This is a genomic window from Winogradskyella sp., assembly GCF_016744625.1.
Taxonomy (GTDB): domain Bacteria; phylum Bacteroidota; class Bacteroidia; order Flavobacteriales; family Flavobacteriaceae; genus Winogradskyella.
In genome coordinates this window covers 1-40841 of sequence record NZ_JADGDZ010000025.1, presented here as the reverse complement: position 1 = coordinate 40841, position 40841 = coordinate 1, and the positions used below count along the sequence as shown (strand labels likewise).

Here is a 40841-nt window from a genome sequence, read left to right as displayed (position 1 = left end):
ATTTTTCTACTATTCAAAAAAAATAGGGAAAGTGTTTTTCAAGATATTCCAGAAAAATATGCTGCAAAAAAGATTAATTCAAGCGAAGCAGATCACCTTATTAAAGAGCTATCTGATTTGATACAAGAAAAAGCGCTGTTTAAAAATTCTGATGTAAAATTGAAAGACTTAGCCGATGAATTGAATATTTCTAAACATCATTTATCACAATTATTAAATGATAATTTAGGAAAATCGTTTGCTCAATATATAAATGAATTAAGAATTGAAGAAGCCAAAAAACTATTAGTAGAAAATAATCAATTTACTTTAGAGGCTATCGGTTTTGAAGCTGGGTTTTCTTCAAAATCTACGTTTTACGCTACCTTCAAGAAGGTTGTAGGGCAAACGCCTGCCGAGTTTAAAAGGCAATTTTCTTAATCATTTTATCCGATTTTATAATTCTGGACAATTCCATTATAACCTAACACTTTAAATTGCATTTGTTTTTTGAAGTTTGTATAGAACTTTAAAAACATACAAATGAAAAAGATATTCCTCTTATTTATAATAGTCTTAATTTCTAATTCGCTTTTAGGTCAATCTACAAAAGATCCAGAACCAAATAAAACAGTTATTCGTTTAACTATCCTTAACGCGAATGGTGACGTCTTAATGAAAGAATCAGATTATGGTTGGATGACAATTGCCACATTCCATACAGAAAGACAAAATATTAATGAAGTTATAGATAGTCTTACAACTGAGTATGGCATTACAATTACAAAACCAAGCCTTGCTGGAATCTTTACTTATAAATACAAGTTTAAAGAATCATCTGACACCAGACAGTTATATGTGGCTAAATACATTAAGGGTGATTTAGAATTAGGAAAGGGCAACCACAACTTGACTTGGTTACCAAAAGATGAAGCTATAGAAAAACTTAAAAGCACAGTGCCGTCATTAGGGGAAATGACACAGCAAATATTAGATTTTCCTAATGAGGTTTGGGGTGGGTCCTTTTTATTGGATAGGAATGAAAACTGGAAATTGAGTTCTAAAATAATAGAAAATTTTCATCTAATAAGAGATAATCAATTTACAAGTGTACAATCAGAATCTTCTTTGGTTGAAAAAACACTTCAAAACTACATGAAAGGCAGTTCATACAACAAGTTAGAAATGCTAGAAAGTGCTTTTACAGAAAATGCGACTTTATATCTTACAGGAAGAGATGGTAAGTTTAAGATTTATACGCCAAAAGAATATACTGGGTTTTTTAAGAATGCTGAAAAAGGAAAATTCAATGGTCGTGATGCTAAAGTCTTAGCAATAGAAGTAGTAAAAGATATAGCAACTGCTAAAGTTGAAATTGCAGGTCCAGATAGAGAATGGGTTTATATCGATTTGTTCTTATTAAAGAAGTTTGAAAACGGATGGAAAATAATTAGTAAAACAGCAACTAGAGTTGATGATGCAAAAGATAACTAATATGAAGCAGTTTTTTATCCTTTTAATAATCATTTGTGGATTTAATCTATACGCCCAAGAATCTACTATTAAATATATAGACACCAAGATTGAGGTTGATGGCGAGTTCTCTGAACCGATTTGGCAACAATTACCAGAGCATACAGGTTTTTATAACTATTTACCTACAGATATAGGTTTAGCGGAAAATCAGACTTCGGTAAAACTATTTCATAATGGTGAGTATTTATATGTGCGTGCTATTTATAATGATACAACAGAGAGAACGCAAGTAAGTACTTTAAAAAGAGATGTGTCTATTGCGTTTAGCGATGCCTTTATTATGGTTTTAGATACGCAAAACCAGGAACAGAATGGCTATTTGTTTGCGGTAAATTCTTTAGGAAATCAAACCGATGGTTTAGTAGGTAGAAGTAGTGGAGGTTATAATTTAAGTTTTAGTTGGAATACCGTTTGGCAAGCCAAAACGAAATTGAACGGTAATAAAAAACAATATGAAATTGCGATTCCGTTAAAAGCTTTAAACTTTAATAAAGACAATGCTGTTTTTGGTGTTCAGTTTTATGTTAGAGATATTAAAAATAATTCGTGGACAATACTTACCAACGTAAAACGAAACTATGCCAACTTAGATTTGCGATTTAATGAGAAATGTGCTGTTGAAAATCTTCCAGATAAATCAACTTCTCGCTTTACTGTTACTCCATCTATAACAACAAACTATCAAAATGATGTTGTTGAAGATGTTGATGAAACTACCATTAAGCCTAGTCTAGATGTACAATATAACTTAACATCATCCTTAAAATTAGATGCGACTATAAATCCAGATTTTTCGCAAATTGATGTCGATCAACAAGTAACTAATCTAACGCGATTCTCGGTGTTCTTCCCAGAACGCAGAAATTTCTTTTTAGAAAATGCTGATTTGTTTTCAAATCTAGGTGTACAAGGTGTCAATCCATTTTACTCAAGGCGTATCGGTGCAAATAGCGATATTCAATTTGGATTAAAACTTTCAGGAAACATTGCACCCAAAACAAGAATAGGCGTTTTAAATGTACAATCAGATAAGGAAGACGATATAGCCTCGCAAAACTATGGTGTTTTTGTTGGTGAACAACAATTATCAGAAAACATAACCGCAACAGCTTACTTAATCAATAGGCAAGAAACTAATGGATTTGAATTCGTTAATGATTATAATCGTGTAACAGGGTTAAACATTAACTACAAGTCTAACAACAATAAATGGTTAGGGCTCGCCAATTTTGGTAAGAGTTTTAATGATGGAGTTTCAGAAAAAAATAATTTTTATCATGCAGGTGTTTGGTATAATAAAAGAGGGTTTGAGTGGAGTGCAGCTATAAAGAATATTGGTAAAAACTACATTACAGATTTTGGGTTTACACCAAGAGTTAGTAATTATGACGCTTTAAATGATATAGTTGTTAAAGAAGGATATACACAAACTACAGCAAGAGTTGAACATCAGAAGTTTTATGAGAATCATAAAAGTTTAAATTCTTTTCGAATTTTAAATTATAGTAACAATACGTATTTTGACGAAAAAGGTAAACTTAATCAATCATCTCATTTTTTAAATTCAGCACTATTCTTTAAAGACCTTTCAGCTGTTTATTATGTGTACACACATGATTTTGTGGATTTAAAATATGGATTTGATCCTTTAGCAAATGGTAACGCATTGCAGCCAGATAAATACAGTTATGGATTATTAAAAGTAGGATATAATTCGGCTAATAATCAAAAATTCAGATATCGTGTTAATCTTCAGAAAGGGAATTATTATAGTGGAAAGCAAACCGCAGGTGGTATTTATTTAAATTATCAGTTGCTACCTTTTGCAAACCTTGAAGTATCTCACGACATTAATGCCATTGATTTAAATGCCTTAGGAAAAGAAACCTTTCACCTTACGAGATTTACAGGACAAGTCTTTTTTAATAATCGCTTAAATTGGACCACTTATGTACAGTACAATACACAACGTGACAATTTTAATGTTAATAGTCGCATACAATGGGAGTACAAACCATTATCTTATATTTACTTAGTGGTATCGGATAATTACAATCAAGATATTACTCGAAAAAGTTGGGGAGTTGCTTTTAAAATGAATTATAGATTAGAGTTTTAAACAAAAAAACGCGAAGCATTTGCTTCGCGTTTTTTTATATAATATTTGAAAGAGAATTAATCAGCTAAAATAATAAGCTTATTGTCTTTCATTTCAATAGTACCAGAATTAATAGCTAACCAAACTCCTTTATCAGATTTCGTAAATTTAGCTTCAACTTCTTCTTCGAGTGTAACAGAACCAGCAACTTTTACGTGTCCTTCTTTAAGAATAGATACAATAGGTGCGTGATCTTTCAACATTTCAAATTCACCATTTACACCAGGAACAGTAACAGAATCTACTTCTCCACTAAATAATGTTGCCTCAGGCGATACAATTTCTAAATACATATCTCTTTTAGTTATGAGTTATGAGTTAAAAGTTTGAGCTAAAATCCTGAACTCTAAACTCTGAACTCTGAACTTAATTAGGCTTCAGCAAGCATTTTCTCTCCTGCTTCAACAGCTTCTTCAATAGAACCTTTAAGGTTAAATGCAGCTTCTGGTAAGTGATCTAATTCACCATCCATAATCATATTAAAACCTTTAATAGTTTCTTTAATATCTACTAAAACACCTTTAAGACCTGTAAACTGCTCTGCTACGTGGAAAGGTTGAGATAAGAAACGTTGTACACGTCTTGCTCTACCTACAGCCATTTTATCTTCTTCAGATAATTCTTCCATACCAAGGATAGCAATAATATCTTGTAATTCTTTATAGCGTTGTAATAACTCTTTTACACGCTGTGCACAGTTATAGTGCTCATCACCTAAAATATCAGCAGTTAAAATACGTGATGTAGAATCTAATGGATCTACCGCAGGATAAATACCTAGCTCAGCAATTTTACGAGATAATACTGTTGTTGCATCTAAGTGAGCAAACGTTGTTGCTGGTGCAGGATCCGTTAAATCATCCGCAGGTACGTAAACCGCTTGTACAGATGTAATAGAACCTTTTTTAGTTGATGTAATACGCTCTTGCATCGCACCCATTTCAGTTGCTAATGTCGGTTGGTAACCTACCGCAGATGGCATACGACCAAGTAATGCAGATACCTCAGAACCAGCTTGTGTAAAACGGAAGATATTATCTACGAAAAATAATACATCTTTCCCTTGTCCATCACCAGCTCCATCACGGAAATATTCTGCTATAGTTAATCCTGAAAGTGCTACACGAGCACGAGCTCCAGGAGGCTCATTCATTTGTCCGAATACGAAAGTTGCTTTAGATTCTTTCATTCCTGATTTATCAACTTTAGATAAATCCCATCCTCCTTCTTCCATAGAATGCATAAAGTCATCACCATACTTGATAATTCCTGACTCTAACATCTCACGAAGTAAATCGTTTCCTTCACGTGTTCTTTCACCAACACCTGCAAATACAGAAAGACCACCATGACCTTTTGCAATATTGTTAATCAACTCTTGAATTAATACTGTTTTACCAACACCAGCACCACCAAATAAACCAATTTTACCACCTTTTGCATAAGGCTCAATTAGATCGATTACCTTGATACCAGTAAATAAAACTTCAGTAGACGTTGATAAATCTTCAAATTTAGGAGCTTGTCTGTGAATAGGTAAGCCAGCATCACCAGCTTTAGGTAAATCACCTAATCCATCAATAGCATCACCAATGACATTAAAAAGACGTCCGTAAACATCTTCTCCAATAGGCATTTGGATTGGAGCACCAGTTGCGTGAACTTCTGTTCCTCTACTTAAACCATCAGAAGAATCCATAGCGATAGTACGTACTGTATCTTCACCAATGTGGGATTGTACTTCTAATACTAATTTAGAACCATCTTGGTTGTTAATTTCTAACGAATCATAAATCTTTGGAAGCTCTGAACCAGCAGCGAATTCTACATCGATAACTGGGCCTACGATTTGTGCAACTTTACCTGTAACTTTTGACATTACTCTTATGTTTTTGTTATGCAATAATTTAAATATGAAAAACAGCTCGTTTTTCGCGCTGCGAAGATATAGTTTTATTTAAAATAAAGTAGTGTTTTTTAATGGCTTTTTTGCATAAAAAAAGTGCGCTCAATTTGAACGCACTTTTTATAATATATAATGTTATAATTTATTGTAGTGTCTGTGAGTAGACAGTAGGATAATTACCAGGATCTGCCTTAACACCAGCGGCTATAAAATTAGAACCATAAGTTGTGTCAATGGCTTCTAAAAATTTATTCGCCATCACAGCATAACCTCTAGCAGTTAAGTGGATACCATCCATACTTACTAAACCTCCAGAAATGAAGCTAGTTGTTAAGGTAAAGTCACCATCAGAAATTCCTGTGGTAGATGCTTCTTCTAGTATTCCTTTAAAATCAACAATTCCTAGATCTTTTGATGAAGCAACAGCAGCTATAGTAGTGTTATATGCATCTGTTGCATTTTTAATACTTAATAATTCTGAACTATCTAATGCATCTCCATCATCAATACCACTAACCGCTGCTAATACTAGACCTGCCTGTTGAGGTGTTGGAGTTCCACCAGTTTGTAAAAGACCTAAAACCTGAAGAACTTCTGGTGTTAGAACTACAGAACCATAACCTTGAGCTAATGCAGTTTGGTTGATAGTTAATAATAACAACTCATCTTCTGTCATTTGTCTAAAACCTAATGGGTTTGTAGCAGACATAGGTACATCTATTAAAAATCTATTTGGACCTTCATTAAATGTAATAGCATATTGCGCTGCGAGAGCTTGAGCTTGAGCAGCAGGAACACCTTGTAGAATTAATCCCTGTGTAGTTATACCAGCTACTGCTTGAAAAAAGCCTGTCAGACTTGCTGCAGTTCCTGCATCTATATTTAGTGCATTGTTAGGAACAGTTGTAAAGAATGGTAAATTTGTTACGTATGGAACATTAGCAAGAACACCTTTAGCATCATTAGCTGTTAATGCATCTACTTGTGCGCTAAAAACTCCTGCAAATACATTTGGATCTGTAATGTCAGTTCCTCCATATGTTGAAGGATCAAAGTTTCCAGTTTGATCAACTCCTGTACCTCCAGAAGTTGCATAAGATAACACATCGTTTCCTCCAATTTCTGAAAGGGTGAAAAATGTTGGATTTTGTGCTAAAGCATCCTCTAATACAGACGCAGTAGATGAAGATGCCATTCTTCCAAAATATGGATTTAATCCTCCGTATCCGTTTAAAGTAATATGAAAACTTTTAGCACCTGGAACACCCATATTATTAAACGGACCCGTTATAGAAGTTAGAGCCAAATCTGTTGTAGGTGTAGCATCTAATCTAGTTGGAGCAGGACTAGCACCAGATAAATCTAAATAGAATCTAGGTGGGAATAAGTCATCACCAGTAATAGGATGTAAAATAGGGTTACCACCTGCAACAAAACCACCGATATTATCATTCATTAATGGTTGTGTGAAATTGTCTATTCCAAATTGTTGTGATAGTATATTAGGAAATGAATTTTCTTGTCCAGCAATAAAGACAGCTCCGTCAGCAAAACCAGCCGAGAAAGATGCTCCAACTGCCACATAATTTGTAATGTCTATAGAGCCCATTGTTAAAGCTGGTAAAGGTTCAGGTTCTGGGTTATAATCATAATCGTCTTCACTACAGGCTGTAAAACCTAATAGAACAACCGAAAGAAATATATATTTAATAGTTTTCATTTTTGTATTAATTTTTATAAGTTATTAATAGTCCAAGATGCATAGTACATAGAACCAATACTTCCAACACCAATCGCTGTAAAATATTCATCTCCAAGTAAATTTGTTGCACCTACTTTGAAAGAAGACTTAAGTGAAGGTATTTTGAAATTCACTTGAGCATCTAAGACGTGGTAAGCAGGAATATCTCCGTTACCGAAAGTAGCTTGCCAGTAATAGTTGTCACTCCATCTCCAAGCGACATTAAATCCTACATTTTTAACGAGCTCTGTATTTCCAAAACTTAACTTTGTTTTATGTTCTGGAGTGTTGAAACTTGTTATAAAATCAGGGAATGCAGCTTGATCAAAATCTTGTTTAGTATAGGTGTAACTCCCACCTAAATCAAAACCACCTAAAACCTTTAAGTCTAAACCAATAGAGCCACCATAAGAATTGATATCGGCTTCAGAATTGTTATAGGTTTGATAATCTCGAAAATCGCGATTCGAAATTGCATTGACGGAAATATCGTTAGTTCCTACAGTTCCATAGAAAGGTGCGCTCACAACTTCTCCAGAAATAAAGTCTTGGTATTTGTTATAATAAACACTCATGTCTACGGTTACCTTATTTAATTTACCTCTATATCCTACTTCAAAAGAAGTGATTTTTTCAGGTTTAACAATGTCAGAGTTCCCAACTTCTAATAAACTTGCATCTCTAGTGCCTACTGTATTGCCACTTGCCAAATATGCATCTACTGATGATTTTAAATATGAATTTTCGTAGGCAGCACGACCTGTTTGAGTAACCGTTGCTGGTTGACCCAAATCAATACCTCCTGGGTTGATATCATAAGTTCTTTCATAACGATCTAAATTTGATGGAGCGGAACCAACTAAGACTCTTGGTCCAGCATTAAGACCAATAAATAAATCTTGTGTAGTTGGGTTTCTAAAGCCAGTTTGTACTGAAGCCCTAACATTATGATTTTTGTTTACCGTTAAACCAGCAGAAATTCTTGGGGAAAGAAACCCGTCAAAAAATTCAGATTTATCGTAACGTGCAGAACCCGTAAGTTTTAATTGCATGTCTTCATTCAATTCAAACTTTTTCTGAAGCTGGGTATAAACGCCATATTCAGAATAATCTATAGGACCGTCAAAATCGGTATAAATAGTACCAAAAGAATTTAAACTGTATTGTCTGTAAGAACCACCAATTTGAACATCTACTACATCCCATAAATGACTGAAGTTATAATTAGCATCACTATGGTAGTATTTTGAATTATCTTGAAATTTTGAACCTGTATTCAAATCTGGATCATTGATACTTTTATTAAATGCAGCAATAAATTCAGGTGAGCCAGGTAAATAACGTCCTGATTCAGCTTGAGCTCTTGCAGCAGCATGTGCTTGAGCATCTGTTGCACCTGAAAGTGTTGCACCAATATGGGTATTGATATACTCACCAAACCATTGTGCATCAGATTTCCAAGCTCTATTTATATTCACACCTGTGAATACCATATCATAAGAATCTCCCGCTTTATCCGAAACGACATAACCTCTAACGAAAAAATTATCGTTCTTTACTTCGATTTTATGTTGCTGTTGGGAAAAACCAGCGATATTATATCTATTACTACCTTGGTATATTGTATTTCCTGTACCAAACTTTCCAACGTATTGAATTTCAAAATCATTTTCCCATGGTCTAAAATATAAGCCCCAATCTGCTTTAATACTTTCTGCATTATAGTTTGTTAAGTCTTCTTCATTATAACCAGTTCTACTTACGACCACATCTGGTACAATGCCTGTTCCACCAGCTAGTACGTTAATATTTTGAGCAACCAAGTCACCATATACATTGATTCCATCGTAACCGTAACTTGCTCTAGTATCACCAGTTCCTGGTTTACCATTATAATTATCAGCAGTCCAATCGGTTCCTTTTAACCAACCAAAATTAACTTTAGCTGCAAATTTTTCATTGAATTTATAAGCCATTCTAATTCCAGAATCTCTATAGGTGTTGTCTCCACCAGCATCTTGTGATGTTATACCTTGTTTGTGATAACCACTAATACCTTGAAAGTCAAAAGGACTTTTACTTCGCATAAATAAGATACCATTAAAAGCATTTGCACCATAAAGAGCAGATGCAGCACCAGGTAATAGCTCTACGCTAAAAACATCGGTTTCATTCATACCAACTAAATTTCCGATTGGAAAATTCAATGCTGGAGCAGAATTATCCATTCCGTCTACTAACTGCATAAAACGTGTGTTAGAAAATGTTGCAAACCCTCTGGTGTTTACGGATTTAAAGGTTAAACTATTTGTGTTAACATCAACTCCTTTAAGGTTTTCTAATCCATCATAAAAGCCAGCAGATGCAGTATTTTTTATTTCTTTTAAACCGAAACGTTCAACAGTAACAGGCGATTCAAATATTCGTTCTGGTGTACGTGATGCAGAAATTACGACTTCATCTAGTTCGTTTCCTTCTACCAGAGTAACATCTACAGTTTGATTATTAGATGTGATCTCAATAGTTTGAATTTCGAACCCAGTGTAACTCACACGGATTGAGAATGGAGGATTTTGATCTACTGTTAAAGTGTAGTTACCATCAAAATCTGAAATAGTACCAGAACTGGTGCCTACTACGACAATGTTTGCACCAGGTAAGGGTAACCCAGTATTGTCTGTAATTTTACCTTTTATAGTGGTCTGTGCAAAAGTTGCCACACAAAAAAGCATTGTGAAAAGCTTTAAGATTGTCTTCATTTTAGAGAATTAGTTAATTTATTAGATGAGCAATTTAATTAAATATATGAAAATTCAGTAAGAAATTCTCATAAAATTATGCGTGCATAATAAATTATCAAAAAATAAAGCCTATAAATTGAGGATTACACAATTCATAGACTTTAAAATATTGTTCTAAAACTTTCTTTAATTATTCAACTGTAACTGACTTAGCTAAATTTCGAGGTTGATCGACATTCTTTTCTAACATTACAGCTATATGATATGATAATAATTGTAAAGGTATAGTAGTTAGTAAAGGTGTAAGGCATTCTATAGTCTCAGGCACTTCAATAACATGGTCTGCTAAATCTTTAACACTTTTATCTCCTTTGGTAACAATACCTATAATCTTACCTTTTCTAGATTTTATCTCTTGAATATTACTTACTACTTTTTCGTAATGTCCTTTTTTAGTAGCAATTACCACAATGGGCATATTTTCATCAATTAAAGCAATAGGACCATGTTTCATCTCCGCTGCTGGATAACCTTCTGCGTGGATATAAGAAATCTCTTTTAGTTTTAATGCTCCTTCTAGAGCTACAGGGAAGTTAAACCCACGACCTAAATACAAGAAATTAGTAGCGTCCTTATATATATCTGCTATAGTTTGGACATAAGTATCAGATTTTAAAGCTTCTTCAACTTTACTTGGTATTGTTTCTAATTCAATTAAGTGATGTCTAAATTCTGAACTTGAAATTGTACCCTTTGCTCTTGCTAATCGCAATGCCATTAAGGTTAATACAGTTATTTGTGTTGTAAATGCCTTTGTTGATGCGACACCAATTTCTGGGCCAGCATGCGTATATGCACCTGCATCAGTCTCTCTAGCAATAGAAGAGCCTACAACATTACAAACACCAAATACAAATGCGTCTTTAGATTTTGCTAATTTTATTGCAGCCAAAGTATCTGCTGTCTCACCAGATTGAGATATTGCTATAACAACATCCTTTTCTGTAATTACAGGGTTTCTATATCTAAATTCTGAAGCGTATTCTACTTCAACAGGGATTCTAGCTAAATCTTCAAAAATATATTCTGCAACTAAGCCAGCGTGCCAAGAAGTTCCACATGCCACAACGATGATACGGTCAGCAGCAAGGAATTTTTTCATATTGTCTTCAACACCTGCTAGTTTTATCATTGCTTCATTACTAAGCAATCTTCCTCTAAAAGTGTCTAAGATAGCATCAGGTTGTTCATATATTTCTTTAAGCATAAAGTGATCGTAACCACCTTTTTCTATTTGCTCTAAATTAAGTTGAAGTTCTTGTATGTAAGGGTCAACCAAAGCATCATTCTTAATTTTTCTTATTTTTATGTCTTTTCCTCTACGAATAATTGCCATTTCTTCATCTTCAAGATAAATAGCATTTTTAGTATATTCAATAAACGGAGAAGCGTCACTTGCAATAAAGAATTCATCGTCTCCAATTCCAATAGCCAATGGGCTACCTAATCTTGCAACGACAATTTCGTTTGGTTTGTTCTTATCGAAAACAGCAATTGCATATGCACCTACAACTTGATTTAAAGCAATTTGAACTGCTTTTCCTAGTTTTGTCTTTTCGTTTTTCTTTACGTCTTCTATTAGATTGACTAATACTTCTGTATCTGTATCTGATTTAAACGTGTAACCACGCTTAATTAATTCTTTTCTTAGTGAATCGTAATTTTCAATAATTCCATTATGGATGATTACTAAGTCTCCAGAATTTGAATAATGTGGATGAGAGTTTACGTCGTTTGGCACACCATGAGTAGCCCAACGTGTATGACCAATACCAAGAGTTCCATCTGTTGAAATTTCACTTTCTAATCGATCTTTAAGGTCAGAAACTTTTCCTTTAGTTTTTGAAAGTTTAATATTGTTTCCGTCGTATAATGCTATACCTGCACTATCGTATCCACGATACTCTAGTCTTTGAAGCCCTTTAATTACAATAGGATAAGCCTCGCGATGGCCAATATATCCAACAATTCCACACATAGGTTAATTTTTTAGTTAATTTGGTTCGGTGTAATATATTTCTAAATACACCTTTTTACTTTGATCTTGGGTATTATTACCATGCAATACTGTACCTCTTGGTGATAAAACTGAACTTAATGGTATCATAATATCTGGATCATCAGCACTTTGTACTTCTTTTTGTCCAAGACCTAAAGCTTGATTTTCCAGATTAACATTAAGAGAAACGGATAAACCTAATTTAACATTAGTAGAATCTCTTAATAATAAATTATTAATGTGTTCTGTAATCTTCAACTTGTACTTAATACCATCTCCAGTTGGTTCGTCACCAACACGTTGTAATGGCCCAAGATGGTTTATAATCGAAAACGAAGGTAAGCTGTTGTTTGATGCATCTCTATTATAATCGGTTAACGGTAAATTATTATCTATATCGTACAAGAAAATGCGATTTGGCTCGTTGTTTTGCACACTTTCTTGGTTAACATAGAAAACGAGATTAGCTTCATTTACTAAGCGTTTTGAACTTATAAATTCATCATTATCATCTAGATTTACGAAATCACTTCTAAATTTCTCAAAATTAGTTATGTCAGCTCCTTGATCGTAAAAACCATCAAAAAGCTTCACAACAGCAAAAGAACCTTCTCCACCTTTTAAATATAACTCACTATCACCGTTTACATCATCACCATCAATTATTGGAGTCGTAAAATTGTTATCAATAAAGTTAATTCTGTTTGGTCCAAACCTCAATACAAACGAAGACTGTTCTGTTGCACTAGCGTCATCAGTTGTCGAAGTAGTAAGTCTTGTATAATGGATGGTAATATTTGCATTTTGATTACCAGTATCTAATATCATGAAACTACCATTATTTTCGTTAGCTTCTGCTTTAAAGTAGAGCCCTCTAAAATATTCTGCAAAATTATTTTGACTACTCAAAACTGGGTCACCTTCTTTGTCAATAATTTTGTTTTGCCAATATGCTGGATCTAATTTAATTCTTATACCAGGCGATAGTCTTTGAGAAACTTGTGGTTGTCCATCTTCATCATCTTCTTCTAAAACAAACCCTTCGTCGCTAATGTTTATTATATTATCTGTACTAGCTGCGGGATAAGATGTCTGTGGACCTGTAAGAAAGATTAATTCCTCCCCTTCCAAAGCAGCATCTGAAATAGCTTCCGACATAGACGCAGATTTGTTAGAGAAATAGGCTTGAGCTTCATCGAACTCTCCGTTTGGATCAAAATCTCTTAAAAAATAGTTGTTTTCAAAAACCCTTAATTTTATAGATTCATAGGTTTCTGTTTTAGGTAAAACAGAATCAATATCATATAATATATTTCCACTGTCTTCAACTTCTTTAGCAGAACTAAAATAGGGAAGTGATAATACTACTGAGTCTATTACAACTTCATCTCCAAAATCTGGGTCAAAAGCACTTGCTGTTATTTGATTAACAAAGCTATAAGTGCTTCTTCCGTATCCATCATCATAGATGCCTAAAGAATTGATATTAACTCCGAGGTTATTTGTTTCAACCGGTCCTAAAGCTTTTGTATAGGTTATAACATCGTGCTGTTCTGATTCGATACTAAAATTTGTAGCATTTTGATTATTAATAATGTCAGATTCTAGGTCTGCAAAATCTTTATCACAAGCAATAAAACTTAGTACGATTAATCCAAATACAGTAATCTGTAGGGCAAATTTGTTTCTTTTCATAGGTGTTATTAACTGTTTAAGACAGTATTATTGTAAAACTCTGTGTACGGATCTGCAAATTCTTCAATAGAATAGAAGTCTAAAACAGGTTTTGTTAAATCATTTATGTATGTATCTAATTCTTTTGGTAAATCTTCTGAACCTCTAATTATTGCATCAGAATTATCAATAGCAATTTTCATTAAATTAATATAATCTGGTTGTTTTAAGAGTTTAGTTGCATCAGCATCTAATTCATCAAAACTCACTTTATCTAGCATACCCTTATCTAACGCACCTTCAAAACTTTGATTGTACACAGAGGTTACTATTTTGCTTTCTGTGAATAAAGGTTCGGTTTTATAAAATTCTTTTAAATACAATGGTAGTAAAGACGCAAGCCATCCGTTGACGTGTATAATGTCTGGAGCCCAGTTTAGTTTTTTAACAGTTTCAATAACTCCTTTGGCAAAGAAAATGGCGCGTTCGTCATTATCCGGGAAGAGGTTTCCGTCTTCGTCTGTTAACGTCGCTTTTCTTTTAAAATAATCTTCGTTATCTATAAAGTAAACTTGAATTCGTTCTTTAGGAATTGATGCCACTTTAATAATTAAAGGCATATCTAAATCGTTAATCACCAAGTTAATTCCAGAAAGTCTAATAACTTCATGTAATTGATGCCTTCTTTCATTAATGTTACCAAAGCGAGGCATAAAGATTCGTATTTGACCTCCTTGTTTGTTTACCATTCTTGGAGCTTCAAATGACATTGAAGAAATCTCAGTTTCTGGTAAATATGGAACCACTTCTGAGGACACATACAATATTCGTTTATCTTTCATAAATCTGCTGCTTTTGTAAATTAAAGGTAAAAAACATGCAAAATTACAAAATTTTGTGCAGATTGCCAGTAAAATATTATGTTTGCACGCGTTAATTTTTTGTTATAGCCTTGAGAAAATTTCTTAATAAAATCGAATTGTCACATCATATTGATGAGATAAAAGCCAATGGAAAGTCCGTTGGGTTTGTGCCAACAATGGGTGCACTTCATAATGGTCATTTATCATTGGTTAACAAAGGGTTAGATCAAAATGATATTGTTGTGGTTAGTATTTTTGTTAATCCGACTCAATTTGACAACCAAGAAGACCTAGTTAAATATCCAAGAACTTTAGATGCTGACGTTACACTTTTAAAAACAGTAAGTGATACGACGATTATCGTATATGCTCCAACTGTTGAAGATATTTACGGTAACAATATTCTATCACAATCTTTCACCTTTGAAGGTTTAGAGCATGAAATGGAAGGAGCATTTAGAGACGGTCATTTTGATGGTGTTGGCACAATAGTGAAACGCTTATTGGAAATTGTTAAACCAGATTATGCTTATTTTGGTGAAAAAGATTTTCAGCAATTACAGATTATTAAAAAACTTGTTGAATTGCATCATATTCCTGTGAAAATTATTGGTTGTGCTATTCATAGGGCAGAAGATGGGTTGGCCATGAGTTCTAGAAATGCAAGACTGACAGAAGTGCATAGGAATATTGCGCCTTTTATATATAGAACACTTAATTCTGCCAATGAAAAGTTTGGCACAAAAAGTGCTCAAAATGTTACGGAATGGGTTGAAAAGCAATTTAAAAGACAACCGCTTTTGGAGTTAGAGTATTTTATTATTGCAGATACAACAACCTTAAAACCAGTAAAACGAAAATCAACAAAAAAGACATATCGAGCTTTTGTAGCTGTATATGCAGGTGATATAAGACTTATAGATAATATCGCTCTAAATTAATTATCTTTGTAGAATGCAAATACAAGTTGTAAAATCTAAGATTCATCGTGTAAAAGTTACAGATGCAAAACTTAATTATATAGGAAGTATTACCATTGATGAGGATCTTATGGATGCCTCTAATATTATACAAGGTGAAAAAGTTCAGATTGTAAATAATGACAATGGTGAACGTTTAGAAACCTACTGTATTCCTGGTCCTCGAAATAGTGGTGAAATAACATTAAACGGAGCTGCTGCACGTAAAGTTGCGGTTGGTGACACCTTAATTCTTATTACATATGCGTTTATGGACATTGAAGAGGCTAAAGTTTTTAAACCTTCTTTAGTGTTCCCAGACGAAGCCACCAATCTTCTAAAATAGCTTTTGAAACCAGCACATAAAAAAATATTAACCATTGCATTACCTATTCTAATAAGCATTGGTTTAGTATGGTATTCTTTAAGTAAAGTACCCCTTGAACAAATAATTCTAGAAGCAAGACAAGCAGATTTTAGGTGGATATTGCTCAGTGTTTTTTGTTTAACATTAAGTCATTTGTCTAGAGCCTATCGTTGGCTATTTATGCTAGAGCCATTAGGTTATAAAGTGAAATTTAAAAATAGCGCGATGGCTGTTTTTGCCACCTATTTAATTAATTATGGTATTCCGAGATCTGGAGAAGTCGCTAGAGCTACAATTTTAACTAATTATGAAGATGTACCTTTTGAAAAAGGTTTTGGAACCATCGTAGCAGAACGAATCGCAGATATGTTAGTAATGCTTGGTATTATTGGCGTTACTCTTATTTTGCAATTTGAATTTATTGTTGAATTTTTTTCAGAACGATTAAGTTTTAATTCCGTTATTATTCTTGGAGTTTTGGTTTTAATTTTAGGACTATTGTTTATTGTCTTAAGAAAGAATAGTTCTAACATTATCAAAAAAATAAAAAACTTTATAAAAGGCTTAATTGAAGGTGCTTTGAGTATTTTTAAAATGAAAAAGAAGTGGCCTTTTATATTTCATACTCTGTTTATTTGGGGAATGTACCTCCTTATGTTCTATACAACCACATTTGCTTTTAAAAGTCTAGAAAATATACCTATCGCTGCAGTATTAATCGGGTTTATTTCTGCTAGCTTTAGTGTCGCTGCAACAAATGGTGGAACGGGAGCATATCCTGCCGCTGTATTTGCTGCGTTTTCTATATTTGGAATAGCCAAGGATCCAAGTTTTGCTTTCGGCTGGTTACTTTGGGGATCTCAAACACTAATGACCATTCTATTAGGAGGTCTTTCATTGATTTATCTTCCAATATACAATAGAAAGAAAACCGATATATAGAAATATTTTTTAACTTGCCCTAACTTTAAGTCTATCAATACTATGAAGAATTTTTTTACACTCGTTTTACTCTGCTTTATTGCTTTAAATCTTCAAGCTCAGGCGATTTACGAAACAATTGATTCTTATAAACTAGATGGTAAACGCGAATTGAAGATTCAACTACCTAGAAATTATGACTCTGAAGAAAAACGGTCTTACCCTTTGGTCTTAGTTCTTGATGGCGATTATTTATTCGAACCCGTTGCAGGTAATATAGATTACCAAGCTTATTGGGAAGATATTCCAGATTGTATTGTCGTCGGAGTAAAACAGGGTAAAACTAGAGAGGATGATTTCTTTTATGATAATGATACATTTTTTCCAGCACATGAAGGTGCAGATTTTTATGAGTTCGTAGCTGCTGAATTATTGCCATATATAGAAGATAATTATAAAGCTTCTAATTTTAGAATTGTCATTGGCCATGATTTAGGCGCAAATTTCATTAACTATTATTTATTTAAAGATGACCCCCTTTTTAGGTCTTATGTTGCTTTAAGTCCGGATTTAGCTCCAGAAATGGTAAATCGTTTACAAGAACGGTTGTTGATATTAGAAAAGGAAACATTTTACTATATGGCAACTGCAGATGCTGATGTAAAAGTATTGCGAAATGCTATTGTAGAGTGTGACGCAAAACTAAAATCGATTGAAAATCCTAAACTGCATTACAAGTTCGATAATTTTGAAGATGCCAACCATTATTCTTTAGTCGGAAGAGGAATTCCAAAAGCATTAAACGAAATATTTGCTTTATACAAGCCAATTAATGGTAAAGAGTATAATGAAAAAGTACTCACCTTTGAAGGTTCTCCTTATGATTATTTAATGAAAAAGTATAATGACATAGAATATTTCTACGGATTCGAAAAAAAATTAATAGAGAATGATATTAGAGCAATTGCTGCAGCTTGTAATAAAAAGGATGATTTAGAATCTTTAGATAAATTATCTAAATTAGTAAAGAAAGAATTCCCAGGGTCTATGCTAAGTGCTTATTATTTAGGGATGTATTACGAAAAAGAAGGCAATCTTAAAAAAGCCTTACAGCGATATAAATCTGGTTTGCTTTTAGAGCCATCACAATTTATCGATAAAGAAATTATGCTCGAAAAAATGTATGAGGCACAAGATGCGATGAAAAACTAATTGCGGTTCATCGAAAAAAATTGACAATTTAACGATATTTTAGTATGTTTGGAATCCCTTAACTAAACCTACTTACAAATGAGAAAGACTATTTTAATAGTTTTGGCTTGCATATTATGCACTCCAATATTGGCTCAAATCAGTTATGATGAAATCAACTCTTCAAAACTAAATGTTGTACGCCAACTTAAAATTAAACTTCCAAAGAATTACGATCCGTCTTCAGAATTAAAACATCCATTAATCATTGTTTTTGATGGTGATTATTTATTTGAACCTGTTACTGGTCAAGTTGATTTTCAAACTTATTTTGATGATATGCCAGGTTCTATTATTGTTGGTGTAGTACAAGGTAAAGAACGTTATTACGATGGCTATTGTGATGAAGTTACAGGATTGCCAAAGGAATCAGGATTGCGTTTTCACGATTTTGTATCAGACGAGTTAATTCCATACCTAGATAACAAGTATAATACTAGTAAATTTAGAGTAGCAGTTGGTCACGATTTAATGGGTAACTTTATTAATTCGTATCTATTTAAGGAAGATCCGCTTTTTCAGGCTTATGTATGTATTAGTCCTGATTTATCTGGTACTGTAAAGGATTATTTAGGGAAACGTTTAGAGTTTTTTAAAGATGATATTTTCTATTACATGGCAACTTCAGACAAAGACTTGCCAGAAATTAGAGATGCTGTTTTAAATGCGAATATTCAAATCGCTGATGTTAAGAATCAATACTTAACCTATTATTTTGATGATTTTAAAAATGATACACATTATACCCTAGTAACAAGTGCTATTTCAAAATCTTTTGACAAGATTTTCGAATTATATAAACCTCTTCGAGAAAAGGAATTGGAAGAGAAAGTATTGCCTTACGAAGGAACTTTAGATAAATATTTGGTAGATCGTTATGATAGAATTGAAGATTTATTTGGAATTAAAAAACCTATTACTGAAGAAGAGATAGAAAAAGTAGTTAAAGTTGCAGAACAACGTAACGACTTAGAATCATTAGAGAAAATTGGAAAACTAGCCAAAAAGCTTAACCCAAATTCACTATTAGGAACTTATTATTTAGCTCAATACGCTGAAAAAGTTGGAAAGACCAAAAAAGCAAAAAAACTATATGAATCTGCACTGACATTAAATGATGTTAGTCATATTAATAGGGATTTTATTTTTTCAAAAATAGATGAACTTACAGTAGTTGATACAGACAAAGAAGAAGAAGAAGAAGAAGAAGAAGAAGATAATGATGAAGAAAACTAAAAAAAGCACATTATCTACGGACTACTTTTTTGAATCTTTATATAGAAAAACAAAAAGAGTATTACTATCTCATTTGCCATCAAAATTAGTAACACTTAAGGCTTTGGCTATTGTAAGTTGGTTTAAAGACATCAACTAAAATTATCTTAATTTAGCGGTTCTAAAAATAAAACAGATTCCTGATATATATAGGAAGTGAACATGGCTAAAGTAAAAACAACCTTTTTTTGCCAAAATTGTGGCAGTCAGTATGCCAAATGGCAAGGACAGTGCACCTCATGTAAAGAATGGAATACGATTGCAGAAGAAGTGATTCAAAAACCTGAAAAGAGTAATTGGAAAGCGCCTTCTTCATCTTCTAAACGTGTTTCAAAACCTTTAAAAATAAATGAGATTGACACTTCTCAGGAGTCTAGATTAAATATGCAAGATGCAGAATTTAATCGTGTGCTAGGTGGAGGCATGGTCCATGGATCACTAACGTTATTGGGAGGAGAGCCAGGCATTGGTAAAAGTACATTGTTACTTCAGATAGCTTTAAAATTACAATACAAAACGTTATATGTTTCTGGTGAGGAAAGTCAGAAGCAAATAAAAATGCGTGCAGAACGTATTAATCCAAATAGCAATAATTGCTATATTCTTACGGAAACCAAAACACAAAATATCTTTAAACAAATCGCTACACTCCAGCCTGATATAGTAGTTATAGATTCTATTCAGACTTTACATAGTGATTATATAGAATCCTCTGCTGGTAGTATTTCTCAGATTAAAGAATGTACTACTGAGCTTATTAAATTTGCAAAAGAGACTTCTACTCCTGTTTTATTAATTGGTCATATTACTAAAGATGGACATATCGCTGGACCAAAGATTTTAGAGCATATGGTAGATACGGTTTTACAGTTTGAAGGAGATCGAAACCACGTTTTCAGAATTCTTAGAGCGAATAAGAACCGATTTGGTTCTACTAATGAGTTAGGTATATACGAAATGCAGGGTTCTGGTTTACGAGAAGTGTCTAACCCTTCAGAGATTTTAATTTCTGAAAAAGATAGCGAATTATCTGGAAATGCAATTGCTGCAACATTAGAAGGAATGAGACCTCTAATGATAGAGGTACAAGCTCTAGTCAGTACTGCTGTTTATGGCACACCACAACGTTCTGCTACAGGTTTTAATGCAAAACGACTAAATATGTTATTAGCTGTTTTAGAGAAGCGAGCAGGATTCCGTCTAGGAGCAAAAGATGTGTTTTTAAATATCACTGGTGGCATTACTGTTGACGATCCTGCAATAGATTTAGCTGTAGTAGCATCCATTTTATCATCTAATGAAGATGTCTCCTTACCAAGCGATTATTGTTTTGCAGCAGAAGTCGGTTTGTCAGGAGAAATAAGACCAGTGCAACGCGTAGAACAGCGAATTTTAGAAGCTGAAAAATTAGGGTTCTCAACCATTTTTGTTTCTAAATACAATAAAATTTCTTTAAAGAATACAGTGATTAAAGTTCAATTAATTTCTAAGATTGAAGATTTAATCGGGTTTTTGACTTAACCCCTTGATAATAAGTGTTTAGAATGCTTTTTTTGAATTAAAACCGTATAATATTGAGCATTTTGTCGGATTTTTAAAGCGTTACATCTGATAAAATTCACTTTTTTCTTGCGGATTTTCATGCAAATTTGTATTCTTGTAATATATTTTGATAAAATCAACCTAAAGTTTTTATCGTATATAAGACGTACACTCCCCTCAGAGTGAAATCCATTCGGCTAAGATTTTATTGTAGTACATAAATAATTATAGTCCCCAAACTATTATACTTATGTATAAAAATCTACTTACTACTGTATTCTGTTTTTTATTTACTGTTGCATATGCCCAAACGAATAAGCCAAGTATTCAATCTGGTGTTACTTTTCAATGGAGTGATACTCAAACACATCAAAACCAGCCAGCAACAATTGAGAGCGTAACTATAAATGGTAATGTTTACTTTAGTTTTGGTGTTCCTTCTGGGTATGAAATGACACAACTAGGACCAAGTGGTCATAACTCTAATAATATTAGACTCAATGGGGTTAAAATTGAAAATAAGAGTTCTAGTGCTACATGGAATGCTTCTGCATTGGCCGCGTTTCAATCTTTAAACCTTAATAATTATTTTGAGTGTAATGGAAATGGAGATAATATTTGTGACGATTACACAGCCGAAGAAACGACTGATGCTCAAAAAATGACGCTAACTTATTCAGGAGGTATCATTTCTAGCTCTAGTGGTGTTATAGCAGTTACTGAACGTAATGCTAACAACTGTTACCATATAGAATTTTTTGGTTATCCAGAAGATGGTTTAACAGAAGTGTCTTTGGGTGAAACTTTTGTAAATCAAACTAGTACACAATATGGTTTTGGAGGTACAGGTAGCAATAGTAATTTAGGAACACCTGGAGCTGTAAATCCGCCACCTACTGGATCTGATTATTGGTTGAGTGATCGTGTAATTGAGAATAGAGGAACTATTGGCATAGCTCTGTTTTATCTTAACGATATAGCACCAACTGGCTCATTAATAACTAAAGCCACATTAACAGCAGCATCTAATGATAATGGAGATGGAAAACTATTTATTTTAACACTTCCAGATCATGATAATGATGGTCGTAGTGATGTAGATGATTTAGATGATGATAATGATGGTATAAAAGACACAGATGAATCTGGAGGTATAGATCCTTCAGCAGACCATGATGTTGATGGTATACCTAATTATATGGATGCGAATTTTTGTACTTTGAATGCTTCTGGTATTTGCGCAAATTTAGATGCGGATAGTGATGGAGTTCCTAATCATTTCGATTTAGATGCGGACAATGATGGTATTACAGATGTTTTGGAATCTGGTGGAGTAGATATAATTAGAGATGGTCGTGCAGACGGAAAAGTAGGTTTTACTCTAACGACAGATGGAATTCCTTTATCTGCAGGAACAGGTACAAACCCTATAAATACAGATGGAACTGGGAATTATAATTTTTTGGATATAGATTCAGATGATGATGGAATTCCAGATAATATTGAAGCGCAATCCACCATAGGTTATATTGCACCTAGTGGCATTGGAACTGCTATTTTCGATTTTGACGAAGATGGTATTGATGATAATTATCGTTGGAATATTGATCTTCAAGATACAGATAAAGATGAAGTTTATGATTTTATTGATTTAGACTCAGACAATGACGAGATATTAGATATTGAAGAAAATGGTATGGCTAATGCAATCATTTTGGTCTCTGATGGAGATAATGACGGATTAGATTTGCTTTTTGAAGGTAGTAATTCTAGTGACTCTAATGATGTAAATGATGAAATTAATAACCCAAGTGCTTCAATTTTACCAGATACTGATGGTGACTTATTCTCTGGTGGTGATTTAGACTATCGCGATTTATTTAATATTAATCCACCACCTTCATCAACTATAGATTTTGATGGTGTAGATGACCGCTTAACAGGAAAAAGTATTATTAATGGACTAGGGAAAATAACCATGATGGCATGGGTGAAAATTGATGCTAGTAATAATGGTGTAGCTAATGCGACCATCGCAGGAGAAGGCATTTCCTGTAGGCTTTATGTGCAAAACGGTAATAAGCTGTTGTTCGGAATTCGTACAACTTCTGGTACTACTAATGTTGTTAACGGTATCAGCGTAAATTATAATGAATGGCATCACGTTGCAGGAACCTTTTCTAATGTAACAGGAGAACTTACTATCTATGTTGATGGTAAGTTAGAAAGTACGGTATATTTACCAACATTAATTGGTAAGACTTTCCTGGGAACGAGTTCTTGGAATGGTAATTTTGAAGTAGGCAGATTGTCGAGAGACGTAAGCAATAAGCAATATTTTGTTGGTGATATCGATGAGGTTAGAGTTTTCAGTTCGGCATTAAGTTCAGTGCAAATACAGCAAATGGTTTATCAAGAAATTGAAAATGATGGTGGAAATGTAAGAGGAAAGGTAATACCAAAACAAATAGAAGATTCAAAAACGTTTCTAAAAGTATCATGGGGGGATTTATTGGCATATTATCCCATGACAAACATAAAGAATAATAACACATTTGATTATTCAGGAAATAATAATGATCTGAGATTAGTAAATATAACAACCGTCCTAGAGCAAACATCGCCAATGCCTTATCAGACAAATATAGATGGTGATTGGAGTTCTCAAGGAACTTGGTTGCATGGAGATGTATGGGATATTGAAGATGTATCAAGCAATAAAGAATGGAGTATTATTGATATTAAGAATAATGTGACTTCTTCTAATTCACATACCAATTTAGGGTTATTGATAGAGTCTAATAAAAAATTGACCATTAATGGGGATAATAAAATAGATAATACTTGGTACTTAGAGCTTAACGGAACGTTAGATCTTAAAAACGATTCTCAATTAATTCAAGGGATTAATAGTGATTTAGTGACTTCAGCAACTGGAAAAATATTAAGATGCCAAGAAGGAAACTCAAGTGTGTATTGGTATAACTATTGGGCATCACCAGTAGGGAGCTTAGGAGCAACATCTCTAATGGATAACAATACAACAACTAATAACACCAATAATTCGGTATATAATTTAGGCATGCTTAAAAAACCTAGTGGTAGTAATTTTCAGTTTACTGGAGCTTATGATGAGGTAGGCAAAATAAGTACCTATTGGCTGTATACTTATATAAATGGTGTTACTTATTATGATTACGCACTTCTTAATCCAAACACATCATTACAACCAGGAGTAGGTTATACTCAAAAAGGAACTGGAAATACTGGTTCAGAACAACAATATCTTTTTGATGGTAAACCAAACAACGGGACTATATTGATTAATGTTACTGACACTGGAGGTAACGGCTCTGTGCCTGCAGTATCTAAGACCGATTATTTATTAGGAAACCCATATGCATCAGCTATAGATTTACATCAATTTATTAATGATAATGCGGGTGTAATAGATGGCACAATTCAATTATGGCAACAGTGGAGTGGAGCATCACATAATTTAGATGAGTACGATGGAGGTTATGCCCAAGTTAATAAGACAGGATCCACAAGAGCCTATCAATTTGTGGGCATAGAAGGAGATGTAAACAGCAATCAAGACGGCACCAAAACACCATCAAGGTACTTGCCAGTTGGTCAAGGTTTTATGACGGAAATTGTAAATAGTGGAAATATTGTTTTTAAGAACAGTCAACGTATATTTATTAAAGAAGCAGATGCAGATGGTTCTTACGCTAACGGTTCGGTTTTTTTTAGAAATGGTTCGAGTTCGCAAAACGAAAAACCAATGGGAGATTCAACTTCAGAAGAAGGCTTAATGCAAAAACTACGTATAGAATTTAATTCAGTTGATGGACCATTGACTCGAAGAGAATTATTACTTGGTTTTAGTGAAGACACATCAGATGATTACGATTATGGTTATGATGCTAAAAATGTAGAGGAGTATAATGATGACTTAAATTTAGTTTTAGAGAATGAATTAATGACCATTCAGGCTTATAGTGAAATTGCAGAAGATAAAGTGGTTCCTTTAGTATTAAAAGCTTCTGGAAACTATAACTATACTATAGCACTTACAGAAATAGAAAACATAACAGAAGACCAAGACATATACCTGTTAGATAACCTAACAAGTAATTATTATGACTTAAGAAGCGAACAACCTTATGAATTTTCATCAGAAGCTGGTGAGTTTATCAACAGATTTGAGATTGTTTTTCAAGAATTGTCCGAGTCATTATCCATAATAGATCAAACCATAAAGAACCTCAATCTTTACTATGCTTTTAAGAGAAATAAAATAGTAGTTTTAAATCCAAAAAATAAGAAGATTAAGAGTATAGAAGTGTATAATGTCTTAGGGCAATCAGTTTACAAAATTAATAGAATTTACGAAGGTACATATAATGAATTTGAAGTGCGCGATTTAAGCGAAGGTACTTATATTATAAGATTAGTGACTGAGGAAAATGGTGTCTTAACTAAAAAAATCTTGGTTAAATAAACATAAAATATAAACATTTGATAATTGAGAAAGGTTGTCTCATTGTATGATGTGATGGCCTTTTATTTTTACTTTAAATTATAACCATTTTAAATAAGTCATAATATCCCTTTTATTAAGGAATTCATGGATATTATTAGGAATAATAAAAAAAATTTAAGAATTTCAAAACTTATTATAAATTCTTACTTCATGGACAACCCTAACTTTGATTTTTTAAAATCAAGATTCCATGTTTCTAAGGAAACTTTTTTAATCTTAAAAAGCTTAGCCACAAAACGAAAGTTGACAGCTGGTGAAGAGATGGTTAAACAAGGCGGAAAAAGTAGCAAAATAGCCTTTTTAACTTCTGGATTAATGCGAGCTTTCAGCACCTTAGAATCAGGAAAACAAATCACAAAAAATATATTTACACCAATCAGTTTTGTTGGTGCATTTTCATCGTTAATTAAAGACGAACCATCCCTTCTATGTTACGAAGCTCTTGTAGATTCTGAAGTTTTTGAAGTTAATTTTAATGAATTCATCAAAATATCTAAAACTAATATCGATATAAGCAATCTATATAATAGAATTCTAGAATATGTTTTTATAATGTACGAAAGAAAACAATTGGAAACTATGGCTTTAAATGGAACTGAAAGATATTTGTCTTTAAAAAAACAGATTCCTAATATTGATAATTTAATACCACAATATCAAATAGCATCATATTTAAATATTTCTCCTGTCCAATTAAGTAGAATAAGAAAAGAACTGTAACGATATTAACATATGTTAATTCATACTAGTTTAATTCGAATTAAATTTGCCTAATATCAATTTATTTACAAATTAATATTAGTTAATAGCAATAACCCTAACAAAAAAAAGCAAACGATCGCCGTTTGCTTTTTTTTTTAGTATAAATCCCATCCTTTGGGCAGAAATTCTTAATTTTGCGCTCTTATAATACAAGACTACAATGAGCCAAAAGTTCCCTGAATATAAAGGACTTAACTTATCAAAAGTTGCTGACGAGATTGGTAGCTATTGGGAAGTAAATAATATCTTCGATAAAAGTGTAAGCACTAGAGAAGGAAAACCTCCTTACGTATTTTTTGAAGGACCTCCTTCAGCTAACGGTTTACCTGGTGTACATCATGTTTTAGCTCGTGCTATTAAAGATATTTTTCCACGTTATAAAACCATGAAAGGTTTTCAAGTAAAACGAAAAGCAGGTTGGGACACACACGGTTTACCAATAGAACTTGGTGTAGAAAAGGAACTAGGTATAACCAAAGAAGATATTGGTAAAACTATTTCTGTAGAAGATTATAATGCCGCTTGCCGAAAAGCAGTAATGCGTTACACAGATGTTTGGAATGACCTTACTCAAAAAATGGGATATTGGGTAGATATGGACGATCCATACATCACCTACGAGCCAAAATACATGGAAACTGTTTGGTGGCTCTTAAAAGAAATCTATACTAAGAAATTAATGTATAAAGGCTATACAATACAGCCTTATTCACCAAAAGCAGGTACTGGTTTGAGTTCGCATGAGGTTAATCAGCCAGGCGCATACAAAGATGTAACAGATACAACTATTGTTGCTCAGTTTAAAGCTATAGAAAGCACATTGCCAGATTTCTTACAAAACGAAGGCGATATTCATTTTACGGCATGGACTACAACACCTTGGACATTACCAAGTAATACAGCATTAACCGTTGGGCCAAAAATTGATTATGTTTTAGTTGAGACGTATAATCAATACACATTCAAACCTATGAATGTAATTTTGGCAAAAGCATTAGTCAATAAGCAATTTGATGGGAAGTTTAAACGCGTTGAAGAAAAAGTAGCACTTTTAGAATATCAAGATGGTGACAAAAAGATACCATACTTTGTTGTAAAAGAGTTTTTAGGAAAAGATCTTGTTGGTATTAAATACGAACAATTATTACCTTATGCTTTACCAAACGACAATCCTCAAGATGCTTTTAGAATTATAGCAGGAGATTTTGTAACTACAGAAGATGGTACAGGAATAGTGCATACAGCACCAACCTTTGGAGCTGATGATGCCTTGGTCGCAAAACAAGCAACACCAGAGGTACCACCTTTATTGGTGAAAGACGATAATGATAACTTAGTACCACTTGTAGATTTACAAGGTCGTTTTAGACCAGAAATGAAAGAGTTTGGTGGTAAGTATGTTAAGAATGAATATTATAATGATGGTGAAGCGCCAGAACGATCAATAGATGTAGAGTTAGCCATTAAGTTAAAAGAAGAGAATAAAGCCTTTAAGGTAGAAAAATATAAACACAACTATCCTCATTGTTGGCGTACGGATAAACCAATTTTATACTACCCATTAGATTCTTGGTTTATTAAAGTAACAGACATTAAAGGTCGTATGCACGAGTTGAATACAACCATTAATTGGAAACCAAAATCAACTGGAGAAGGACGTTTTGGAAACTGGTTAGCTAATGCAAACGATTGGAATTTGTCACGTTCTCGTTATTGGGGAATTCCATTACCAATTTGGAGAACCGAAGATGGTAAAGAAGAAATCTGTATTGGTTCAGTAGAAGAGCTTAAAGACGAAATGCAAAAAGCAGTTTCAGCAGGTATTTTAGCTAAAGATATTTTTGAAGATTTTGAAGTCGGAAACAATTCCGAAGAAAACTACGCAAAGTTAGATTTACATAAAAACATAGTTGATGAGATCGTATTAGTCTCAGCAAGCGGACAACCAATGAAGCGCGAAAGCGATTTAATAGATGTTTGGTTCGATTCTGGTTCTATGCCTTATGCACAATGGCATTACCCTTTTGAAAACAAAAACCTAATTGATAATAATGAAGCTTTTCCAGCAGATTTTATCGCAGAAGGAGTAGACCAAACACGTGGATGGTTCTATACGCTTCATGCTATTGGCACAATGGTTTTTGATTCTATAGCTTATAAAAATGTTGTCTCAAACGGACTCGTTTTAGATAAGAAAGGTCAAAAGATGTCTAAGCGTTTAGGAAATGCTGTAGATCCTTTTGAAACTCTATCTAAATATGGAGCTGATGCTACACGTTGGTACATGATTAGTAATGCAAACCCTTGGGATAACTTAAAGTTTGATAGCGACGGTATTGCAGAAGTGAGTCGTAAATTCTTCGGTACACTGTATAATACGTATTCATTCTTCACGCTTTATACAAACATTGATGGTTTTAATTATAGCGAAGCAGATATTGCATTAGAAGAACGACCAGAAATAGACCGTTGGATTTTATCAGAATTAAACACTTTAATTCAGAAGGTAGATAAGTTTTATGCTGAATATGAGCCGACAAAAGCTGCGAGAGCAATTTCAGACTTTACGCAAGATTATTTAAGTAATTGGTTTGTGCGTTTAAGCAGAAGACGTTTCTGGAAAGGGGATTACCAAATAGATAAAATTTCGGCTTACCAAACACTTTATACATGTATGGAAACGATTGCTAAGCTTGGAGCACCAATTGCGCCTTTCTTTATGGATCGTTTATATTTAGACTTAAATGCAGTCTCTAAAAAAGAGAATTTTGAGAGTGTACATTTAGCAGAATTTCCAAAAGTAGATGTTAATTCAATTGATAAAGTTTTAGAACGAAAAATGGAGAATGCACAGACAATATCTTCATTAGTATTATCGTTGAGAGCTAAGGAGAAGATTAAAGTACGTCAGCCACTTCAAAAAATAATGATTCCTGTTGATAGCCAACAACAGAAAGAGGAAATAGAAGCAGTTTCAGATTTAATTAAACATGAAGTTAATATAAAAGAGATTGAACTTTTAGAAGATGCTTCAGATATATTGGTAAAACAAATTAAGCCAAATTTTAAGATCTTAGGACCTAAGTTTGGAAAGGATATGAAGTTGATTTCCAGTGCTATAAATGCCTTTAATGCTGATGATATTAAAAAAATTGAGCAAAATGGCAGTGTTGATGTTGAAATTAACGGAAAAAATATTACTTTGGGATTAGATGATGTAGAGATTACATCTCAAGATATTGAAGGGTGGCTTGTAGCTAACGAAGGTGCATTAACAGTAGCTTTAGATGTAACAATAAGTGAAGAATTACGGAAAGAAGGCGTTGCACGAGAACTCGTAAACCGTATTCAAAATTTACGTAAGGATTCAGGATTTGAGGTTACTGACAGAATTGACGTACAAATTCAAAATGATGCTCAAGTTGCAGCAGCAATTGTTTCAAATGAGGAATATATTAAATCAGAAACATTAACTGAAGATTTAAAAATTATAGATAACCTAAACAATGGTATAGAAATTGCTTTTGACGAAATCAATACCAAATTGTTTATAAAAAAACATTAAAAATATGGCAGCAGATACAAATAATAGATTTTCTGATAAAGATTTAGAAGAATTTAAGGTTTTAATTAATGAGAAAATTGAAAAAGCACAGCACGATTTAGAGCTTATTAAAAGTGCATATATGAACGATCATAATAATGGTACTGAAGATACATCTCCAACTTTTAAGGCATTTGATGAAGGTAGTGCTGTTATGAGTAAAGAGTCTAATTCTGCATTAGCAATTCGTCAAGAAAAGTTTATTAGAGATTTGAAAAATGCAGTTATCAGAATTGAAAATAAAACTTATGGTGTTTGCCGTGTAACAGGAAAATTAATCAATAAAGAGCGTTTAAAATTAGTGCCTCATGCAACACTTAGTATTGAAGCTAAGAATATGCAGAAATAAGTCGTTTTTTGAACAAAAAAATCAAAATCATAAAGCCTTGGATTATTAATTTCAAGGCTTTTTATTTAGATTAATTTCAGTCTTTTAAGCCAAAATATGTCTTTAAAAAAAGCCTCATTTATTATCATTCTTATTTTACTGATAGATCAAATTAGTAAAATATATATTAAAACCCATTTTCAACTAAATGAAGATGTGACGGTTTTCTCTTGGTTTAAAATAGCCTTTGTAGAAAATGATGGTATGGCTTGGGGAACAAAATTGAGTGATCTTTTTACCTTTATCTCAGACAAATCAGCTAAACTAATTTTAACTTTATTTAGAATTGCTGCTGTTACTGGTATTGCATTTTGGCTAGTAGATGTGACTAAAAAGAAGCGATCTAAAATCCTAATTTTTGCTATCGCTATTATTTTTGCTGGTGCTTTAGGAAATATTATTGACTCTGTGTTTTATGGTGTCCTTTTTAGTGATAGTGATATGCAAGTCGCAACATTTTTGCCAGAAGCTGGTGGTTATGCAGATGTATTTCATGGTAAGGTTGTAGATATGCTTCATTTTCCTTTATGGAATGGTATTTTACCAGAGTGGTTACCAGTAATTGGAGGAAGACTCTTTTCATTTTTCGATCCAGTTTTTAATGTGGCTGATGTTGCAATTAGTACTGGCATTGGGATTTTAATTGTGTTTAATAAGAAGGCGTTTAAAGAAACTTCTGAAATTGATATGTCTCATTCGGAGTCACACAATAATCCAACTTAACATCATTCTCTGAAGCTTCAAAAACTTCATCTTCAGCTTCAAAAAAAGACAAGCCAATTTTTATAGTTTCAGGTTTGCAATCAGCTAAAAATCGATCGTAAAAGCCTTTTCCGTAGCCAATTCTATTTCCAGATTTATCACAAGTCAATAAAGGAACAAAAACTACGTCTAATTTAGAGGACTGAATTTCTATACCATCAACAGGTTCAGGAATATTGTAGTCGTTTTTTTTGATTCTTGTGTTATCCGTAAGCAGATAATGTGTCATAGTATAATCTTCAAAATTACTTTTTGAAATGACAATGTTTTTATCCTTTCCAGATAGAATGTTTAATATATAGTCTGTATTGATTTCCTTTTGTTCTTCAATAGTTAAAAAGATATGATAAAAGGATTTATCCCAAGCCTCTAATTTTAATAATTGGTTCGCAATGGCTAAACTATAATCATCAATTTCAGACTCAGAAAGCAATTGTCTTAAAGCTTTATATTTTTTTCGAAGTTCAAATTTTTTCACGATTCTAGTTTTGTGGAAATATGAAAAATGGCATCACCTTGATAGATAATTGGTGATTCATTTACATTAAAAATATAACCATCATTTGGAGCTTTTACAAAATGGTTAAAGCTACCATAAGGATCCGTAATGTGTCCTAAAACATCTCCTTTTTGTACTATAGAATTCACCGAAACATCAGCTTTAAACATACCAGAATGGTTAGCACGTATCCACTTACTATCAGCAATTTTTATATCTTTTCTTTTAGGTTTTGAAACCTTAAACTTGCTATTTAACATTTCTAAATGATTCAATACACGTTTGGTGCCATTTACACCAGTGTTTGTAATTGTACTATCTATATTGAACGACTTTCCACCTTCAAATAAAAGCATTGGTATACCATGTTTGTAGCAAGAATTTCTAAATGATTTATTAAGGTTTTTTGAATAATATATAAAAGGTGCTCCAAACACTTGAGCTAACTCATCTAGAACAATTTCGTTTTTTACAATACGTATTTGAGCCGCATTAAATCGATCTGCTCCACCTGTATGAAAGTCTAAAATTAAATCTGCATGAGGGACAATTTCTGTCATTAACTTATGTGCTACTCTGCTAGCTAAAGAACCGCCTTTTCCACCAGGAAAAACACGGTTTAAATCTCTGCCATCTGGAAACAATCTATCCATATGTATAAAACCAAATACATTAATCACAGGAATACAAATAATGGTTCCTTTTTTAGGTTTATTAATGCCCTTAGCTATAATCTGACGCACAATTTCTACTCCATTGATTTCATCTCCATGAATACCAGCCGTAATCAATACTGTTGGGCCAGGTTTTTTAGAACGCTCAATAATCACAGGAACATCGATAGTGTTTTGTGTATGTAATTTGGCAACATTAAAACTCACTTTTGCACTTTCACCAAGTGCTACTTTCTCACCTAGTATATGTAATACCTCCTTTTCACTCATATTTATTTCCTGTGAAAACAGGAATCTATTTATTCTTAATTCTATCTATTTTTTACTACGTTCTATAAAAGTAATAATGGCTCTTGCTATATTTTTCTGTGTGGCACCTTCTATACCTTCTAGTCCAGGTGTAGAGTTTACCTCCATAATCAAAGGTCCTCTTGCGGATTGTAGCATGTCCACTCCACAAACCGGGAGCTTTAAAGCGCGAGCGGCTTTTATGGCTAACTTTAACTCGTCTTCAGTGAGTTTAATTAAATAGGCACTTCCTCCTCTATGTATGTTAGAACGAAACTCACCATCTTTTCCTTGACGCTTCATGGCGCCAATAACTTGTCCATCTACTATTAATGCTCTAAGATCTGCACCTTTAGCTTCTTCAATATATTCTTGTACCAGTGCTCTGGCTTGTAATCCATTAAAAGCTTCAAGCACGGATTCGGCAGCATTTTTAGATTCAGCTAAAACCACTCCCAAGCCTTGAGTTCCTTCAAGTAGTTTTATAATTACAGGAGGACCACCAACATGTGCTAGAACTTCTTCAACATCACGAGAATAATTTGTAAAAACTGTTTTTGGCATTCCAATTCCGGCTTTAGACAAGCGTTGAAAACTTCTCAGTTTATCTCTACTACGAATAATTGCATCAGAAGTTACTGTTGTAAAAACATTCATCATTTCAAATTGTCTTACAACAGCACAACCAAAAAAAGTAACCGAAGCTCCAATTCTTGGAATAATGGCATCTACATAATCTAAATAACGATCCTTATAATAAATGGTTGGTTTTTCTTGTTCAATGATAATATCGCATTTAAGCGGATCAATGACTTCAATATCATGACCTCTATTTTCACCTTCTTCAATAAGGCGTCTTGTAGAATACAAGTGTTCATTTCTAGATAGGATGACGATATTCATAGTAAATACTTAAAGTGCTAAAGTTAATAAGTATTTAAGGCAACTCAAATTTTTAAGCTGGTTTATTGAAGTGGTGCTTGTTGTGTTAACTTTAAGTAGATGTGAGTTCTAACTTGTAACTTTTATTTACCTTTGGTTTAATGCCAGAAACTACCTTAGAAATACAAATAAAAACCCTGCCACATCAACCAGGTGTTTACCAATATTTTGACATTGACGAAAAGCTTATTTATGTTGGTAAGGCTAAGGATATTAAAAAACGCGTTAGTAGTTACTTTACTAAACATCACGATTATGGAAAAACGCGTGTTTTAGTTAAGAATATAGTCTCTGTAAAACATATTGTGGTTGAGACAGAAAATGATGCCTTATTACTAGAAAACAACCTTATAAAGAAATATCAGCCTAAGTATAATGTATTGCTTAAAGATGATAAATCGTATCCTTGGATTTGTATAAAAAAAGAACGTTTCCCTAGAGTGTTTCCAACACGAAGGGTGATTAAAGATGGTTCTGAATATTTTGGACCATACACAAGCATGAAAACCGTAAAAACCCTGTTAGGTTTAATAAAAGGACTATATCAATTACGAACCTGTAATTATGATTTATCTGAAGCTAAAATCAAAGCAGGAAAGTATAAAGTCTGTTTAGAGTATCACTTAGGAAATTGCAAAGGAGCATGCGAAGGCTACGAAACAGAGGAAGAATACCATTCTAATATCACTACAATACGGGAAATTTTAAAAGGAAATTTTAAAGATTCATTACAACAGTTTAGAATACAAATGAAGCAGCATGCGGAGAATATGCAGTTTGAAGATGCTCAGAAAATAAAAGAGAAACTTGAAGTTTTAGAAAATTACCAAGCAAAGTCAACTATTGTAAATCCTAAGATTAGTAATGTAGATGTGTTTTCAATTATTAGTGATGAAACCTATGCTTATGTTAATTTTTTACAATTGAGTTATGGTTCTATTATCAGGTCTCACACACTAGAATTAAAAAAGAAGTTACAAGAATCAGATACAGAATTATTAGAATTAGCAATTACCGAAATCAGACAACGTTTTAATTCTAATTCAAAAGAAATTTACGTGCCTTTTAAAGTTAATTTGGGTGAAGAGATTAAAGTAACTGTTCCTAAACTTGGTGATAAGAAAAACATCCTAGATTTATCGATTCGTAATACGAAGTATTTCAGAATGGATAAGTTTAAACAGGTAAAACTTGTTGATCCAGATAGACATGCCAATAGAATTATGGCACAGATGAAAGCCGATTTACAATTGCCTGAAGAGCCTAGACATATTGAATGTTTCGATAATTCTAATATTCAGGGTACAAACCCTGTAGCTGCTTGTGTTGTTTTTAAAAATGGTAAGCCTAGTAAAAAAGAGTATCGTAATTTTAATATAAAAACAGTTGAAGGTCCAGACGATTTTGCGTCAATGGAAGAAGTAGTATACAGACGTTATAAACGTTTGGTTGAAGAAGAGCAACCTTTACCACAGCTCATTATCATTGATGGAGGAAAAGGACAATTGTCTTCGGCATTAAAAAGTTTAGATATCTTAGAATTAAGAGGAAAAATCGCTATTATTGGTATTGCTAAACGTTTAGAGGAATTGTTTTATCCAGATGATCCAATCCCACTATATTTAGATAAGAAAAGTGAAACTTTAAAAATTATTCAGCAATTAAGAAACGAAGCGCATCGTTTTGGGATAGAGCATCATAGAAACAGGCGAAGTAAAGGTGCATTAACCACGGAACTAGAAAATATATCTGGAGTAGGAGAGCAAACTATTGTTGATTTAATGAAGAGTTTTAAGACGGTAAAACGAATTGCAAATGCAAAGCTAGATGAGCTCGAAGCTGTTGTTGGAGTTTCTAGAGCTAATAAAATTTATAATTATTATCATAAAGAATAAGTTGAAATTGTCCCAAACATATAAGTCCAAGTATTCATGTCTTATTTTAATTCTGGTATTTTTTACTATGAGTTGCAATTTTCTGCAAGCTCAAGAAATAAAAGAACCAAAAGTTGGATTAGTGCTCAGTGGTGGTGGAGCAAAGGGATTTGCACATATAGGTGCTTTAAAAGTAATAGATAGCCTAGGCATTAAAATCGATTATATTTCTGGTACAAGTATGGGAGCAATAATTGGCTCACTTTACGCTACAGGTTATTCAGGGAAACAGCTAGAGGCGATGTTCAATACTCAAGATTTTGATGAGTTGATAAATGACGAATTTCCTCGAGATACGAAATCATTTTATGAACGGGATAATTCTGAAAAACATGCTGTGAGTCTACCTTTCGATAAGTTTAAAATCAGCCTACCTTCTGCTTTATCTCGTGGGCAAAATGTCTATAACTTATTATATCATTTAATGTTACCTGTTAACCATATTAGAGATTTTAAAAAATTACCTATTCCCTTTTTCTGTATTGCAACAGATATTGAAACAGGTGAATCTTTAATTATGGAAAAAGGGAGGCTAGCTGAAGTAGTTACAGCAAGCGGTGCTTTGCCTTCTTTGTTTCAGCCAGTAACAATCGATGATAGAATATTAATAGATGGAGGAGTTACTAATAATTTTCCTGTTGAAGAGTTGAGAGCAAAAGGCATGGATATTATTATCGGAGTAGATGTCCAAGATGCCTTAAAAGATAGAGAATCTTTAAAATCGGCACCAGATATTTTAATGCAGATTAATAATTTTCGTACTATTAATGCGATGAAAAACAAGGCTCCACTTACAGATATCTATATAAAACCAGATATCACTAATTTTTCTGTCATTTCTTTCAGTGAAGGAAAAGATATTATTGCCAATGGAGAGGCTGCTGCAAGGGTTAACATTTCAGAATTATTAAAAGTAAAAAACCAACAAAACATTGTAGTTAATAGACCAATAATTAAACCTCTCGATAGCATAAAAATTAGATCTATTGGAATTGAAGGGAATGAGAGATATACTAGATCTTATCTTTTAGGAAAACTAAAACTCAGAGGAAATGAAATGATGAGTTATAGAGAATTTAGAAAAAGAATTAATAATCTTATTGCGACTAATAACTTTGACACCTTTAGGTATCAATTAGAACCTATTGGTAATGATGATGAATATAACTTAAGAGGTAAAGTAAAAGAATCTGAAACCACAACTTTTTTAAAGTTAGGTGTACACTATGATGATTTATATAAAAGTGCAGCTTTAGTAAACCTTACCAAAAAGCGATTACTTTTTAATAATGACATTGCGTCGTTAGATATTGTTCTTGGTGATAATTCCAGATATAATTTTGATTATTTTATAGATAAAGGTTTTTATATCAGTATAGGAATTAAATCGCGTTTTAATCAATTTCATAAGAATGTAAATCCTTTACTTGCCTTAGAGGAAGGTTCTTCTTTATTGTCTGGATTAAATAAGATTGATGCAGAACTTTCAGATTTCACCAATCAGGTTTATTTACAAACTATTTTTAGAAAGGATTTTGCATTTAGGGTTGGAGCTGAGTATAAACGCTTAAAGATTACGTCTGAGACCATAATAGAAGATAACCAAGGAGATGAAATTATTTTCGAAAACACTGGGTACTTTGGTGTATTTGGTAATTTAAAATTCGATAGTTATAGCGATCGCTATTTTCCAAAAAAAGGTTTTTATTTTAATGGTGATTTCCATTGGTATTTAAATGCTTCAAATTTTAATAAAGACTTTGAGAAATTTGCGATAGCCAAAGCAGATATTGGTTATGCTTTTAGTTTTAGTGATAAAGTCGCTCTAAAAACAGAAACAAATGGTGGTTTTAAAATAGAAGATAATTCTACAACAGCTCTTGGCTTTGCATTAGGTGGTTATGGTAATAACTTTATAAATAATTTCACGTCATTTTATGGATATGACTATATTGAGCTTTCAGGAGATAGTTTTGTAAAAGCCGCATTCACTTTAGATTACGAAATTTTTAAAAAGCATCATTTGATATTGGCTGCGAATTATGCGAATATTGAAGATGGAATTTTCGAATCTGGGGAATGGCTTACATCACCAGATTTTAGTGGTTATGTATTGGGTTATTCGTTAGAAACATTTCTTGGACCTTTAGAAGGAAAATACACCTACTCACCAGATACAGGGAATGGATATTGGTTTTTTAATCTTGGATTTTGGTTTTAAACGAAACGAATGTTTTGTCATGCTGAATTTATTTCAGCATCTCACTTTAAACTTTCTGTCACATCGAGCGCAGTCGAGATGCCATAATTTACAACTTATAACTAACTTTAAACATCACAATTCGAGGTAGAATAAAAGTCTTACTATCACTAATCACAAATGCATTAAAAGAATTTCGTTGCTTAAATTTCACATCAAACAAATTGGTAGCATTAACTTCAAATCCCCAAGGACTATCTTCTTTCTGGTAAAATAATGAAGCATTTGCAGTATCAAACGTGTTAGTGGTATTTTGGCTTTTGTTATTATAGTTATCAAAGGTATAATCTGCTTTGAATATAAAATCGTTTAGAAAATCGTATTCTAAGATGACTTCTAATTTATCGTTTTCAAATTTTGAAATACTGCTTTGGGCTTTATAATTACTAAAATCGTTGGTGTAGTTGAGCTCTATATTTGGATGGTTTTTAAAAGAAGTTTCAACACCAATAGTTGAAGAAATTGATTTTGAAACATTAAGATTGGTTTCATTATTTAAAATTTGATAAAAATCACTATAATTAAAACGACTGCTGAGGTTATAACGTATTTTGTTTATTTTTTTAGAAATACGTCCACTTACAGACCAATTATGTTCTGGTTGGTCAAACATAATGGGCGTATTAAAAGACTCTATGCCATTAAGTTCTGATACGGTTTTAATAGTTTTAACACGTTTATTAAAACTGGTGTTAACATTAAAGTTAAGACCTTTAAACAAGCTAAATTTATGATAACTCAGCGTAGCTGTGTGATACAACTGATTTTCTAACTGAGCGTTACCTCTATAAACACTATTAAAATTAGACAATACAAAGTTATTAGCCAATTGATTAATGCTAGAAAAACGAGCGTTAAGACGATATTTAATATTAAGTTTTTCACTATTATTAAATTCTACTTTAGTTGTAAATTGAGGTAATGCTATGTTTTTAGAATGAGTTTCTGCAACATCAAACTGCTGAGTTCTCCATAGATAACCATGATAAAACACACCTGGTTTAAAAGTTGCATTACCAATTTGAAACTTGTATTCTAAACCCAAATAGGTATCTACAAACTGATACCCAAAATCATTACCAAAACCAGCAGAGCTAAAATTATTGATGCTTCCGTCATTAAGCACTTGCACATCTTCATTTAAGAAATCATTAAAAGACGTATTAATACCAACACTTATATAAAGGTGATTAAAATTATTAAGCACCCAATAATCTTTAACTATGGCATTAAAATTATGCGATTTAGATGTTTTAGTTTGAAGGATATTATACACATCGTCATCTACCAAAGGAATTAAACCTTGTAATATTTGCTGATTAGTTAGCCACTCTGTAATTGGTTTATCATTCTGAAAATTATAAGTGGCTTCTAAGGTTGCCGTATGCGCTTTTGATAGTTTACGACTGTAAGATATATTCTGTTTTAAATTAAATGCGGTAACGTCTGTGAGTGTTGTAATGCTATTAGTCTGGTTTGGGCTAATTGTATTTAAAAATCCACGACTATCATTATTAGTTACTTTTACAAAGGCATTATAGGCAAAATCTTCTTCATAACTCGGATCGTAATCTATAGTAACTTTACCAATAGTAAAAAAGTTGTTGAGATTATTGATAACCGTTCTATCTTCAGTAAAAGGTTCTGTAATATTTTGGTAAGCATTTAAGGTATTGCTTGCTGTTTCTGTTTTAGAGTTAGAGGTAATGAGATAACCACTTATATCAGTGCTATTAGAAACCGATTGCCTAATATTTAAAGCACTAAATTGATTAACATTAGCTATAAAATCTTGGTTATTGAGATAACGTGCAAAATCACTATTAAACAAACTAAAATAACTACCAGCATCGTTTAGTAGTTTACCAAAGCCACCCTCAAATTCTAAGTAATCATTAAAACTAAAACTCTTTATGCCGTGGTTGTTAAGATCTCCAATAAAGTTAAGATTGGTTTTTGGGCTAAAATAAAAAATATTGGGATGTAATAAGAAACGTTTTTTAATACCTGCACCAACCTCTATATCACCAAATACAAACTTCTTTTTATCTTCTTTTAGCAGAATATTCATTGCCATATCATCAGAGTCTTGTAAACCTTTTAGCATGGCAACCTCATTGTAATTATCTAAAATCTCAACTTTCTCAACTGCATCTGCAGGTATGTTGTTTACGGCAAGTTTACTGTTGCCCGTAAAAAAGGTTTTGTTCTCCACTAAAACTTTGGTCACTTTTTTACCTTGTACAGTAACATTACCTGCTCTATCCACTTCTACGCCTGGCAATTTTTTAAGGGCATCTCGTAGTTTGCGTTCTTCACCAGTTACAAACTTTGTAACATCGTAAGTTATAGTGTCTTTTTTTACATTAATTGATGGAGTATATTTTATGGTAACTTCATCTAATTGGTTTGGGTTTTCTTTGAGGACAAAGTTTTTAGTAATGTCTTGGTCTATGGTAATAATAGTTATGGTTTGTGGTTTGTAGCCTAGATAACTTACCGTGAGTTCGTAAGTTTGGTTTTTTAAAAGACCCAGTTTATAACTTCCGTCTTTTTCTGTAATGGCGAATTTTACCTCTTGGTTATCGCTTTCTGGTATTGCCAAAATATTGGCATAGGGCAAATGCTTTTTTAGGCTGTCGGTGACTTTGCCACTATAAATTATGCTTTGGCTAAAAGAAAAGACATTAAATAATAAAACCATTATAAAGAGTAGTAGTTTGTCTGTAATATTCAATATCTAATTCCCTCTATTATTAATAGCTTCTTTTATAAGTTTGTCAAAATCACTTTGAGAAATTTTATTATTTCCTTTAGGTTTTTCAATACTTATTTCTTTGGTCTTAAAGATTTTAATACTATCAGCAAAATATATAATATTATCCAAATGTAATTCAAGTATTAATCCAGGTAATCCATTATATCCTAAAGGACCAAATGGCATACTTAACTCTGGACAATACCAAGCCTCCACATTTATTTCAAATTTTTCGCCTTTAAAATTTTCTTTAGTAATGGATTTTGTGGCTTTATAGCAAATATAATTATCAATTTTCTTTTTTTCTTTAGTGATATTCCAATTATTTTCAAAATCACACTCAATAATAAAAAAAGTTCCTAAAGCAGATACTTTCTTTACAATGATGTTTTCGCTACTATTAGCATAATATTCATTATCACATTCCAAAGCAATTTTCGCTAACATAT

At 32.8% G+C, this 40841-nt stretch carries 29 protein-coding genes; 17 read left to right on the top strand and 12 right to left on the bottom strand.

Going from position 1 to position 40841, the window contains the following annotated elements; all coding sequences use genetic code 11:
* From QZZ53_RS07550 to QZZ53_RS07540, 3 genes are all read left to right on the top strand, one after another.
* Positions 1-420, top strand: a 420-nt coding sequence (locus tag QZZ53_RS07550; RefSeq protein WP_296383189.1) for a helix-turn-helix domain-containing protein, incomplete at its 5' end; no start/stop codon positions are given.
* A gap of 102 nt (positions 421-522) precedes the next feature.
* Positions 523-1473: a nuclear transport factor 2 family protein gene (locus QZZ53_RS07545; protein ID WP_296383187.1), complete on the top strand. Its 951-nt coding sequence runs from the start codon at positions 523-525 to the stop codon at positions 1471-1473.
* 1 nt (position 1474) lies between these two features.
* The gene (locus QZZ53_RS07540; protein ID WP_296383185.1) at positions 1475-3634 is read left to right on the top strand and encodes a DUF5916 domain-containing protein; all 2160 of its coding nucleotides are present in this window, start codon (positions 1475-1477) and stop codon (positions 3632-3634) included.
* Between the two features lie 56 nt (positions 3635-3690).
* Here the strand turns inward: QZZ53_RS07540 and QZZ53_RS07535 are convergent, their stop codons facing one another.
* The 7 genes from QZZ53_RS07535 to QZZ53_RS07505 form a co-directional block, all read right to left on the bottom strand.
* Complete coding sequence (locus tag QZZ53_RS07535) at positions 3691-3966, bottom strand: hypothetical protein (RefSeq protein ID WP_296383184.1); 276 nt, start codon at positions 3964-3966, stop codon at positions 3691-3693.
* 77 nt (positions 3967-4043) lie between these two features.
* Entirely contained in the window at positions 4044-5552 is a 1509-nt protein-coding gene (gene atpD, locus QZZ53_RS07530) for a F0F1 ATP synthase subunit beta (RefSeq protein ID WP_296383182.1), read from the bottom strand.
* A gap of 169 nt (positions 5553-5721) precedes the next feature.
* The gene (locus QZZ53_RS07525; protein ID WP_296383180.1) at positions 5722-7299 is read right to left on the bottom strand and encodes a G-D-S-L family lipolytic protein; all 1578 of its coding nucleotides are present in this window, start codon (positions 7297-7299) and stop codon (positions 5722-5724) included.
* A gap of 14 nt (positions 7300-7313) precedes the next feature.
* A complete protein-coding gene (locus QZZ53_RS07520) occupies positions 7314-10079 on the bottom strand; it encodes a TonB-dependent receptor (protein ID WP_296383178.1) in 2766 nt (921 codons plus the stop codon).
* A gap of 172 nt (positions 10080-10251) precedes the next feature.
* A complete protein-coding gene (glmS, locus tag QZZ53_RS07515) occupies positions 10252-12099 on the bottom strand; it encodes a glutamine--fructose-6-phosphate transaminase (isomerizing) (RefSeq protein ID WP_296383176.1) in 1848 nt (615 codons plus the stop codon).
* Between the two features lie 15 nt (positions 12100-12114).
* Positions 12115-13815, bottom strand: a complete 1701-nt coding sequence (locus QZZ53_RS07510; RefSeq protein ID WP_296383174.1) for a DUF4270 domain-containing protein — start codon at positions 13813-13815, stop codon at positions 12115-12117.
* A gap of 8 nt (positions 13816-13823) precedes the next feature.
* Positions 13824-14636 (bottom strand): glycogen/starch synthase, encoded by an 813-nt coding sequence (locus QZZ53_RS07505; protein ID WP_296383171.1) that lies wholly within the window; start codon positions 14634-14636, stop codon positions 13824-13826.
* 110 nt (positions 14637-14746) lie between these two features.
* Here QZZ53_RS07505 and panC point away from each other — a divergent pair, with 110 nt between their 5' ends.
* The 12 genes from panC (at position 14747) to QZZ53_RS07445 (ending at position 30998) form a co-directional block, all read left to right on the top strand.
* Positions 14747-15598, top strand: coding sequence for a pantoate--beta-alanine ligase (gene panC, locus QZZ53_RS07500; protein WP_296383169.1), 852 nt, complete (start codon positions 14747-14749; stop codon positions 15596-15598).
* 13 nt (positions 15599-15611) lie between these two features.
* Complete coding sequence (gene panD / locus QZZ53_RS07495; RefSeq protein WP_296383167.1) at positions 15612-15962, top strand: aspartate 1-decarboxylase; 351 nt, start codon at positions 15612-15614, stop codon at positions 15960-15962.
* Positions 15963-15965: 3 nt separating this feature from the next.
* Positions 15966-16925 (top strand): lysylphosphatidylglycerol synthase transmembrane domain-containing protein, encoded by a 960-nt coding sequence (locus tag QZZ53_RS07490; protein WP_296383165.1) that lies wholly within the window; start codon positions 15966-15968, stop codon positions 16923-16925.
* A gap of 42 nt (positions 16926-16967) precedes the next feature.
* Positions 16968-18116, top strand: a complete 1149-nt coding sequence (locus tag QZZ53_RS07485; protein WP_296383163.1) for an alpha/beta hydrolase-fold protein — start codon at positions 16968-16970, stop codon at positions 18114-18116.
* Between the two features lie 78 nt (positions 18117-18194).
* Positions 18195-19391, top strand: coding sequence for an alpha/beta hydrolase-fold protein (locus tag QZZ53_RS07480; protein WP_296383160.1), 1197 nt, complete (start codon positions 18195-18197; stop codon positions 19389-19391).
* Positions 19378-19530: a hypothetical protein gene (locus QZZ53_RS07475; RefSeq protein WP_296383158.1), complete on the top strand. Its 153-nt coding sequence runs from the start codon at positions 19378-19380 to the stop codon at positions 19528-19530. Before QZZ53_RS07480 ends, QZZ53_RS07475 begins: the two co-directional genes overlap by 14 nt.
* A 62-nt stretch (positions 19531-19592) precedes the next feature.
* Positions 19593-20951, top strand: a complete 1359-nt coding sequence (gene radA / locus QZZ53_RS07470) for a DNA repair protein RadA (protein WP_296383156.1) — start codon at positions 19593-19595, stop codon at positions 20949-20951.
* Between the two features lie 271 nt (positions 20952-21222).
* Positions 21223-25479 carry a LamG-like jellyroll fold domain-containing protein gene (locus tag QZZ53_RS07465; RefSeq protein ID WP_296383155.1) on the top strand — a complete coding sequence of 1419 codons (4257 nt, stop codon included), beginning with the start codon at positions 21223-21225 and terminating at the stop codon, positions 25477-25479.
* Positions 25480-25671: 192 nt separating this feature from the next.
* Positions 25672-26241, top strand: a complete 570-nt coding sequence (locus tag QZZ53_RS07460) for a Crp/Fnr family transcriptional regulator (protein WP_296383153.1) — start codon at positions 25672-25674, stop codon at positions 26239-26241.
* Positions 26242-26443: 202 nt separating this feature from the next.
* On the top strand, positions 26444-29848 hold the full coding sequence (gene ileS, locus QZZ53_RS07455) for an isoleucine--tRNA ligase (protein WP_296383151.1): 3405 nt from the start codon (positions 26444-26446) through the stop codon (positions 29846-29848).
* Positions 29849-29852: 4 nt separating this feature from the next.
* Positions 29853-30236, top strand: coding sequence for a TraR/DksA C4-type zinc finger protein (locus QZZ53_RS07450; RefSeq protein WP_296383150.1), 384 nt, complete (start codon positions 29853-29855; stop codon positions 30234-30236).
* A gap of 96 nt (positions 30237-30332) precedes the next feature.
* The gene (locus QZZ53_RS07445) at positions 30333-30998 is read left to right on the top strand and encodes a lipoprotein signal peptidase (protein ID WP_296383148.1); all 666 of its coding nucleotides are present in this window, start codon (positions 30333-30335) and stop codon (positions 30996-30998) included.
* Here the strand turns inward: QZZ53_RS07445 and QZZ53_RS07440 are convergent.
* Genes QZZ53_RS07440 through rimK form a run of 3 tightly spaced genes read right to left on the bottom strand, consistent with a single transcriptional unit; the run spans position 30940 to position 33401 of the window.
* On the bottom strand, positions 30940-31515 hold the full coding sequence (locus QZZ53_RS07440; RefSeq protein ID WP_296383146.1) for a 5-formyltetrahydrofolate cyclo-ligase: 576 nt from the start codon (positions 31513-31515) through the stop codon (positions 30940-30942). The genes QZZ53_RS07445 and QZZ53_RS07440 overlap by 59 nt on opposite strands.
* Positions 31512-32480: a succinylglutamate desuccinylase/aspartoacylase family protein gene (locus tag QZZ53_RS07435; RefSeq protein ID WP_296383144.1), complete on the bottom strand. Its 969-nt coding sequence runs from the start codon at positions 32478-32480 to the stop codon at positions 31512-31514. The genes QZZ53_RS07440 and QZZ53_RS07435 overlap by 4 nt, the downstream gene beginning before the upstream one ends.
* 45 nt (positions 32481-32525) lie before the next feature.
* Positions 32526-33401, bottom strand: coding sequence for a 30S ribosomal protein S6--L-glutamate ligase (gene rimK / locus QZZ53_RS07430; protein WP_296383142.1), 876 nt, complete (start codon positions 33399-33401; stop codon positions 32526-32528).
* A gap of 140 nt (positions 33402-33541) precedes the next feature.
* Between rimK and uvrC the strand changes: the two genes are divergently transcribed.
* Positions 33542-35335 carry an excinuclease ABC subunit UvrC gene (gene uvrC, locus QZZ53_RS07425; RefSeq protein ID WP_296383140.1) on the top strand — a complete coding sequence of 598 codons (1794 nt, stop codon included), beginning with the start codon at positions 33542-33544 and terminating at the stop codon, positions 35333-35335.
* A gap of 67 nt (positions 35336-35402) precedes the next feature.
* The gene (locus tag QZZ53_RS07420; RefSeq protein WP_296383138.1) at positions 35403-37595 is read left to right on the top strand and encodes a patatin-like phospholipase family protein; all 2193 of its coding nucleotides are present in this window, start codon (positions 35403-35405) and stop codon (positions 37593-37595) included.
* A gap of 88 nt (positions 37596-37683) precedes the next feature.
* On the opposite strand, the gene QZZ53_RS07415 is transcribed toward QZZ53_RS07420, so the two are convergent.
* Positions 37684-40338, bottom strand: coding sequence for a carboxypeptidase-like regulatory domain-containing protein (locus QZZ53_RS07415; protein ID WP_296383191.1), 2655 nt, complete (start codon positions 40336-40338; stop codon positions 37684-37686).
* 36 nt (positions 40339-40374) lie between these two features.
* Positions 40375-40841 (bottom strand): GLPGLI family protein (locus QZZ53_RS07410; protein ID WP_296383136.1); only part of this gene is annotated, 467 nt, incomplete at its 5' end.

Coding starts and splice junctions, on each gene's coding strand:
- QZZ53_RS07545 (WP_296383187.1), top strand. CDS start 523: ATGAAAAAGATATTCCTCTTATTTATAATAGTCTTAATTTCTAATTCG.
- QZZ53_RS07540 (WP_296383185.1), top strand. CDS start 1,475: ATGAAGCAGTTTTTTATCCTTTTAATAATCATTTGTGGATTTAATCTA.
- QZZ53_RS07535 (WP_296383184.1), bottom strand. CDS start 3,966: ATGTATTTAGAAATTGTATCGCCTGAGGCAACATTATTTAGTGGAGAA.
- atpD (WP_296383182.1), bottom strand. CDS start 5,552: ATGTCAAAAGTTACAGGTAAAGTTGCACAAATCGTAGGCCCAGTTATC.
- QZZ53_RS07525 (WP_296383180.1), bottom strand. CDS start 7,299: ATGAAAACTATTAAATATATATTTCTTTCGGTTGTTCTATTAGGTTTT.
- QZZ53_RS07520 (WP_296383178.1), bottom strand. CDS start 10,079: ATGAAGACAATCTTAAAGCTTTTCACAATGCTTTTTTGTGTGGCAACT.
- glmS (WP_296383176.1), bottom strand. CDS start 12,099: ATGTGTGGAATTGTTGGATATATTGGCCATCGCGAGGCTTATCCTATT.
- QZZ53_RS07510 (WP_296383174.1), bottom strand. CDS start 13,815: ATGAAAAGAAACAAATTTGCCCTACAGATTACTGTATTTGGATTAATC.
- QZZ53_RS07505 (WP_296383171.1), bottom strand. CDS start 14,636: ATGAAAGATAAACGAATATTGTATGTGTCCTCAGAAGTGGTTCCATAT.
- panD (WP_296383167.1), top strand. CDS start 15,612: ATGCAAATACAAGTTGTAAAATCTAAGATTCATCGTGTAAAAGTTACA.
- QZZ53_RS07485 (WP_296383163.1), top strand. CDS start 16,968: ATGAAGAATTTTTTTACACTCGTTTTACTCTGCTTTATTGCTTTAAAT.
- QZZ53_RS07480 (WP_296383160.1), top strand. CDS start 18,195: ATGAGAAAGACTATTTTAATAGTTTTGGCTTGCATATTATGCACTCCA.
- QZZ53_RS07475 (WP_296383158.1), top strand. CDS start 19,378: ATGAAGAAAACTAAAAAAAGCACATTATCTACGGACTACTTTTTTGAA.
- radA (WP_296383156.1), top strand. CDS start 19,593: ATGGCTAAAGTAAAAACAACCTTTTTTTGCCAAAATTGTGGCAGTCAG.
- QZZ53_RS07465 (WP_296383155.1), top strand. CDS start 21,223: ATGTATAAAAATCTACTTACTACTGTATTCTGTTTTTTATTTACTGTT.
- QZZ53_RS07460 (WP_296383153.1), top strand. CDS start 25,672: ATGGACAACCCTAACTTTGATTTTTTAAAATCAAGATTCCATGTTTCT.
- ileS (WP_296383151.1), top strand. CDS start 26,444: ATGAGCCAAAAGTTCCCTGAATATAAAGGACTTAACTTATCAAAAGTT.
- QZZ53_RS07450 (WP_296383150.1), top strand. CDS start 29,853: ATGGCAGCAGATACAAATAATAGATTTTCTGATAAAGATTTAGAAGAA.
- QZZ53_RS07445 (WP_296383148.1), top strand. CDS start 30,333: ATGTCTTTAAAAAAAGCCTCATTTATTATCATTCTTATTTTACTGATA.
- QZZ53_RS07435 (WP_296383144.1), bottom strand. CDS start 32,480: ATGAGTGAAAAGGAGGTATTACATATACTAGGTGAGAAAGTAGCACTT.
- rimK (WP_296383142.1), bottom strand. CDS start 33,401: ATGAATATCGTCATCCTATCTAGAAATGAACACTTGTATTCTACAAGA.
- uvrC (WP_296383140.1), top strand. CDS start 33,542: ATGCCAGAAACTACCTTAGAAATACAAATAAAAACCCTGCCACATCAA.
- QZZ53_RS07420 (WP_296383138.1), top strand. CDS start 35,403: ATGAGTTGCAATTTTCTGCAAGCTCAAGAAATAAAAGAACCAAAAGTT.
- QZZ53_RS07415 (WP_296383191.1), bottom strand. CDS start 40,338: ATGGTTTTATTATTTAATGTCTTTTCTTTTAGCCAAAGCATAATTTAT.